Origin of the sequence: Rhodococcus pseudokoreensis, assembly GCF_017068395.1 — a bacterium.
GTDB classification, from domain to species: domain Bacteria; phylum Actinomycetota; class Actinomycetes; order Mycobacteriales; family Mycobacteriaceae; genus Rhodococcus_F; species Rhodococcus_F pseudokoreensis.
This window is the reverse complement of sequence record NZ_CP070619.1, coordinates 3,041,306-3,096,907: the sequence shown is the minus strand read 5'-3', so window position 1 is coordinate 3,096,907 and position 55,602 is coordinate 3,041,306. Positions and strand designations below refer to the sequence as shown.

Here is a 55,602-nt window from a genome sequence, read left to right as displayed (position 1 = left end):
CGCCGATGCGCAGGATCTGGATCTTCAGCACGTGCGGAACCCAGCCGTCCGGCGGCAGCAGACCCACGGCCACCAGTACGAGTTTCGGGGCCTGCGCGTCCTGCAGCCACTGTGGGATCGGGGCATCCATCCCGCCGAGTGCGTCGACGAGCGGGTTGGTGGTGCCCTCGGGGAAGATCGGGATGGCCGGACCGTCCTCGGTGCTGCCGGCGCTCATGGCGGCACCGACGCAGGCGGGCGACGTCCGATACGTGCGGCCGTCGGGGGTGAACTCGCCGCCGACTTCCTGATTCGCCATGTCGAGGTACATGATTCGACTGTCCACGCCGCCGGTGAGATTCGTCGACGCCGATGCCCACGCCGTGCGTGCGGCCCCGACCTGCCGCTGCCCGATGATCCGGGTGTTCTCGAACTCGTCGTCGGTGGGTCCGTGGCCGGGCCGAAGGTCGAGGTTGGGGGACATGTCGCCGGTGTTCGTCTGCGGGAACGCGGCGACGAACTGCGGTGTGCCGTCGAGGTAGCGGACGCCCGCGTGGTCGTGCTCCCAGAAGTAGGCGGCCGCGCCCTTGTTATCACCCGAGATGAGGTGGTTCGTGTTGGTGAGCGACGCGCCGTGGGTCGGGAACCAGTTGATTGCACCGACGTCCCTGCCGCCCTGCGTGATTCGCAGCACCCGCATCGACGTGTCGATGCCGATCGGGTAGTAGTCCCTGTCCTCGGCGGGGTTGCGGTCGAACGCGATTCGCGAGCGGTTGACGCTGGCGTCGGTGAGTTCGCTGCGGCCGTACGACAGCGAACCGGGCGCGAGGGAATCGTGCGCAGCGGTGATCGCCTCGACGATGCCGCCGACCTCGGCGTCGAACACTTGGCGGTTGTGGCCGAGCACGGCGAGGTTGTACGCGTAGTCGTGGGACGCGCCGCCGCATGTCGCATGGGAGTGGACCGCCGTGAGCATCACGTTGCGTTCGGTGTAGAGGTCGCCGTAGACCTGCGCGAGCCGGGCGAGCACGGCGTCGTGGACGGACTGGAAGATCATGCAGACGTCGGCGCACACGTAGACCACGCGCTGCGTCCCGCCGGATTCGGCGAACACGAACGCCCGGGCGCGGGTTCGCTGGTGTAGGCCTTCCGCGCGTTGCTCGAAGCTGGAGTAGCCCATCATCCCGACCTCGGCGACCGGCCCGGTGGCGTCGGAAATGCCGACGCCGACAAGGAATTCGCCGGCGCCGGGATCTGCCGCGGCCCGGCCGGAACCGAGTGTCGCGACCGCCGGAGTCAGGGCTGCCCCCACGAGCACGCTGCGTCGTCTCATCTGCACTACCGATCGTCCTTTCGGCGGCAGCCCCCCGAGGGCACCACGAATTGGTCAAGCGTCCAGAACCGGTATTGGACCCCAGTTCGGTGCTCGGCGCAACCCCGCAGGTGAGTGGCAAAGCGTGCCCGGGCACTCTTTGCCACTCACCTGTCAGACGGGCTGCGCGTCCCCGAACGTCATCTTCAGTTCGGAAATCGACGACGTGAGGAGCGCCCGCTTCGGAAGCCCCAGCGACCGCAGTTCGTCGGCGATCGGATGGCTGCCCAGTTTCAGTTCCGCGCCCCCCGGCCGGGAGCGGACGCCGGTCGGGCTCATGTCCCAGGTGGTGAATCGGGTCAGTCCGTCCAGATGCGAGTAGGCGGCGAGCGACGTACTCGCGCCCGACCCCGGCACCGGAATGCCCTGTTTGACACTCAACTGGGCGATCAGCCGACCGCCCTGGCTCACCGACCCGCGTTTGACGGACCCGGAATGGTCGACGTCGAAATGGGCGAGAACCTTCGGGAAGCCCCAGATGCCGCGGCCGGCGGCCAGGGTGAAGTCGCCGTCGACCGGCAGGTGGTGGATCAGCGCGCCGGCCCGGCCCTGGGCCAGCGTCTTGAGATCCTGCGGGACCGAGGTGCCGGCGGCCCGGTGGTCGCGGACGAGGAACGACACCCCGAATTCGTTGTACGGGCCGAGGTCGCCGTCCACGTAGTCGACGAACACCAGCACGCACACACCGCGCCCGGGCCGGAACTGCAGGATCTCGAGTCCGGTGTCGTCGATCAGCGACTGGGCCGCGGCGGTCGGCACCGAATACATCGCCGTGAACGCCGACGCCGCCCGGATCTCCACGGGCATCTCGACCTGCCTGCCCAGAACCTGGTGCGACGTCACGGCTCGACCACCCCGCGCAGGCCGTCGGCGCCGAACATGGGCTCGAACATCGAACGGAAGTCGGGGCCGCGCCGCAGCATCTGCCCGCCGTCGACGTTGATGATCTGACCCGTGATCCAGGTGGAGTCGGGGCCCAGGAGGAACTTGGCGAGCGCGGCGATGTCGGTGACCTCGCCGACCCGCGAGATCGGGGTGTTGGCCAGGTAGTCGTCCAGGACGGGGCCGCCGTCGGTGATGAGCGCGACGAGGTCGGTGCGGGTGAGTCCGGGGCGGATGCAGTTGACGCGGACGTTGCTGGCCCCGAGTTCGTCGGCGGCGAGTCGCGTCAGGTTGTCGACGCCCGACTTCGACGGGCCGTACGCGCCGAACCAGCGATGGGTGTTGCTGCTCGCGATCGAGGAGATGGTGACGATGGAACCGCCGCCCCCGGCGACCAGTGCCCGGGCGGCGTGCTTGATCGTCAGCATCGTGCCGGTGACGTTGAGGTCGACGGTTCTGCGCCAGGCGTCGACGTCGAGTTGGGTCACGGGCCCGACCGTCTCGTTGCCGCCCGCGCAGGTGACGACGCCGCCGAGTTGCCCGGTGCGCTCGCTCGCCTTCGCGACCGCGCGGACGACGTCGTCCTCGTTCGTGACGTCGGCCGTCACCGTGTCGACCGTCCCCGTCGGGTTGTCGGCGCTGATCTGCTCCGCCGCGCGTGCCAGTTTCTTCTCGTTCCGACCACAGATCGTGACGTGGGCGCCGTCGGCGGCCAGCGCGGTGGCGATGCCCAGTCCGATGCCACTGCCGCCGCCGGTGACGAGTACGGACGTCTTCGCGAGCCCGCTGCTGCCGTCGTTGGTCACCACGCACACCTCCAGGTAATAGAACTCGTGTCAATTCTCGGGCCGGGGATCTGTGAAAACTGCCGCTATACCACTACGTCATAGTAGGAACACGTTCTATTATCGGGGCACGAACGGCGGGATTCAATGCGGAGGAGCGTCTCGATGACGGACAGGCCGGAATTCGATCTCATCGACGGACGGTTCTACTCGGGCGAACTCGGCGACCCGCGGCAGGCATACGCCTGGATGCGCGCCCACGAACCGGTGTACCGCGCCGACGGCATCCTCGGCGCCGCGTCGTACGAGGCCGTCCTGGCCGCCGAACGCGATCCGGAGTTGTTCTCGAACGCGGGCGGAATCCGGCCCGGGGTGGGCCCGCTGCCCCAGATGATCGACATGGACGACCCCCAGCACCTGCAGCATCGCCGACTCGTCAACGCCGGCTTCACCCGCAAACAGGTCGAGGCGAAGGTCGGCCGGATCCGCGAGATCTGTGACCACCTCATCGACGCCGCCTGCGACAAGGACGAAGTGGACTTCGTACGCGATCTCGCGGCGCCGCTGCCCATGGCCGTCGTCGGCGACATGCTCGGCGTGCGCCCCCAGGAACGCGCCCTGTTCCTGCAGTGGTCCGACGACCTGATGAACGCGCTCGGCAGCAACGCCACCCCCGAAGGACTGCAGGCGCAGGCCAACGCCTACCTGGCGTTCAACGAGTTCACCCTCCGCACTATCGAGGACCGGCGAAAGAACCCGACGGACGACCTCACCAGCATCCTCGTGCACAGCGAAATCGACGGGCACCGGCTGAGCGACGCGGACATCGTCGGCGAAACCCTGCTGATCCTCATCGGCGGCGACGAGACCACCCGGCACGTCCTCAGCGGCGGCATGGAGCAACTGCTGCGCCACCCCGAACAGCAGGCACGCCTCGTGAACGACCCCGGAAGCATCCCCACGGCGGTCGAGGAGATGCTGCGCTGGTCGTCGCCGATCAAGAACATGTGCCGCACCGTCACCCGCGACGTCGACTTCTTCGGAACCGCCCTCCGCGAGGGCGAGAAGATGATGCTGCTGTTCGAATCCGCCAACTTCGACGAGGCGGTATTCGAGAACCCCGAGGTGTTCGACGTCGGACGGTCCCCGAACCCGCACGTCGCGTTCGGTTTCGGCACCCACTTCTGCCTCGGCAACCAACTCGCCCGGCTCGAAGCGAAGATCATGTTCGAACAACTGCTGTCGCGGCTGCCCGACATGATGCTCGTCGACGACACCCCGCTGCGGCGTCGTCCCGCCAACTTCGTGTCCGGGCTCGAGGAGATGCCGGTGAAGCTGTAGGCGCTCCGCGCCCGTGAGTGCTTAATGAGTCTCTGGACTCGTTACCCACGCACGGGCGGCGAAGCCGCCTACTCCGGGGTGCCGATGTTCAGCTCGTCCGGGTGCGCGCCGACGCGGGCGCCGTCGTCCATCGTCTCGATCTCGCTGAGGTCCTGCTCGCTGAGTTCGAAATCGAACACGTCGATGTTCTCGCGGATCCGCGACTCGTGGACCGACTTGGGGATGACGATCAGCCCGCTCTGCAGATGCCAGCGGATCAGCACCTGGGCCGGGGACTTGCTGTGCCGGTCTCCGATGCGGGTGATGATCGGGTCGGTGAGCAGGATGTTCGGCTTGGAGTCGTCGCCCCAGCCCGAGTTGCTGGTGCCGCCGAGCGGGCTCCACGATTCGACGGCGATGCCGTGCTCGACGGCGAATCCCCGGACCTCCTGCTGAGCCAGATGCGGATGCAACTCCACCTGGTCGACTGCCGGGACGACGCCGCCCCGGTCGATCAGCAACTGCAGGTGACGCGGTTCGAAATTGCACACGCCGATCGCCTTGGCGCGCCCGGACTCGGCGATCTTCTCCAGCGCATCCCAGGTGCGGAGGATGCGGTCGTCGTCCTGCAGCGGCCAATGGATCAGGTACAGGTCGACGTAGTCGACACCGAGACGTCCGAGGCTGGCGTCGAACGCCTTCAGTGCCGGCTCGTAGCCCTGGTCCGAGTTCCACAACTTGGTGGTGAGGAATATGTCCTCCCGCGGGACTCCCGAGTTCGCGATGCCGCGGCCGACACCCTCCTCGTTGCCGTAGGCGGCGGCCGTGTCGATGTGCCGGTAGCCCGCCTCGTCCAGGGCGAACCCGACGGCGTGTTCGGTCTCGTCGTTGTCGGCCTGCCAGACCCCCAGGCCGAGCTGGGGGACGATGGTTCCGGAATTCAGCACGATGCTGGGTACTCGAGGACTCATGCTGTCCAGGCTATCGACTGGGTACCTGCGCCGCCTGGCATCATGCGGAGGTGACCCGAATTCGGCTACTGGCGACGGACCTCGACGGCACCCTGCTGCGATCGGACCGCACGATCTCCCCGCGCACCGCGCAGGCCATGGAGGATGCGCGACGCTCGGGGGTCGAGGTGGTGTGGGCCACGGCCCGTGCCCGGCATTCGGTGCACGAACTCGCGCAGTCGTGCGGATTCCGCGGCAAGGCGATCTGCGCGAACGGTGCCGTCGTCCTCGACCTGGCCGACGGGACCCCGGTGATCACAGCGACGACGACCATCGCGATGGCGTCGGCCGCGGCGGCGATGGACCGGGTGCGGACGCTGATGCCCGGGGTCGTGTTCGCGAACGTCGGCCCGACGCGGTTCGTCGCCGAACCCGCGTACGCGGCGCTGTGCGAATTCGCCGACCACCACCGGCATCCGCACGAGATGACGCTGTCGGAACTGCTGCCCGACATGGACGAGCCGATGGTGAAGATCGTCGCCCGGCACCCCGAGGTGCCCAGCGCGGATCTGTACCGCGCGGCGGTGGCCGCCGGCGTCGACGGCGTCGAACTGACGCATTCCGGTGCGCCGTACGTCGAGATGGCGGCGTCCGGCGTGTCCAAGGCGAGTGCCCTCGCCGAACTGTGCGCCGTCGACGGCATCACGACGGCAGAGGTCGCGGTCGCCGGCGACGCCATCAACGACGTCCCGATGCTGACATGGGCCGGCACGGCACTGTGCCCGTCCAACGCGCTGCCCGAAGTCCTCGCCCTCGCCGACCACGTCCTGCCCAGCAACGACGAGGACGGGGTCGCCAGCTACCTGGAGGGGCTGGCAGGCGCTCCGCACCCGTGAGTGGTTAACGAGTGCAGAGACTCGTAAAGCACGCACGGGCGGCGGAGCCGCCTACAGCCCCGCCGCGGTCGCCAGGTAGGGAAGGAAGTCCCGCGGCTGCCCGAAGAGTTGTGCGCTCCCGTGCGCGCGTTTGAAATACAACTGCGCGTCGTGCTCCCAGGTGATGGCGATGCCGCCGTGCAGTTGGATGGCCTCGGCCGCGACCTGTTGCAGCGCCTCCGAGCAGTACACCTTCGCGACGACGGCGTCGTCGTGCGTTCCCGACAGCGCCGCCGCATACGACATCGACCGGGCCGTCTCGACGAGCGCGTACATGTCGGCCATGCGGTGCTTCAGCGCCTGGAACGAGCCGATGGCGCGCCCGAACTGCTTGCGCGACTTCGCATACTCGACCGTCTGTTCCAGCGCCGCTGTTGCCGCGCCGACCTGCTCCGCCGACAGCGCGACGAGCGCGATCGTGCGCAACTGCTCGACGAGGTCGGTGGGGGAGACCAGGCGGCGTGCCGCGACACCGTCGAACGTCACCTCCGACAGCGACCGCGTCGGGTCCATCGCCGGCACCCGACGCCGGGTGACGCCGTCGGCCGCCGGATCGACCTCGAACATGCTTTCGGACGTGAGAACCAGCAGCACGTCCGCGACGTCACCGCCGAGCACGTACGACGCCGTCCCCGACAGCGTCTCGCCCGACGCCGTCACGCCGAAGCCGCTCCACCCGTCCGGACCGGCCCAGCACAGTGCCGCCACCGAGCCCGCCGCGATGCCGGGGAGCAGCCGGGCGCACGCGTCGTCGTCCCCCGACAACACCAGCGCCTGCGCGGCCAATACCGCGCTGCCGAGCATCGGCGACGGCGTCAGCGTGCGGCCCAGCTCCTCTTGCACCACATGAACTTCCAGCAGCGACGCGCCGACGCCGTCGTATTTCTCCGGGACGGCGAGCGCGGCGACGCCGATCTGCTCGCACAATCTGGACCACAGGGCCTCGTCGTAGCCGTGCCCGGTGGTGATCGCCCGGCGGACGGCGGCGGAGTCGGAATGCTTGCCGAGCAGGTCCCGCACCGACTCCCGCAGCGCGGCCCGTTCCTCGTTATCGAAACTCACGACGCCTCCACCAGTGAATCGACGACGCGCCCGCGGTGGAAGGCCGGTGTGCCCCAAGCGGTCACGAGCGCCCGGACCTTCGTCAGCCACAGCGACAGATCGTGCTCCTGCGTGTATCCGATGGCGCCGTGCACCTGGAGCGCCACCCGCGCCGCCCGGTACGCGGCATCCCCGCACGCCACCTTCGCGGCCGACACGTCCCGCGACGCGTCGGCGGACCCGTCCCGCACGGCCAGCGCCGCACCGTGCAGCAGCGGTCGCGACATCTCCAGTCCGACGGCCACTTCCGCGAGGTGATGCTTGATGGCCTGGAACTGTCCGATCACCTTGCCGAACTGCTTGCGCTGCTTGGCGTAGTCGGTGGTGACCTCGAGCAGGGTCTGCCCGAGGCCCTGCAGTTGCGCCGCGGTCGCGAGGGCGCCGAGGTCGAACGCCGGGGTGAAGTCGACATCGCCCAGCGCGTCACCGGCGGTGAGCGGGAACAGCCGCCTCGACTGGTCCACGGACCGCTGCACGTCCCCGGGCGCGCCGATGCTGACGGTCGCACCGTCGACGAGCAGGACCAGATCGGCCGAGTCCGCGTCCACGGCGAACGGCACGTGCGGCGCCGCGGCCACCGTGGTGAGGGATCCGGATGCCAGCGCCGCCAGGCGGTCCGGGGACACCTGCGCGAGCAGGGCCGGTGCGACGGCGAGGGTCTCGGCCACCGGTCCGGGGACCGCATGGCGTCCGAGTTGTTCGACGGCCACCACGAGGTCGACGGCGTCGGCGCCGAGACCGTCGTGTTCCTCGGACACCAGCAGTCCGTTCACCCCCGTCTCGGCGAGGCGCTGCCACACCTTCAGGCCGGGGCCGGTGTCGCCGGTGTTCCACGACCGGATCACCGCAGGCAGGTCGGCCTTCGACAGCAGCGCGTCGATACTCGACGCGAAGTCCGTCCGGGAGGAGTCGAGTGTGAATCTCATCGGTCTGCCTTCGGTAGGCCGAGCAGCCGCTCGGCGATCACGTTCTTCTGAATCTCGTTGGTGCCGGCGTAGATCGGACCGGAGAGGGAGAACAGGTAGCCGTCCATCCAGTTGTCGGCGAGCTCCGCCGACGGGCCCTGCAGCTCGAGGGCGGTCTCGTGGGTGGTGATGTCCCACTCCGACCAGAACACCTTGTTGATCGACGACTCGGCCCCGAGTTGGCCGCCGTCGGCGAGCCGGGTGACGGTCCCGAACGTGCTGAGCTGGTAGGCGCGGGCACCGATCCAGGCGTCGGCGACGCGGTCGCGCAGTGCGGTGTCGTCGGTGCGGCCGCTGTCCCGGAACAGCGCGACGAGGCGGTCCACCGTGGCGAGGAACCGGCCGGGGCTGCGCAGCGACAGCCCGCGTTCGTTCGACGCCGTGCTCATCGCGACCCGCCAGCCCTCGTTCACGCCGCCGATCACGCCCGATTCGCCGGGGTGCGCGGGGTCGTCCGGCACGAAGACGTCCTCGAGGAAGATCTCCGCGAAACCGGGTTCGCCGTCGAGCTGATCGATCGGGCGGACGGTGACACCCTGCGACCGCAGGTCGAACATGAAATACGTGATGCCCTTGTGGCGCTGCGCTTCCGGGTCGGACCGGAACAGCCCGAAACCCCAGTCCGCGAAACTCGCACGGGAACTCCACGTCTTCTGCCCGTTCAGCACCCAGCCGCCGTCCGCACGGCGGGCGGTGGAGCGGAGCGACGCGAGATCGCTGCCCGACTCGGGTTCCGACCACGCCTGCGCCCAGATGTCGTCGGCGCGGGCCATGCGCGGCATGATCCGGGCCAACTGCTCGGGGTTGGCGTGCTCGAACAGGGTGGGTGCGAGCAGGAAGATGCCGTTCTGGCTGACGCGTCCAGGCGCACCGGAGCGGTAGTACTCCTCCTCGAACACGACCCATTCCAGCAGGGACGCGTCCCGGCCGCCGAGTTCCTCCGGCCACGACACCACGGACAGCCGGGCGTCGGCGAGGGTGCGTTCCCACCGGCGGTGCGCCTCGAACCCCTCCGCCGTGTCCATCGACGGCAGCGGTTCGGCGGGGACGTTAGCCTTCAGGAACGCCCGGACCTCGTCGCGGAAGGCGAGGGTGGCGTCGTCGTACTCCAGATCCACTTACTTGGCCCCGTTCTCGTTGCGGGCGCTCGCCGCCATCGACTTGGCGTCCATGCCGCCGAGGGAATCCGAGTCGACCTCGGCGTTGTGTGCGTGCGCGAAGTGATGCAGTCCGAACACCGAATCCATGCCGTTACGCATGCCCATCTGGTCTTCGCACTGGTTGACGGCCTTCTTGGTGAGCGCGAGACCGAACCGGGGCATCGCGGCGATGCGGCCGGCGATCGCCAGGGTCTCCGTCTCCAGATCCTCGCGCGGCACGACGCGGTTGACCATCCCCACCTCGTACGCGCGCTGCGCGGTGAATCGGTCACCGGTGTAGAGGATTTCCTTCGCGAACCGCGGCCCCAGCATCCACGGGTGCGCGAAGTACTCGACCCCGGGGATGCCCATACGTACGACCGGATCGGAGAAGAAGGCGTCGTCGGACGCGACGATCAGGTCGCACACCCACGCCAGCATCAGACCGCCGGCGATGCAGGCGCCCTGGATCATCGCGATCGTCGGCTTCGGGATCTCCCGCCACCGCCGGCACATCCCCAGGTACACCTCCATCTCGCGGGCGTAGCGCTGGTCGCCGCCGGGCTTGTCGACGTGGTCCCACCACATGACGGCCTTGTTGTCGTAATGGACGTGATGGTCGCGGCCCGGCGTCCCGATGTCGTGGCCGGCGCTGAAGTGCTTTCCGTTGCCCGCGAGGACGATCACCTTCACGTCGTCGTCCTCGACGGCCCGCTCGAACGCGGCGTCGAGGGCGTACGTCATCACCGAGTTCTGGGCGTTGCGGTAATCGGGGCGGTTGAGCGTCACGAACGCGACACCGTCGCGCACGTCGTAGGTGACGACGTCACCCTCGTCCGGAACCGTCATTTCTTCTCCTCACGCAAAACGTTTTTCATGACCTTCCCGGAGGGGTTCCGGGGCAGGGAGTCGACGAAGCGCACCGAGCGGGGCACCTTGAAGTTGGCGAGGCGCTCCTTGCAGAACGCGATCACGGCGTCCTCGGCGAGCGCGGTACCCGCCCTCGCCACGACGAACGCGCGCCCGACCTCGCCCATCCGCTGGTCGGGAACACCGATGACGGCAGACTCCGCGACACCGTCGAGCCTGGCAAGGGCGTTCTCCACCTCAGCGGGATACACGTTGAATCCGCCGGAGATGTACATGTCCTTGAGGCGGTCGGTGATGTCGACGTACCCGCGGTCGTCGAGCGTCCCGACGTCGCCGGTGTGCAGCCAGCCGTCGGCGTCGACGGTCTTGGCCGTCGACTCGGGGTCGTCGAGATAACCGAGCATCACGTTCTCGCCGCGCACCAGGATCTCGCCGTGGTCGCCGATCCGGACCTCCATCCCGGGGATCGCACGACCGGACGTGGTCGAGACGGTCACCGGGTCGTCGTCGGTCCGGCACATCGTGACCACCACGGCCTCGGTCTGGCCGTATGCGGTGAGGACGGCGTCGAAGCTGAGTTCCGACTGCATCCGTTCCACCAGCGCGACGGGCACGGCGGCCGCGCCGGTGATCGCGACCCGCAGGCTGGACAGGTCGTACTTCGGGCGGTCGGGGTGGTCGAGGATCGACTGGAAGATCGTCGGGGCGCCGGGCAGCACGGTGATCTGCTCGTCGTGCACGGTCGCCATCACCTTCGGCACGTCGAACACCGCCATCGGCACCACCGTCACCCCGTTCAGCAGGCACACCAGGAACCCGGCCTTGTAGCCGAAGGTGTGGAAGAACGGGTTGATGATGAGGTAGTTGTCGTCCGACGTCACCTCCGCGCACTCGCCCCACGCCCGGGCGATGCCCACCGACTGCCGGTGCGCGCTCATCACCCCCTTGCTCCGGCCCGTGGTGCCCGAGGTGAACATGACGTCGGAGACGTCGTCGGGGGAGACGGCGGCCGCGCGGGCGTCGGCCTCGGCGCGGGTGTCCTCGTCGGCGAGGGCGAGGAAGTCGTCGAAGTCGACGACACCGGTGGTCGGGGTGTCCCCGCCGTCGACGGGCACACGGACGACCGTCGGCAGGTCGAGGGTGCTCGACTCGTCGCGCAGCAACGCGTACCGATCGGTGCCGAGGAAGTTGCCCGCGACGACGAGTGCGGTCGTCTTGGTGCGCTCGAGAATGTCGAGGGTTTCCGGCGCGGTGTACCGGGTGTTGATCGGGACGAGCGTCGCGCCCGCGTAGTGGATGCCGAGCGCCGCGACCACCCAGTGATACGTGTTGGGCGACCACACCGCGACGTGATCGCCGGGCCGCACGCCCTGCGAGCAGAGTGCGGCGGCGAAATCGCGGACACGGTCGTGCAGTTGTGTGAAGGTCAGACGGACGTCGCCGTCGGACACCGCCGGAAGCTCGCCGTATGCACGCGCGGCGTGGATGACGGCGGACGGGATGGTTCTCGGATGTTCGGTCACTGGGCTCCCTACCTACCTAGCAAGTGCTTGGTAGGTTATCTTACAGACGTGGACCAGAGCGAGAGCCCGGACGGGCTGATCACCGACGACGACTTCGCCGAGAGCGTCAGGACGTGGCTGAAAAACAACCTGACCGGCGACTTCGCCCGGCTGACGGGCAAGGGCGGCCCCGGTAGCGAGCACGAGTTCTTCGAGGAACGGCTCGCCTGGGACCGGCACCTGGCGGCCGCCGGATGGACGTGCCTCGGCTGGCCGAAGGAACACGGCGGGCGCGGCGCCACGCTGGCGCAGCAGGTCGTGTTCCACGAGGAATACGCGAAGGCGGGGGCACCGGCACGCGTCAGCCACGTCGGCGAGGAACTGCTCGGGCCGACGCTCATCGCGTTCGGCACCGAGGACCAGAAACGACGCTTCCTGCCCGGGATCAACACCGTCACCGAACTGTGGGCGCAGGGCTATTCCGAGCCCGGCGCCGGCTCCGACCTCGCCAACGTCGCGACCACCGCACGACGCGACGGCGACAAGTGGGTGATCAACGGACAGAAGGTATGGACGTCGCTCGCGCACGTCGCGCAATGGGCGTTCGTGCTGTGCCGCACCGAACCGGGGTCGAAGCGGCACCAGGGGCTGAGCTTCCTGCTGGTGCCTCTGGACCAGCCGGGCGTCACCGTCCGGCCGATCCAGCAACTCACCGGCACGTCCGAGTTCAACGAGGTGTTCTTCGACGACGCCGTCACCGGCGCCGATCTGGTGGTCGGGGAACCCGGCGACGGCTGGCGGGTCGCGATGGGACTGCTCACCTTCGAACGCGGTGTGTCCACCCTCGGGCAGCAGATCGGATTCGCCCGCGAACTGCAGGGCGTGGTCGACCTCGCGAAAACCACCGGCGCGGCATCCGACCCGAACATTCGCGAGAAGATCGCCCGCGCCTGGGTGGGGCTGCGGGTGATGCGCGCCCACGCCCTGCGGACCCTCGAGGCCGTCGACGCCGGAACGTCCGGGCCCGAGGCGTCCGTCGCGAAACTGCTGTGGGCCAACTGGCACCGCGACCTCGGGCAACTGGCGATGGAGGTGCAGGGTGCGTCGTCGCTCCTCGCCCCCGTCGAACCGGCGTCCGACATCACCGATCCCGAACATCTCGAACTCGGCGAATGGCAGCGGCTGTTCCTGTTCACCCGCGCCGACACCATCTACGGCGGATCCAACGAGATCCAGCGCAACATCATCTCCGAGCGCGTGCTCGGACTCCCCCGAGAGGCACGACCGTGACCAAACCCGCACCGCTTGCCACCGCACCCGTCGAGACGCCCGGCCACGACCTGCTGAAAGGCAAGAAGGTCGTCGTCACCGCCGCCGCGGGCACCGGCATCGGTTACGCGTCCGCCCGTCGTGCCCTGCTCGAGGGCGCCGACGTCCTGGTGTCGGACTGGCACGAACGCCGACTCACCGAGACGAAGGAGAAACTGGCCGCCGAATTTCCCGGGCAGGCCGTCGAGGCGCTGACGTGCGACGTGTCGAGCACCGAACAGGTGGACGCGCTGATTTCCGGGGCGGCCGACGCTCTGGGCCGGATCGACGTCCTCGTCAACAACGCCGGACTCGGCGGCGAGACGCCGCTCGTCGACATGACCGACGAGGAGTGGGACCGCGTCCTCGACATCACCCTGAACGGCACGTTCCGCGCCACCCGCGCAGCGTTGCGCTACTTCAAGGGCGTCGAGCACACCGGCGTCCTCGTCAACAACGCGTCCGTCCTCGGCTGGCGGGCGCAGCACTCGCAGGCCCACTACGCGGCGGCGAAGGCCGGCGTCATGGCACTCACCCGGTGCAGTGCGATCGAGGCCGCCGAATACGGGGTCCGGATCAACGCCGTCGCACCGTCCATCGCCCGGCACGCGTTCCTCGCCAAGGTCACCAGCGAGGAACTCCTCGACAAACTGGCATCCGACGAGGCCTTCGGCCGCGCCGCCGAGGTGTGGGAAATCGCCGCCACCATCGCCATGCTCGCCAGCGACTACACCACCTACCTCACCGGCGAGGTCGTGTCGATCTCGTCGCAGCGGGCGTAGGCGGCTTCGCCACCCGTGAGTGGTTAACGAGTGTCTGGACTCGTTAAGCACTCACGGGGCCGGAGGCCCTAACAAGCGCTTGGTTGATAGGATGTGACGATGACTCCACCCCCCGAGGACACCACCGGCAAGTCCGGACGCAGGGCCGAACTCCTCGACATCGCGGCCACCCTCTTCGCCGAACGCGGCCTGCGGGCCACCACCGTGCGAGACATCGCCGACGCCGCGGGCATCCTGTCGGGCAGCCTGTACCACCACTTCGACTCCAAGGAGTCGATGGTCGACGAAATCCTACGGGGCTTCCTCGACGACCTGTTCGGCAAGTACCGCGAGATCGTCGCATCCGGACTCGACAGCCGCGCGACCCTCGAAGCGCTGGTCACCACGTCCTACGAGGCGATCGACGCGTCGCATTCGGCGGTCGCGATCTACCAGGACGAGGTGAAGCATCTCGTCGCCAACGAGCGCTTCACGTACCTGTCCGAACTGAACACCGAATTCCGCGACCTGTGGATGGGTGTGCTCGAGGCGGGGGTGAAGGACGGCAGCTTCCGGGCCGACATCGACGTCGAACTCGCCTTCCGCTTCCTCCGCGACACCGCCTGGGTCGCCGTCCGCTGGTACCGGCCCGGCGGTTCCGTCACGGTCGACACCGTGGCCAAGCAGTACCTCTCGATCGTCCTCGACGGACTTGCGAGTCCGTAACACTGACTAGGAGTTTCACATGACCGAGGCCTACATCGTCGACGCCGTTCGCACCCCGATCGGCAAGAAGAACGGCGGCCTGTCCGGCGTGCATCCCGCAGACCTGGGTGCGCACGTCATCAAGGCCGTCGTCGAGCGCACGGGCATCGACCCGGCCGGTGTCGACGACGTCGTCTTCGGTTGTGTCGACGCGATCGGCGGGCAGGCGGGCAACATCGCCCGCACCGCGTGGCTCGCCGCCGGCTACCCGGAAGAGGTCCCGGGGGTCACGGTCGACCGGCAGTGCGGGTCGAGCCAGCAGGCCGTCCACTTCGGTGCGCAGGCGATCCTCAGCGGCACCGCCGACCTGATCGTCGCCGGCGGTGTGCAGAACATGAGCCAGATCCCGATCGCGTCGGCGATGGTGGTCGGGCAGCAGTACGGATTCGACACCCCGTTCGGCGGATCGACGGGCTGGGCCGAACGCTACGGCGACCAGGAGGTGTCGCAGTTCCACGGCGCGGAACTGATCGCGGACAAGTGGGACATCAGCCGCGAGGCACTCGAGCGTTGGGCGCTGCAGAGCCACGAGCGGGCGCGGACCGCCATCGCCGAGGGTCGCTTCGACCGCGAGATCGTGCCGGTCGGCGACTTCACGACTGACGAGGGTCCGCGCGAGACCAGCCTCGAGAAGATGGCGGCACTGAAGACCCTCACCGACGGCGGACGTCTCACGGCCGCGGTCGCGAGCCAGATCTCCGACGGCGCGAGCGCGGTGCTGCTGGCCTCACCGGAAGCAGTCGAGCGGTACGGCCTGACGCCCCGCGCCCGCATCCACCACCTCAGCGCACGCGGCGCCGACCCGATCTTCATGCTCAGCGCGCCGATTCCCGCGACCCGCTACGCGCTGGAGAAGACCGGCCTGAGCATCGACGACATCGACCTCGTCGAGATCAACGAGGCCTTCGCGCCGGTGATCCTCGCGTGGCTCGCGGAGACCGGCGCCGACCCGGCGAAGGTCAACGTCAACGGCGGCGCGATCGCCCTCGGCCACCCACTCGGTGCGACCGGAACCAAACTGATGGCGACGCTCCTCAACGAACTCGAACGCACCGGCGGCCGCTACGGTCTGCAGACCATCTGCGAAGGCGGCGGCACCGCGAATGCCACCATCATCGAACGCCTGTGAGTACTTCTTAACCGCCGGCGGTTAACAAGTACTCACGGGTGCGAAGCGCTACGCTCGAACAGGATAGTGACGAGTCCTGAACGGGGCCGTGATGCACGAATTGGCAATCACCCAGAGCGTCGTCGACGCCGTCTGCGAGACCGCTGCGGGACGGACGGTCCACAGTGTGCGAGTGCAGGTGGGGGCGCTGACTGCGGTGGTCGCCGATTCGATGCAGTTCTGTTTCGAACTGGTCACCGAAGGGACCGTCGCGCACGGTGCCCGTCTCGACATCGACCACACGCCGGGCGGTGCGCACTGCCGTGAATGCGGCGACGACTTCGTGCTCTCGGACCTGGTGTTGCTGTGCCCGTGCGGAAGTGCGGACGTGGAGGTCACGTCGGGTCGGGAACTACGAATCCTCTCGATGGAAGTGAGCTGACGCAAATGTGTGCCACCTGTGGATGCGGAGACGAGACCGGGACCAGGATCACGGTGCCGCACGAGCACCCGCACGACCACGAGCACCCGCACGACCACGAGCACCCACACGACCACGAGCACCCTCACGAACACCCGCACACTCACGAGCACGCGACCGAGACCGAGACCGTCACCCTCGAGCAGAAGGTGCTGGCGAAGAACGACCTCACGGCGGAGCGCAACCGGGGTTGGCTGGCGGGGCGCGGGGTGCTCGCTCTCAACGTGATGAGTTCGCCCGGGTCGGGGAAGACGACGCTGCTCGAGCGCACCATCGCCGACATCGGTGGGCAGCGTCGGGTCTCGGTGGTGGAGGGCGACCAGGAGACGATGCTCGACGCCAACCGCATCAAGGCGACGGGATGTGCTGTGGTACAGGTGAACACGGGCGCCGGGTGTCATCTCGACGCCGAGATGATGCGGGACGCGCTGACTGCCCTCGACCCCGAACCGAATTCGCTGCTGTTCATCGAGAACGTGGGGAATCTGGTCTGTCCGGCACTGTTCGATCTCGGTGAGAAGAGCCGGGTGGTGGTGATCTCGGTGACCGAGGGGACGGACAAGCCGCTCAAGTATCCGCACATGTTCGCGGCGGCGAATTTGGTGATCGTGAACAAGGCGGACCTGTTGCCGTATGTGGACTTCGACGTCGACCTGTGCACGAAGTACGCCCGGTCGGTGAACCCCGACCTGCAGATGATCACCTTGTCGGCGACGACCGGTCAGGGCATCCAGCAGTGGTACGACTGGATCGCGAAGCAGTGAGTCCTTTACACGACGGGGCCGGACACGGCGGTGCGACGCGCCGGGGACCGTTGACATCCGCTCGGCGGCGGAGCTAAATAAATATCAGCGCCACGCAGGTGGGCCGACGGTCGACTCCGGTGGCGACAGGAGTTGTGTTCACTCCGGAAAGCGACCTGATATGCCGACACAGGAAGCAATCAACGCCGAGGACACCCTGATTCACGTGCTGTGGATCAATGCGGGACTCAGTTGCGACGGCGATTCGGTGGCCTTGACGGCTGCGACGCAGCCCAGTGTCGAGGAGATTGCCCTGGGCGCCCTGCCGGGCCTGCCCAAAGTGGCCGTGCACTGGCCGCTGATCGACTTCGACAACGGTCCGGAGGGCGGCGCCAACGACTTCCTGGAGTGGTTCTGGAAGGCGGACCGCGGCGAACTCGAACCTTTCGTGCTGGTGGTGGAGGGTTCCATCCCGAACGAGCAACTTCACGACGAGGGTTACTGGTGCGGCTTCGGCAACAATCCCGAGACCGGTCAGCCGGTGACGACGAGCGAGTGGCTCGACCGTCTGGCTCCGAAGGCGACGGCGATCGTCGCGGCGGGCACGTGCGCGACGTACGGCGGCATCCACGCGATGGCGGGCAATCCGACCGGTGCGATGGGTGTTCCCGATTATCTCGGCTGGGACTGGAAGTCGAAGGCGGGCATTCCGATCGTCTGCGTTCCCGGTTGCCCGATCCAGCCTGACAATCTGTCGGAGACGTTGACGTATCTCCTCTACATGGCCACCGAGCAGGCGCCCATGATTCCGCTCGACGACGCGCTGCGTCCGCAGTGGCTGTTCGGCGCCACGGTCCACGAGGGCTGCGACCGCGCCGGCTACTACGAGCAGGGTGATTTCGCCACCGAGTACGGCTCACCGAAGTGCATCGTGAAGCTGGGCTGCTGGGGTCCTGTCGTCAAGTGCAACGTCCCGAAGCGGGGCTGGATCAACGGTGTGGGTGGGTGCCCGAATGTGGGCGGTATCTGCATCGGGTGCACGATGCCGGGCTTCCCGGACAAGTTCATGCCGTTCATGGACGAACCGCCGGGCGGCAAACTCTCGACGACGGCGTCCGGGCTGTACGGCTCGGCTATTCGGAGTTTGCGCAAGATCACCAAGAACACGTTGGACAAAGAGCCGCACTGGCGCAGTCGCGGTACGAAACTGACCACGGGCGCGACACGCACCTGGTAGTCCCGCTCGGGGTCTCGGGCGGTGGTCCGCCGGCCTCGAACACTGAGAGGTACGTCGATGACAACGATCATTCCGGAACCTTCGCACAAGTCGGAATCCGACGGCCTGGTCGAGATGGCGTGGGATCCGATCACGCGCATCGTGGGTAGCCTGGGCATCTATACGAAGATCGACTTCAAGCAGAAGGAAGTCGTGGAGTGCCACAGCACTTCGTCGATCTTCCGTGGTTATTCGATTTTCATGAAGGGTAAGGACCCACGCGACGCCCACTTCATCACGAGCCGCATCTGCGGCATCTGTGGTGACAACCATGCGACGTGTTCGTGCTACACCCAGAACATGGCCTACGGTGTGAAACCCCCGAACATCGGCGAGTGGATCGTCAACCTCGGCGAGGCCGCGGAATACATGTTCGATCACAACATCTTTCAGGAAAACCTCGTCGGTGTGGACTTCTGCGAGAAGATGGTCTCCGAGACGAATCCGGGGGTGCTGGCGCAGGCCGAGAAGACCGAGGCGCCGCACGCCGGGGAGCACGGCTACAAGACCATCGCCGACATCATGCGGTCGCTGAACCCGTTCACCGGTGAGTTCTACCGGGAGGCGTTGCAGGTCAGCCGGTGGACCCGAGAGATGTTCTGTCTCATGGAGGGTCGGCACGTGCACCCGTCCACCCTCTACCCGGGTGGTGTGGGAACGGTCGCGACGATTCAGCTGATGACCGACTACACGACGCGTCTGATGCGCTACGTGGAGTTCATGAAGAAGGTCGTGCCCATGCACGACGACCTGTTCGACTTCTTCTACGAGGCGATGCCCGGTTACGAGAAGGTCGGCCTGCGCCGGACCCTGCTCGGCTGCTGGGGGTCGTTCCAGGATCCGGCGGTGTGCAACTTCTCCTACAAGGACATGGAGAAGTGGGGACGGGCGATGTTCGTCACGCCCGGTGTCGTGGTGGACGGGAAACTGGTCACGACGTCCCTCGTCGACATCAACCTGGGGATCCGAATCCTGCTCGGCAGTTCGTATTACGACGACTGGACCGACCAGGAGATGTTCGTGAAGAACGATCCGCTCGGGAACCCGATCGACCGCAGGCATCCGTGGAACCAGCACACCAACCCGCACCCGCAGAAACGCGACATGGAGGACAAGTACAGCTGGGTGATGTCGCCGCGATGGTTCGACGGCACCGATCACCTCGCGCTGGACACCGGCGGCGGACCGCTGGCCCGGCTGTGGAGTACCGCCCTCGCGGGCCTCGTCGACATCGGGTACGTGCAGTCGACCGGTCACAGCGTGAAGATCAACCTGCCGAAGACCGCGCTGAAGGGCCCGGTGGAATTGGAGTGGAAGATCCCGCAGTACGGCAGTAACACGATCGAGCGGGATCGGGCACGAACCTACTTCCAGGCCTATGCGGCGGCGTGCGCGCTGCACTTCGCGGAGCAGGCGCTCGCCGAGATCCGCGCCGGGCACACGAAGACGTGGGAGAAGTTCGACGTCCCCGACGAGGGCATCGGCTGCGGATTCACGGAGGCGGTGCGCGGAGTCCTGTCGCACCACATGGTGATTCGCGACGGCAAGATCGCGAACTACCACCCGTATCCGCCGACGCCGTGGAACGCCAACCCCCGCGACAGCTTCGGTACGCCGGGGCCGTACGAGGACGCGGTGCAGGGCCAGCCGATCTTCGAGGAGAACGACCGGGAGCACTTCAAGGGCATCGACATCATGCGGACCGTCCGCAGTTTCGACCCCTGCCTGCCGTGCGGTGTGCACATGTATCTCGGTGAGGGAAAGACGCTGGAGAAGCTGCATTCGCCCACCCAGTCCGTGACCGGCGAGTGACGGGGTACGCATGGAGAGTGGCGGATCGGAGACGTGGGGGAGTGACGAAGTAGCAGACGACCCCGATCGGTGGCGGACAGCCGGCGAACGGATCGACAGCTTGTTGGACGCGAGTTCGACAGGTGGCTCGGTGGCCCGCGAGCGCGCCGAGCAACTGGTCCGGGAGGTGGTCGAACTCTACGGCGCCGGGTTGGAGCGCGTCCTCGACATCATCGGCGACCGCGACGACGACCTCGTCGAACGCCTCGCCGCCGACGAACTCGTGGCCAGCCTGCTCCTCGTGAACGGACTCCATCCGCACGACGTCGAGACGAGGGTCGCCTCCGCACTCGACAGCGTGCGCCCGTACCTGGGCTCACACGGCGGTGACGTCGAACTGCTCGGTGTGGTGGACGGTGTGGTGCGGTTGCGGCTGACCGGCAGTTGTCAGAGCTGCCCGTCCTCGGCGGTGACGCTGGAACTCGCCGTCAAGGACGCCGTGCTGGCCGCGGCGCCGGAGACCGTGGATATCGAGGTGGTGGGCGCCACCCCCGCCGCCGGGTCCGGGCTGATCGCCGCGGAATCGCTGTTCTCCCATGTTCATCCGAACGGGCTGGACGGGTCGAGCGGCACCGGGACGTGGGTGTCGGTGCCCGAACTCGAGGAACTCACGCCCGGGGAGGTGGCCGGGTTCTCCGTCGCTGGACTCCCGATCCTGGTGTGCCGGATCGGTGAGCAGTTGTTCGCCTATCGGGACCGGTGCGCCGCCTGCACCAATTCGCTGGCCGGGGCCACGCTGCAACGGAAGGCGGGTGGGCAGGTGGGGGACGCGGTGCTGCGCTGCCCGTCGTGCCGGGCGCATTTCGACCCGCGTCGCGCGGGCCTGCGCCTGGACGGCGACGCGGACGCCGAAACGCTGTCGCCGCTCCCGGTCCTCGTGCGCGACGGCGTCGTCTCCGTGGCCGTGCCCGCCGCGGAGGTGGCGTGATGAGCCCGTCGGGGAACGGGCTGCGCATTCTGCAGCGCATCGCGTCCGAGCGGCCCAAACCTGTGGTCGGGGAGCGGTGCGACATGTGCGCCGTGCCGATCGCGGACGCCCACCAGCACGTCGTGAATGTGCAGGACCGGCAACTGATGTGTGTGTGCCGCGGGTGCTACCTGCTGTTCACGGACGAGAGCGCCGAACTGCGCTTCCGGGCCGTCCCGGAACGCTACCTGTCGTTTCCGAACTTCGAACTCGCACCCGGACGCTGGGACGAACTGGAGATCCCCGTCGGGCTCGCGTTCGTGTTCCGGAATTCGCTGCTGGCGAAGACCGTCGCGTTCTATCCCGGTCCGGCGGGCGCGACCGAATCGGAACTGCCCCTCGACGCCTGGGACGGTGTGCTCGCGGTGAACCCGGCGCTCGGCCAGCTGGCCGCGGACACGGAAGCCTTGTTGCTGCGGGTCCCCGAGCGCGGTGAGGGTGACCCCGAGTGCTACCTCGTTCCCATCGACGCCTGCTACCAGTTGGTGGGCGAGTTGCGGCAGGTGTGGCGGGGGTTCGACGGCGGCCAGGACGCGCGCCGCGTGATCGACACGTTCTTCGACGACGTGCGGGCGCGCAGTCGCGTCGCGAAGGAGCCGACGTGACCGAGTTGTCGTTTCGTGTGGAGGACGTGTTCCCGGAGCCGTTCGCGGTTGCGCCGAATCTGACTGCGCGGGTGGAGGTGACGGAGTCGAGCGGCGCCGTCGTGCACGCGATGGCCGTGCGGTGCCAGGTCCGCATCGACCCGCAACGCCGCCGCTACACGGACACCGAGGTGGAGGGTCTGCTCGATCTGTTCGGGCCCCGCGAGCGGTGGACGTCGACACTCAAACCGTTCCAGTGGATGCAGACCAGCACCGTGGCCCAAGGGTTCACCGGGTCGAGCGTGGTGGAGTTGCCGCTGCCGTGCACCTACGACTTCGAGGTGACGGCCTCGAAGTACCTGCACGCCCTGGACGAGGCCGGGTCGACGGTGCCGCTGGTGTTCCTGTTCAGCGGAACGGTCTTCACGCGAGGCGTCGCCGGGTTCGGGGTGGAACGGATTCCGTGGGACCGGGAATCGACGTACGACCTGCCGGTGGCGGTGTGGCGCGAACTCGTCCAGGCGCACTACCCGAACACGGGCTGGGTGCGCCTCGACCACGACACACTGGCGGCACTGGCGAAATACAAGGCGGCGCACGGTCTTCTCGGACTGGACGTCGCCATCGCAAACCTGCTGCAGGGAGCCGGGGAGGTGATCGCATGATCTCCCCGGCGTCCCTGCAGCGAGTCCGGGCCGTGGCCGACGCGGTCCTCTACGAGGGCTACCTGCTGTATCCGTATCGTGCGAGTTCGTCGAAGAACCAATCGCGGTGGCAGTTCGGCGTCCTCGGACCGCCGGGTGCGGCCGAATCGGGAGTCGGCGAGGAACCGCGCCTGTCCTGCCAGACGCTGCTGCGCCCCCGCGTGGGTCAGCGGTCCGGCGTCTCGGTGACGGTCCGCTTCCTGCAACTGCAGGTGCGTGAGGTCGAGAAGGCCGTGGGGTCCGGGTTCGAGCCGGTCGGGGAACTCACCGTCGCCGGCCGCAGCTGGCTGTCGTGGGACGAGGCGGTGGAACGCGAGATCGACCTGGGCGCGGTGTACCCGTCCGAGGAGCTCGAGGACTGCCGGCTCGACGTGGACGTCGACGGTGGAGTGGACGTCGAGGAGTTGCGTGAGGAGGACGGCACCCTCGCCGGGCGCGTGGTGCGGACCCGGTGGCCGCTGCGTGCCGTCGTCCGCGTCGGCAGTGACCGGCACGACGGACTGGACGTGCTGCGGGTGTCGATCGAGAACGTGAAGATCGACGCGATCGGCACGTGGTCGAAGGATTCGGCGATCAGACACTCGCTGATCGGGGCGCACCTGATGCTGGCTGCCGAGGGGGGCGAGTTCGTCTCGCTGCTCGAGCCGCCCGACGACGCCGCGCCGCTCGCGTCGACCTGCCATCAGGAACGCTGCTACCCCGTCCTGGCCGGTCTGCCGGGGGAGACGGACCTCGTCCTGGTGTCGCCGATCATCCTGTACGACCACCCGGAGGTGGCCGAGCAGAGCGACGGAGCCCTGTTCGACGCCACGGAGATCGACGAGATCCTCACCCTGCGCGTCATGACGCTCACCGAGGAGGAGAAGCGTCAGGCCCGCGCCACCGACCCGCTCGCCGCCCAGATCATCGACCGCTGCGAGCAGATGTCACCGGCGACACTCGCCCAGATGCACGGCGTCCTGCGTAACCCGCACTTCCCGAGCCCCGACATCCCGGACGCGCACAACCCGAACCCTGGCGGCCCGGAGCGGGGCCTCCCCGACATGGGGCTGGTCCCGGAACTGACCGACGACGTGCCGTGGTGGGATCCGGACGCCGACACCGCCGTGCGCCCCGACATCGACGGCGTGATCGTGAACGGCGTCCGGGTGGCGAAGGGCACCGTCGTGCGGATCCACCCGTCACGCCGAGCCGACGCCCAGGACCTCTTCTTCGCGGGACAACTCGCTCGCGTGGTGACCGTGCACGCGGACGTCGACGGTGGCACCCACGTCGGCGTCGTGCTGATGGACGACCCCGCGTCCGAGTTGCACGAGTGGTACGGCAGGTATCTGTACTTCGCCCCGGACGAGGTGGAGCCCGTATCGGCAGACACCGGAAAGGAAGAACAGTCATGAAGATTCTCGGAGAGGCCACCACCGCCGCGCTGGCGTTGCTGGCGGTCGCCGGAGTTGCGGTCGCCGTCTTCTCGCTTCCCGACATCAAGCGGTACCTGCGTATGCGCAAGATGTGAGGCCCCGTGACGGACAGACGAGTGCTGGTTGCCGGTGTGGGCAACATCTTCCTCGGCGACGACGGCTTCGGTCCCGAGGTGCTGCGTGGTGTCGCGACGAGGCCGCTGCCGCCGGGAGTCCGGGCCGTCGATTTCGGCATCCGTGGAACACATCTGGCGTACGAACTGCTCGACGGGTGGGGTGCGTTGCTGCTGGTCGACGCGGTTCCCGATCGAGGTGAGCCCGGCGCGTTGAGGGCGTTCGAGGTGGGTCCCGATTCGGTGCCCGCGGCGCCGCTCGACGCGCACAGCATGGATCCGGGTGCGGTGTTCGCCAGCCTCCGCGCGCTCGGCGGGACCCTGCCGCGGGCCGTGGTGCTGGGCTGCCAGGTGGACAACACCGACGAGGGAATCGGGCTGTCACCGCGCGTCGCCGCCGCTGTCGCACCGGCCGTCGACGCCGTCTTCGAAATCGTGGATCAACTTCTGGCGCCCCACGCAGTGACGCTACAACCCGAGAAGACGGAGGGCTGAATCGTGTGTCTCGGAATTCCCGGTCGGGTGGTGCGCATGCTGGAGGGCTACGGCAACCAACTCGCGCTCGTCGACGTGGTCGGCGAACAGCGCAAGGTGAACGTCGGGATGCTGCCCGAGGACGTCAGGCTGGAACCGGGCGACTGGATCGTCATCCACATGGGTTTCGCGATGGAGAAGGTGGACGAGGCAGGCGCCGAAAAGGCGATGGCGGGGCTGGAGATGATGGGACGCTCGCGGACGGCGGACGAAGACTAGCCCTGCGTTTCGGCGTGACGGGGGTCCGGCGGTCCGGCGACGAAGTCGCGCGCCCGATTCCAGCGGGCGTGGTAACGCTCCCCGAAACGTGCCTGGGAGCGGGCCAGCCGGCGCGGCCGGCTGCTGTAGCGGCGCACCGCCCACCAGGAATCGGGCTTGGCCAGGCGGATCGCGCCGATGATCGCGACGGGCTGGAACACGATCCCCACGATTCCCGTGACGAACTTGCCCTTGAGTAGGCAGATCAACGAGATGCCGAGTGAGATGAGCAGATAGCCGATCGACGTCCACCATTGGGCGGTGCCGATCTGCCCGCTCACGAGTTCGGCGCCCCCGATCATCAGACCGGTGATCATGAGCGCGCAGAAGATCGCGTCCACCGACTTTCGTCCGGAGGTGCTCCAGTACACGTCGTCGAGGTGCACCCACAGCGCGAACTCGTCGAAGGTCAGTGCGAGACCGACGCCGAACAGCGCGGCGAAGACGTTGAGTGCCGTGCCCTCCGGGGTGGTCGCGATCAGTGCCAGCCCGGCCAGCGTCATGAACAGGATCCCGAAAACCTGGTGGTGCAGGTGCACGCCGCCGACGGTGATGTCGCCAATCAGACCGCCCCCCGAGTCCGCGGCGTCGTCCGCGGGCTCCGCTCCTCGGGAGCGGATGCGTCGGGTGATGAGCCGGGTGACCACGAACGTCACCAGAACCGCGATGAACAGCCACATCACGGGATAGAGGACAACTATCCGGCTGTCGCCTTCGGTGTCCACGACGATCTCGGCGAGAAGGGCCATCTCGACACTCCGTCAGGTGGGGGAAATCGATCTCTATCCGGGTATACACCCCGACCGCGGACCGCAAACGACGTTCCGCCCACCGACTTCCTGCCGGACCTCCTCACGCCGGGAGGTTGTCGAGCGGACCGTGGCCGAACGTCGCGCCGGTGGCGGTCAGCAGGCGCGTGGGGTCGTACCAGTGGTCGCTGCCTATCAGGTCGAGGTGCCGTTCGGTGAGGCCGTGCCGGGTTCCGGCGGTGACGGCGTCGTCGAAGGTGAGAGAGCTGTCCGGCAGTCGCAGGCGGCCGGAGTCCGCGAGTGTCCGGCCGAGCTCGCGGACGGTGACGGGGTCGGGATGGCAGGCGTGGAACACGTCGCCGGACTGTGCCGGGGCTTGCGCGGCGAGGGTCGCGAGTAGCCGGGCGAGGTCCGCCACCGCGACGACCGAGATCCGGGACCGCCCCTCGTCCACCCAGGCGCCCAGCGTCTCGAGGATCCGGATGAATCCGGGGACGAACCAGCGGTCGCCGGGGCCGTGGACGAAGCCGGGCCGGACAACACAACCGCCCGATTCGAGGACGCGGTGTTCGGCGGTCAACCTGCTCGCGCTCAGCGCCGAAACGGGTGCCGGCGTGGCGTCGAACTCACCGATTCCGCTGTGCGGTCCGTCGCCGTACACGCCGATGGTGCTGACGTAGAGCACCCGGCGGATGCCGTTCCGGGCGGCGGCGGCCAGGAGGTTCTCGGTGCCGTCGACGTTCACCGTGGTGCAGTGCGCCGGGTCGCTGCCGGTGTACGACGCGGCGTGGATCACGACGTCGGCGCCGGTGAGTGCCGCGCCGAGACTTGCAGGATCGGTCAGATCCGCCTGCGCGAACACGACACCCGGAATGTCCTGGTCCGAGCGTGTGCGCGCGACCGCGGTACACGCAATCCCGGCCGATGCCAGGGCCCGCACGGTGGCGGACCCGATGAAGCCCGTCGCTCCCACGACCGCGACACGTGGCGGCGCGGACGGTGTTCGACCACGCTCGCTCGCGGTCGACGCTGGTACCGTCTCTCCGGGCAATGGGCGCGTGTTCCGTGCTTTCATCGTCATCGTTCTTCTCTCATGCGGCAGGGAAAGGTGTGAACGTGGTTCAGCAGGCGCGTGCTGCGGCGACTCGACAGCAGATCGTCCGCGGGGCGGCGGAGATGTTCGAGAAGTCGGGTTTCGAAGGAGCCAGACTCGGCAACATCGTCGAGAACGCCGGAATCACAAAGGGGGCCTTGTACTTCCATTTCCGTTCGAAAGAGGATCTGGCCCGCTTCATCATCGGTGAGCAACACCGGATCTCCATCGCGTCGGTCGAGGCGATCGGCCGTGAGCAGGTGTCGGCGATCGAGCAGATCGTGATGCTGTGCCACGAAATGGCCCGGCAGATCGTGAACGACCCGATCGTGCGCGCCGGTATCCGGATCACCCTCGAACTCAGCGCCGACGATCAGGGCCCCGCGGATCCCTACCTCGACTGGATCAACAGTTGCGAGATGCTCGCCACCCGGGCCGTCGAGCAGGGCGACCTCCTCGCCGACATCGACCCGCCGCGGCTGGCGCGGTTCGTCATCGGCGCCTTCACCGGTGTCCAGACCGTCTCCCAGGTGTTGACGCAGCGCACCGACCTCGAACAGCGCGTCGACGACATGTGGGGGTTCCTGCTCCCCGGAGTCATGCCCGCGAGCCGGCACCAGGACATCGCCCGGATCCGGCGGGCCCGCTGGGTGCCCGACGACGCCGACTAGCTGCGCGCGCATGCGCCCACCGCGGTAGGTGCGAGCGCCGCGGTTCCGTGCACGACCGCCACACCGCCCTGCCGTATCGACCCGGTGACGGACAGCGCGCCGTCGTCCACCGCGTCCAGCCGGATAGTGGTCCGTTCGTCCAGTTCGGCGAAACGGTGGAACGTGGCGCCCAGGGACGCGAGGTGCGCGTCCGGTAGGCCGAGGCCGGCGCAGGCCGCCTGCCGCAGAGCCTCGAGCAGCAGCATCCCGGGAATGTGATCGCACGGATGGTCGAACAGCACGGGGTGCGTGTGGTCGATCCGCAACTCCCACTCGTTCTCGGAGCGTCGCGGGCCGAGGACCACGTGCGCGTCGTCGACGTGACCGACCAGTGCAGCCGGGACGGGAGCGGGACCCCACGGCGCACCGATCGCCCGCGGGCCGCGCTCACCCCAGCGGGCGCGTGAGTAGGCGGCCGGGGGGAAAACCACCGCGTGACCCGTCGCGGTGCCGGCGTCCTGTCCGTCGATCCGGAACCGCAGGTCCACGCGGAACGCGGACAGCGCGCCGCCGCGGTACACGTGCTCGGACACGGTGACCTCGACGACGACATCCGCTGCCGCCGCACCCACCGCCAGCGCGCCGGGCACCGCATGCACCTCGAGGTGCTGCATGACGAACCGGTTCGGCAGCGGGACGGAGAAGCGGGTGTGTCCCAGGTAGATGGCGGTCTGCCGGAGCGTTTCCGCCAGCAGCATGGAGTCGTAGTGCCCGTCTCGGGTGCGGTAGAAGCCGTGCAGGCGGGGCCACTGCGCGGCGACGACGAACCGATCCGGCACCGGCAGCGAGACGCAGTCGGTGAGGAAGACCTCGGCCACGGATTGCCGGTGCACGTACCTGCGGGGCACGGTCCGCTCGAACGACATCGGAGGAAGGGCATCGGGCACCGGACGGGAAATTCGCGCCACAACCCCATCTCCCCACAGAACCGGCCGGCCCGATGCCGCGGACCGCCCGAACTATAGAACACAGACCGCGCGGTCTGTGATGTGGGGAGTGTTGCTACCGGCCCTTCAAGCTGCCGATTCGCAGCGATCCAGGGTTGTCGTCCTCGTCGAGGTCGTCTTCGATCTCGCGGACGTACTCCTTCGGGTCCTTGTCCGAGGTGTCCACCTCCGACAGGGTTCGGTGCACGAGGAAGTATTCGGCGAACCGCCGCCCGAGCGACTCGCGAAGGTCATCCGGGGCGGTCCGGAAATCGGCCAGGCCCTCCCGTTCCTCCTCGGCCATGTGCTCGTCGTTGGCCCGGCGCGTCCGGCCGACTGCCGCCCACCACTCCTCGGACAGGATGGGGTTCCCCGCCGCCGCTCGGACGCCGTCGCGGATGTCGTTGTGGTCCCCGATCGCGTCGAGGGTCTCCGCCTCGGCCTCATCGTCCTCGCCGACGCGGAGAAGCTGGGGATAGAAGATTTCCTCCTCCGCCGCAGCATGCAGATCCAGGCGTTTCGCCAGCGGCGTCCACACCGCCTCCACGGCCGTGATCTCCACCCGGCGCCGAGACTTCAATTCGTCCAGTGCGGCGAACTGTCGCCGGAACCACTCGTGGTCGTCGAAAATCAACTCGATGATGTCAGGCATGATCGATCCATCGTCGCATCGAGGCTTACCGCTTGTCCTTCTTCGCTTGTTTGCGTGCGCCCTCGGCGATGGTGGAGGCTTCGAATTTCTTGCGGCCGGATGATTTCCGGGTGGCGTCGACGCGGGCCTTGCCGGAGGAGCCGACCTTGCCGTCGCTGTCGCCGAGTTCGCTGAACGACGGCGAGTCGCTGCGGGCGCGGGCGAGGCGTTCGTCTTTCAGTTCGCGGGCGCTCACGCGTGCCGCGGTCGCCAGTTGCCTGCTCACCCGGCTGAGTGCGGCTTCGAAGGCTTCCGCCTTGTCTGCGTTGCGGACGTTGGCCGCTTTACCGGCCCCACGTGCGCCCTTGTCCGCGACCTTCGCCGCGCCTTCCTGCCGGTACAGCTTGACGTGCTTGTTGCGGGCCCGTCGGACGCGGGTGTGCAGCTTGATCAGTCTGTCTTCGTCGAGACCGGACATCTGCGATTTCTTCGTTTCGCGGATCAGCACGTACTCGTCCTCGGACAGGGAATTGAGAATCTTCTTCATGTCGCTCCGATCCGGCCGCAGGCCGTGAGTTGTTGTCATGGTAACCGGGAAACGTTCGCGTCGGTCTGTTTCGGTGAAGGGGTGGGCACCTCCCCGGTGAGGCGCTGATTGGTCTGTGCAAGTTGCCATTCCGTCTGCCGAGCCAACCGCTCGACCTGGTCCAGGTCGAGGCGGTCGCACACGAAATCCCAGTGCACCGCTACCCGGTCGCCGACCGCGAGATCGTGTACGAAAGTTCCCTCGGGCACGCGGTAGTCGGCGGGGTCGTCCTGCTCGGGCCCGAGCGACAGCCGCGTCCCGTCCCACGACAGGCGACGGGACCGGACGAGTGCGCGATCGGCGTCGACGCCCACCACCTCACCCCAGCGGATGCGGCAGGAGTCGAGAACCTGAAGCGGCTGCGGCATTCCGGTGTCCAGCAGCCGAGACCACGGGTACACCCCGAACACGTGGAAGTTGTGGGTGGGTGCCGCCTCCCCGAGCAGGTCCGCGGTGAGGTGCTTCCAGTAGTGGCCGGCCTGCGACGCGAGGCGGGACAGCAGCGCGTCGCCGAACTCGGCCCGGTCGATGCGGTCGGAGAGTTCGTCCGCGATCCAGTACCCCCGGACAACCCTCTCGTCCAACGGGTCCGCGATTCCGGCGAGCCGGGCGATCACCTCCTGGTACGGCCACGCGCCGCTGAACTGCCTCGCCATCGCCACCACATCGGTGTCCGGCGCGCCGCCGCACGCGACAGCCTGTAGTCGCTCCGAACCGGGAGGGCCGCAGTAGCCCAGGGCATTCGGGGCGTGCGCGTACTGCGCGAACACGCGGTGCCCGGACGGCATCGGGTGTTCGCGCGCCGTCACCGGTCAGCCTCGCTGACCGAGCAATTGGGCCGTCTCGCGGTGCAGCCTGCCGAAGTTGTAGTACGCGGCGCACGCACCTTCGGGGGAGACCATGCATGTGCCGATCGGGGTCTCCGGGGTGCACGCCGTCCCGAACACCTTGCATTCCCAGGGCTTGATGACGCCCTTGAGGACCTCACCGCACTGGCAGGCCTTCGGATCCGCGACGCGCACACCCGGCATCGAGAACTTCTCCTCGGCGTCGAACTCGGCGTAGTTCCGGTGGACCTTGAGCGCGCTCTGCGAGATGAAACCGAGTCCGCGCCATTCGAAGTGCGGGCGCAATTCGAACGTCTCGGCCATCAGCTTCAGTGCCTGCACGTTGCCCTCTGCGCGGACGACCCGCTTGTACTGGTTCTCGATCTCGCAGCGGCCCTCACGAATCTGCTGGAGCAGCATGTGCACCGACGCGAGGATGTCGAGCGGCTCGAAGCCCGCGACGACCATCGGTTTCCCGTACACCTCGGACACGAACCGGTACGGCCGCAGCCCCACCACGGTGGACACGTGGCCCGGGCCGAGGAAACCGGACAATCGCAGGTCGGGGGATTCGAGGATCGCCTTGATCGGCGGAACGATCGTGACGTGGTTGCAGAACACGCTGAAGTTCGTCACGCCCAGCGCCCGCGCGCGCACCAGGGTCACCGCGGTGGACGGCGCGGTGGTCTCGAACCCGACGGCGAAGAACACCACCTGGTGGTCGGGGTTGTCGAGGGCCACCTTCAGCGCGTCCAGCGGCGAGTACACGAAGCGCACGTCCGCGCCGCGGGCCTTCGCCTCGATGAGGTTGCCCTTCGATCCGGGCACCCGCATCATGTCGCCGAACGTCGTGAAGATGACACCGGGTTGCTCGGCCAGCCACATGGCGTCGTCGACGCGGCCCATCGGGATGACGCACACCGGACATCCGGGGCCGTGCACCAACTCCACGGACTCCGGAAGCAGGTGTTCGATGCCGTGCCGGTAGATGGTGTGGGTGTGCCCGCCGCACACCTCCATGAACTTGAACTCGTCACCGCGGGCCAGTTCGGTGATGGATTTGACCAGGGCGCGCGCCGCCGCCGGGTCCCGGAATTCGTCGACGAACTTCATCCCTGTTACCTCGTTCTTGCTGTTGTCACGCGATTTCGGACGAGTTGAACGCGTCGATCTCGTTCACGTAGTCGGCGCCCATCTTCTGCACCTGATCCAACGTCAGCTGCGCCTCGATCTCGTCGATCTTCGCCATCGCGAAGCCGACGTGCACGAGCACCCAGTCACCGACGACGAGACCTTCTTCGGCGAGCAGTCGCACACTGATCGTTCTCTGGACGCCGTTCACGTCCACCTTGGCCAGATGCTGTTCGGCGTCGACGATGTCGACCACCTGACCGGGTATCCCCAGACACATCGTGGTTCTCCTTCTCGGGCTGTTCTTCAGCAGATTCGGGGGAGCGGGTCGCCGACGAGCATGTCGACGATCCGGCTGCCGCCGAACGAGGTGCGCAGTGCGACGATGCCCGGCGGTTCGGCCAGGATCTCGCCCACCGCGGTCGCGTTGGCTCCCCGCGGGTGGGCCCGCAGCGCCGCAACGGCCGCGTCCGCCTCGTCCGCCGCGACGATGGCGACGAACTTGCCCTCGTTCGCGACGTACAGCGGGTCGATGCCGAGCATGTCGCAGGCACCGAGAACCTGAGGCTCGATGGGCAGCGACTGCTCATCGATGATGACGGCGAGTTGTGAGGCGTGGGCCAGTTCGTTGCACACGGTGCCGACGCCGCCGCGGGTGGCGTCCCGCATCCACCGCGTCGACGGTGCCGCCTCCAGCAGCGTCTCCACCAGGGAATTGACGGGCGCCGTGTCGGAGGCGATGTCGGCCTCGATGGCCAGGTCGCCGCGGGCGAGCATCACGGCCATCCCGTGTGCGCCGATGGTGCCCGACAGCAGCACCTTGTCGCCCGCGCGCACGAGGTCGGGCGACAGCCGCCTGCCCTCCGGGATGACACCGACGCCGGCGGTGGAGATGTAGACGCCGTCGGCGGCGCCCTTGCCGACGACCTTGGTGTCGCCGGTGACGATCTGCACCCCGGACAGGACGGCCGCCTCGCTCATGTCGGCGACGATCTCCCGCAGTTCGGCGATCGGGAAACCCTCCTCGATGACGAACGCCGCCGACAACCACTTGGGGCGGGCACCGGACACGGCGAGATCGTTGACGGTCCCGTGCACCGCGAGATGCCCGATGGAACCGCCGGGAAACCGCAGCGGCTGAACCACGTACGAGTCGGTGGAGAACGCGAGCCGCTCACCCGAGGGCATGGTGAGCGCGGCGGCGTCACCGAGTTGCTCGAGTTCCTCGTTGCGGAACGCCTCCACGAACACCGCGTCGACGAGCGCGGCCGACGACTTTCCGCCGGCGCCGTGCGCGAGCGTCACCACCTCGTCCAGCAGTCGCGGACGGCGCTGCCGGAACTTGTCGATCCGCTCCAGCACCCGGTCTTCGCGTTCCGACGCCGTGGCCGGTTCGGTCGTGCTCATGAAGCCTCCACAGAATTCGGAGCGGGCCGCGACATGTGTTCCTGGGCCACCGACCACAGCCGGTACCCGAGCATCGCGTGGCTCTCCTGGATCCGGTGGATGCTCTGCGAATGGACGGTGTAGCAGAAGTCGAGTTCGCCTGCGGTCGCCATCGCCGCCATCCGGCCGCCTTCGTGCCCGGCGAACCCGATGGTCAGCAGCTCCCGCTGCTTCGCCTCGGTGAGCGCGGTCATCAGGTCGTCGGAGTTGCCCGACGTCGACAGCGCGATCGCGACGTCTCGTTCCCCGGCGTAGGCGATGATCTGCCGTTTGAAGATCAGGTCGAAGCCGACGTCGTTGCCCAGCGCCGTCACCACGGCCTGATCGGCGGCCAGCGACCACGCCGCCACCGGCCGTCCTCGGGCGGGGCGGCTGAACAGGGAGGCCAGCGTGGCGGCGTCGGTGGAACTGCCGCCGTTGCCGAACGTGTAGAGGCGGCCGCCGCGGAGGAACCGGTCCGCCATGTCGATCCCGGCCGCCGTGAGGCCGTCCCCGTACTCGTCGAGGGACTCCTTCTGCAGGCGCGCGCTCTCGGCGGCCTTCCCGCGGGCGGAGGCGGCGAGGTCGTCGAGGAGACTCTGGGCGTCGGTTTCCTCCGAGTCGATGAACGGGTAGAGGAAGCTGGTGCTTTCCGAGTCGTGCGTCGTCATCGGTTCGCCTCCTGGCCCGGGTCGTCGAGTCGGGTGATCGCGGCACCTGCGTGCACCAGGACGAGGTCGTTCGGCCGGACGTCGCCGAGGACGCTGACGTCGACCCACTCTTCGCCGGCGGCCGTGCGGACCAGGGCGGGGCCGAGGGGTTCGGCGGGTTCGATGATCACCTCACCGAGACGGCCCTCGTCGCTGCACGTGACACAGACCGTCTCGTCGCACTCCTCGGCGTCGGGCTTCAGCAGTCCCGAGTGCTCGAAGCAGACGTGCGTGAGTTCCCACAGCAGGTGGTACATGAGGACGAAACGTCCGGTGGCCGGGACCATCGGGTCGTCCGAGTCGACCCACAGGATGTGGTTCGCCGCGCCGGCCGGTGGCCGCGGGCCCGCCCCGATCCACAGCGTCATCGCCCCCCACGCCGGTGCGCGGCGCATGGCGTCGACCACGGCGGGTTCGTTCGCCGACGCCACCGCCAGCAGGATGTCGCCGGGCCTGCTCGCCACCCGGGCCTGCGCCACCGGATCGGGTTCGACGAGGGCCACCGACGGCAGCGCCCGTTTGCCCATGATCACGGGATGGACGAATTCGACGGCGACGTGATGGGCGTGCGGTTCCCACTGCGGTGAGATCACCCAGAGCGTCGCGCCGTCATGGAATTTGCGGGCGAGCGACAATGCCGCGGCGGCGAGATCAGCCGACAGGTCCGTGTCGACGAGGTGCCCGCCCGCCTCTGCGGTGGTGGTCATTCACTAGCTCCCGTCCCGGGCCGTCCGGTCGGGGGCTGCCGACGTCACGGTCCGCGCATGGTCGCCGCGGCACCGATCACCGCCTGGCCGAGGGAGAGTCCTCCGTCGTTGGGAGGCACCCGGTGGTGGGTGAGGACTCGATAACCGCTGCTCTCCCAGTGTGCTCTCACCAGTGCGAGGAATAAACGGTTTTGAAAGACTCCTCCGGTCAGCCCGATCGTCGACGCACCGGTCGCGGTGGCGGCCCGGTCGACGAGGTCCGCCGTCGCGGCCGCGAGGGCATGGTGGAAGCCGAGCGCGAGCGCCGCGGGCGGGGTCCCGTCGCGCAGCCCGGCGACAATGCCGGACACCAGGAGAGGCAGTGTGAGCTGGTCGTTCTCCACCGCCATGGTCAGGAGCGCGGGGTGCGGGGCGGTCCGGGCGAGCGCCTCGAGTTCGATGGCGGCCTGCGCCTCGTACGTGACCCGGTGCCGGACCCCGAGCAGCGACGCGACGCCGTCGAACAGGCGGCCCGCGCTCGTCGTCCGGATGCACCCGACACCCGAGACGAGTTGCGACTTCACCGCCGCGCGTTCCGCGGCCGGGATCGCCGCCACGCAGGGCAGTCCGTCGACGTCGCCGATGCCGCACTCGTGCAGCAGCGCCAGTGCCACCCGTACTGGATTCCGGACGGCTGCGTCGCCGCCCGGCAGCGAGAACGGCTGCACGTGCCCGACCCGCCGCGAGTCGAGGACGTCCGGGCCGACGAGGAGGAGTTCGCCGCCCCACACGGTGGTGTCGCATCCGTACCCGGTCCCGTCGAATGCGACACCGAGCACCGTCGTCCCGACCAGTCCGTGTTCGGCCATCAGCGACGCGACGTGCGCGTGGTGGTGCTGCACGGTGAGCAGCGGGACGCCGGTGCTGTCGCTGTAGCGCCGAGCCCAGTGGTGCGTCGAATAGCCGGGGTGCCGGTCGGCGACCACGGCCTCCGGGGTGATGCCGTGCAGATGCGTCAGTTGCCGCACCGACGTCTCGAACGCGCGTTGACTCTCCAGGCTGCCCATGTCCCCGAGGTGGGCCGAACAGAACGCGTAGTCCTGGCGGGTCAGGCAGAAGGTGTTCTTGATCTCCGCGCCCACGGCCAGGATCTCCGGGCCCTGCGCGGGCAGCACCACCGGCAGCGGCGCGAACCCGCGCGACCGCCGGATCGGCAGCACCGCCCCGTCCGCCACCGCCAGCACGGAATCCTCGCAGGGCACCGCGATCCGGCGGTCGTGGAACAGGAACGCGTCGGCGATGCCCCGCAGCCGGGTACGGGCGTCGTCGTTGTCGAAACACAGCGGTTCGCCGCTCAGGTTGCCCGACGTCATGACCAGCACCCGCGGAGGGGCGACGTCGCTGCCGGGCGTCGGGGTGAAGAGCAGGTGGTGCAGCGGGGTGTACGGCAGCATCACCCCGAGGTCGTCGATCCCGGGCGCGATACCGTCGGCAATCGTGGCCGTATTCCGCTTGCGCAGCAACAGGATCGGGCGGGCCGCATGGCGCAGCAGCGCGCTTTCGGATTCGGAGATCTCGCACAGTTCGGCGGCCACGGACAGGTCCGCGGTCATCACCGCGAACGGCTTGTCCGGGCGGTGCTTGCGCGCCCGGAGGGTCGCCACGGCGGACGCGTCGGCGGCGTCGCACACGAGGTGGAACCCGCCGAGGCCCTTGACCGCCACGATCCGGCCGCCGCGCAACGCCCCCTGCAGCGCGGTGAGGACGGCGTCGTCCCCGTCCACCCGGCGACCGTCGATCTCGGCGAACAGGTGCGGACCGCAGTCGGGGCAGCACACCGGCTGCGCGTGGAACCGGCGATCCGCCGGGTCGCGGTACTCCGCCAGGCACGCCGCGCACAGCGGGAACTCGGCCATCGTGGTGTTCGGCCGGTCGTAGGGAAGGTCGGTGATCACCGTGAACCGCGGCCCGCAGTTGGTGCAGTTGACGAACGGATGCCGGTACCGGCGATCGCGGGGATCCGCCAGTTCGCGAAGACAATCCGCGCACGTCGCCACGTCCGGCGACACCAGCGTCCGCGCGCCGGGGACGTGCCGGCTGTCGATGATCCGGAACGACTCGTCCCCCCGCACCGGCACCGGCTGGACCTTCGCGTCGACGATCACCGCCATCGGCGGCGCGTCCGTGCGGAGCCGGCGCACGAACTCCGACACCGACGCGGACTTGCCCTCGATCTCGATGAACACGCTGACGTCGTCATTGCCGCAATGGCCGTGCAGCCCCAGGTCACCGGCGAGTCGCGCGACGAACGGGCGGAAACCGACACCCTGCACGACCCCGTGGACCGTGATGCGCGATCGTTCGACCGTCATCCTCGGATGATTCCCCCGCCGAGGTGCGGGGCGCAAGAGCCTGTGTGCGCGGCCCGGCCCGAACAGGTGCACTCTTTCTCGGTTCGCGCACCCGAAATTGCGGCCGAAAAAGTGTGCGTGAGCCGAATAGGTGAGCGGCTGCCGGATCAGTCGCCGTCGACGGAGCGCGGGCCGGTGATCGTGTCGATCAGCCCGTAGTCGCGGGCCTCGTCGGCGGTGAGGATCCGGTGGTCCCTCATATCTGCGATCACCGTGTCGACGGGACGCCGGCAGGAGTCGGCGATCCGCTGCTGGAGTCTGCGCAACTGCTGCTCGTGCTGTTCCGCGGCGATGGCGACGTCCGACGCCGGACCGGTGCAGGACGTCCGCGGTTCGCGGAGGTGGAACGTGGTGTGCGCCGCCGCCGTCCGCCGGTCGGCAGGCGCGAGGAGGGCGATCGCCGTTCCGCGGACGTCGCCGCGGCAGTGCACGTGCAGCGGGACGCCCATCAGGTCGAGGGTGTCGAGGAGCGTGGTGGTCGCGTCGACGTCGGCGTCGACGCCCTGCAGCCACAGCTGGACCTCGTCGTCGCCGGACGCGTCGAGCAGTGCCAGCGACGCCGTCGCACGGTTCACGGCCTCCGCGTCGAGCCGGCCGGTGAGCGAGACGATCCGTTTGTCGAACAGCCGCTCGGCCAGCCAGTCGGGACCACCGGCAGAGCCGACGGACGTGACGGGCATCGGTGCGGCCGGAAGCCGGGGGTCCGGCTGCCAGGGCGTGTGAAACGGCGGGACCGACGGTGGGGTGGGTGGTGGCCAGATCATGGTGACTCCCGGTGCGGTGAGATCGTCCAGTCGACCGTCCGGCCCACGGCCTCGGCATACCGTTCGAGCGTCGACAGCCGGGGATCGACGTCGCCGCGTTCGAGCCGTGCCACGGCCGACTGCGACGTGCCCATGTGGGCGGCGATCTCCGTCTGCGTCAGACCCCGCTCACGGCGGGTGGTGACGAGTTCGTCCAGCAGCGCTCGACGCCGATCGGACAGGTTTCCCAGTCCGGGAAAGGACGTGCGTCGAGGGGTGGTCGACATACCATCGATGGTATCTCGAAAACGGTATACGGAGGGGTGCTCATGGCGAAGGTTCGTGCGGCCGTCGTCGGCGGCGGCATCATCGGTCTGGCGGTCGCCCGGGAACTTCTGCACCGGATGGACGCCGTCGAGGTGACGTTGTTCGAGAAGGAAACCCGGGTCGCGGCCCACCAGACCGGCCACAACAGTGGCGTCGTCCACGCCGGCCTGTACTACCCGCCGGGCAGCCTCAAGGCGCGCCTGTGCCGCCGCGGTGTCACCCTCCTGCAGCAGTACGCGCAGGACAAGGGCGTGGCCTACGAGGAGTGCGGCAAAGTGGTGGTCGCCCACGACGCGTCCGAGGTGGGGCGGATGGACGCCATCTTCGACCGAGCGGTGGCCAACGGGGTCCCCGGTATCCGCAAGATCGCGGGGGAGGAGATCCCCGAGATCGAACCGCATGCCCGCGGAGTCGCCGCGCTGCACTCGCCGCACACCGCGATCATCGACTACGTGGCGGTCGCCGAGGCCCTCGCCGCGGACATCGCCGCCGCGGGCGGACGGGTCCTGCTCGGCCGGGAGGTCGTGGGCCTCGACAGCCGGACGTCGGAAACGGTGGTCACCACGGGAGACGGCACCGAGGTCTTCGACCTGGTGGTCACGTGCGCCGGACTGCAGTCCGACCGGGTCGCGCTGCTGTCCGGCGAACCGCGAACACCCCGGGTGGTGCCGTTCTTCGGCGACTACTTCCTGCTCGAGCCGGAACGGTCCTCGCTCGTGAAGGGGCTGATCTATCCGGTCCCGGATCCTCGGTACCCGTTCCTCGGCGTCCACCTCACGAAGCGGATCGACGGACGAATCATGCTCGGGCCGAACGCCTTCCTTTCCCTCGGGCGGGAGGCGTACGACCGTCGGGGGTGGTCGGCCGCGGACGTGGTGTCGGCGGTCGGGTTTCCCGGATTCTGGCGGTTCGCGGCGCGGAACACGGCGGCGGCGGCCCGCGAGGCCCGCACCGTCCTCAGCACCGGCCAGTTCGTGAAGGAGGCGCAGAAGTACGTGCCCGACGTGCGGCGCTCCGACGTCATCCGCGGCCCCCGGGGCATCCGCGCCCAGGCGATGAACGCCGACGGCAGCCTCGAGGACGACTTCGTCATCACCGGGGGACACCGGGTGATCCACGTCCGGAACGCGCCCTCCCCGGGTGCGACGTCGTCCCTCGCCATCGCCGAACACGTCGTGACGGAAGTTCTCGAACGCGCGACCTCGTGACGGGCTACGACGAGGCATGCCCCAGCGGAAGGCCGTTCTCGAGGAATTCCAGCGCGCGCAGGGCGAGCGGCAGATCCCCCGGAAGCTGATCGACGACACCGAGGATCACGCCGACGATGGCCCCGGCGAGCGCGCGGACCTCGAAGTCGTCGGCGGTGCGCCCGACCCTGCGCGCCAGGACGCCCGCGATCATGTCGAGGCTGCGCACCATTTCCTGCATGAGGGCGCGTCGCAGTTCGGGGACCGAGTACAGCAGTTCCTGACGGTTCTGCTCGAACGCCATGTCTGCCTCGGACAGACCGGCGAACACGGACTCGGCGGCCTTCCGGAACGCGGTGATCAGCGGGACGTCCGCCGGTTGCGCCTCGATGGCCTCGATCATGAGCGGATCGAGGTCGTCGGCCAGCACCAGTTGTTCCTTGGTGGGGAAATACCGGAAGAAGGTGCTCGGCGACACGTCCGCGGCGTCGGCGATCTGCTCGATCGTGGTGTCGGCGTAGCCCTGTTCGTGGAACAGCCGAAACGCCTCGGCGCGGATGGTCAGCCGGGTGCGTGCCTTCTTCCGCTCCCGGAGGCCTGGTCGGGCATCAGTGGACATATACCGATTCTGACTCATCCTGCGCAGGGGCTGGGGTATCGCGGGGCGTGAAACGCGCTGCGAGCACGACCGCGACGGCGCAGATCGCCGCGCAGATCCACAGCATGAGACTCATCCCGGAGACGAACGACGCCTGGACGTGCGCGAGCATCGACGGGTCGCCGGTTGCCCTGGCCACCGCGACGCCGGCGTTGACGCCGTCGCGGACCGGATTCACGTCCAGTTCGCCCAGTTCGGACCGGTACCGGGTGGCGAGGACGGTGCCGAGCACCGCGACCCCGATCGTGCCGCCCGCCTGCCGCAGCGCCTGGACCAGTGCCGAACCGGAACCGGACCGTTCGGCCGACAACGCGCCCAGGGCGGCTCCCATCGCTGCGGGCATCACGCAGCCCATTCCCGCGCCGACGAGTGCGATCCACGTCGCGGTGAACCAGTACGCGGAATCGACGGACGTCAGGGCGCCGGTCGCGAGACCCGCGGTGAGGAGGGTGAACCCGATGACGATGACCGGCCGGGCGCCGGCCCGCCGAAGCAGTTGGTCGCAGAGCCGGGTGCCGACCAGCAGTCCGCCGATCAACGGCAGCAGGCGGAGGCCGCTGCCTAGCGCGTCCACGCCGAGCACGGCCTGAAAGTACTGCGGCACCGTGAAGAACAGCCCGAACATCCCGAAGTTGACCAGGGTCGTGAAGATCGTGCCCCAGCGGAATCCGGGGCTGGCGAACAACGACGTGTCGATCAGCGGATGCCGCGACCGCCGTTCCCACATCGCGAACAGCCCGAGCACGACCACGGACGCCGCGATCGACGTCAACGCGAGAGCGTCGCCCCAGCCGTCCTGGCCGGCCTCGATGAAACCGTAAGTGAGGCTGAGTAATCCGAACGAAGACAGCACGGCGCCGAGGTAGTCGGTGGTCGACCGCTCCTCGCTGCGCGATTCCGGTACCAGGGTCGCGACGGCGATCGCGCCGACGACGACCAGCGGCACGTTGATCAGGAACACCGATCCCCACCAGAAGTGCCCGAGCAGCCAGCCGCCGAGAATCGGGCCGAGGGGCAGGCCGATCGCGGTGGACGTCACCCAGATGGTCAGTGCCCGCGACCGTTCGTCCGCGTCGGGGAACAGGACGGGCAGCACGGCCATCGACAGCGGCATCATCACCGCGGCTCCCAGTCCGAGCAGTGCGCGACCGGCGATCAGCTGACCCGACGTGCTCGCGTAGCTGCAGAGCAGCGACGCGGCACCGAACAGGACGAGGGCGCCGAGCAGTAGCCTCTTGCGGCCGTATCGGTCGCCGAGCGCCCCGGCGGGTAGCAGCGCCGCGGCGAGGACGAGGGTGTACGCCGAACTGAACCACTGCAGTTGCGAGTTGTCGGCGTCGAGATCGACCGCGAGGGTCGGTAGTGCCACCGTCAGGACCGTGATGTCGAGTCCGATGGTCAGCATGGCCACGGACAGGGCGCCGAGCGCCCACCAGCGGCGTGGGGTTACTTCGATGACCGTCGTTTCACTCATGACAGCTCCACTCGAAAGGAAGTTACTATATTTTGATAGTAACCTTCACTTTGTGGCTGTCAAGGATCCGGCAGCGCTCAGCGCCGGCGTAATTGCAGCGTGAATCCCTCCGGCATGAGAGTGAGCCGCTCGGCGACCTTCAGCCGATAGTCGGGGTCGCCCAGGATGTCGTACCGACGCAGGATCGTCCCGAGAACCAGGACGGCCTCGTGGATGGCGAACTGCCGTCCGATGCAGGCCCGCTCGCCGGTCCCGAACGGCTTGTACACGTGCGCGGGACGGGACCGGATGCGCTCGGGCAGGAAATGGTCGGGGTCGAACGCCTCCCGGTTCTCACCCCACACGGGGTCGCGGTGCAGGGCAGGGATGAGGACGAGGACCCAGTCGCCGACCTTCATCGGGTACTTGCCGACGAGGGTCGTGTCGACTGTCGCCTCCCGGCCGTACGCGGGCGCCGTCGGCCACAGCCGCAACGATTCGTCCAGCACCCGGCGCACGTAGCGGAGCTTCGCGACCTGCTCGAACGCGGGTTCCTCGTCGCCCCAGACCGCATCGACCTCCGCTTGCGCCTTCGCGAGGACGTCGGGATGCCGCGACAGGTAGTACAGGGCGAACGACAGTGCACCGGAGGTGGTTTCGTGTCCCGCGACCAGGAATGTCACCACCTGGTGGCGGATGTTCAACTCGTCGATCCGGTTGGGGTCGTCCTCCCGGGCCGCCCGCAGCATCAATTCGAGCAGGTCCTCGGGGCCCGCCTCGGCGCTGTCGCGGCGGGCGCGGATCACCTCGTCGACGACCTCGGCCATGTGTTCCAGGTTGGCGACGTTGCGGCGATCCGACCGCCGCACCAGCAGCCGTCCGAGCGGTGTGGACTTCACGAACGTGGTGCGCTGCGAATGGCTCAGCGCACCGACCATCGCCTGTACGAACGGGTGCGGCCGTTCCCGGGTGAACGAGTCGAAGGAGTAGCTGAACCCGGTCCGGCCGATGGTCTCGAGCGTCAGCTTCGTCATGTCGGAAGACACGTCGACGGGGGTGCCGCCCGTGCGGGCGTCCCAGTGTTCCGTCAACTCGCCTGCGACGTCGAGCATCGTGCGGTGATACGACCGCATCGCGGATTTCGTAAACGCCGGGGCGAGCAGGTTGTGCGCCTTGCCCCAGTTCGGCTCGTGGTTGTACGCGGTGAACAACCCGTCGCCGCCGACCTCGCGCAGCGACGCGACGCCGGGCGCCAGGTGCTTCGCGAACCGCGATTCGTCGGAGAGTTCCGCGACCATGTCTGCTCCGGACGCGAACACGAACTTGTTGCCGAGGACGTTGCGCTCGAAGATGGGCCCGAGCCTGCGGCCGATCTCCATCGAATTCTGCACGGGAGTGCGGATGCTGAGCCCGAACACGTCGCCGAAGACGGGAAGCCGCCATCGCGGATGCGGAATCGTCGCCTCGGCTGTGGTGTGCAGTGATTCGACGCTCATTGTCGACCCCCGTGTCGATGTGGCCCGCGTTACTGAATTGATGTCTAGTACGCAAGGTACGCCTTACTGAACCGGTGTCAAGCAGTACGGTTGCTGGCATGACCAGCGCCCGCCGCCGACTCGCCCCCGAGCAGCGCCGCGCGCAGTTGCTCGACATCGGCGCGCGGCTGTTCGCGGACCGCCCCTACGAGGACGTGTGGATCGAGGAGGTCGCGGAACTCGCCGAGGTGTCGCGCGGACTGATGTACCACTACTTCCCGACAAAGCGGGATTTCTTCGCCGCGATCGTCGAACGCGAATCCGAACGACTCCTCGAGGTGACCGCCCCCGACGCCGCTCTCCCTGTCGAGGAACAGGTCGCGGCCGGTCTCGCCGCGTACTTCGAGCACGTTGCGGGACACCGGCACGGAGTCCGGGCCATCAATCACGGTGCGCTGTCGGCCGACGCCGACATCCGGGCCATCGTCGAACGGGAACTCGACGCCCAGCAGCGGCGCATCGTCGACGCGCTCGATCCCCCCGCCGGCGAGCGCGAACTCGTCGGCGTCGCCGTGCGCGGCTGGATCGCCTTCGTCCGCGCCGTCTGCATGGACTGGCTCGACCACCCCTCGATCGCCGAGAGCGAGTTACGGGAACTCTGCCTCCGCTCACTGCGGGGCATGCTGGGTGGACGGCTCGACTGAGCCGCGCGTTTGCTCCCGGTGGTGACGGGTGGCCAAACACTGGCGTTTATATAAACCAGTTGATACATTTAAGCCGAAATCCGTTCCGCGATCGAGGAGATCCCGCATGAGTGCACCCACCGTCACGTCGCAGGGCCGGGCGACTCCGGCGAAAACCGAGACGGAACTGCGTCGTGAACTCGCGGCGGTGTACCGCCTGCTCGCACATTTCAAGATGACCGACCTGATCTTTACGCACGTCTCGGTCCGGCTTCCCGGGCCCGAACACCACTTCCTCATCAACCCGTACGGACTGTTGTTCGAGGAGATCACCGCCTCCAGCCTGGTGAAGATCGGGCTCGACGGTGAACTCGTCGATCCGTCCGAATATCACGTCAACCCAGCGGGATTCGTGATTCACGGCGCTATCCACGAGGCTCGGACGGACGCGCACTGCGTGCTGCACACCCACACGAAGGCCGGGTGCGCGGTGGCCGCGCAGGAGCACGGACTGCTGCCGCTCAACCAGATCTCGATGGAGTTCTACAACCGGGTCGGCTACCACGACTACGAAGGCATCGCCCTCAACACGGCCGAGCGGGTGCGGTTGGTCGAGGATCTCGGCGACCACCCCGCGATGATCCTGCGCAATCACGGCCTGCTCACCGTGGGTGAGTCCGCCGCCGAGGCGTTTCTGCGAATGTTCTACCTGGAGAAGGCGTGTGACATCCAGATCGCCGCCCAGGCGTCGGGTGACCTGCGTGTGCCGTCGGCCGAGATCGCCGAGCACACCGCGCGGCAGTTCGCCGGTGAGGCCACCGACGACTTCGCCGACGACCAGGCCTACGAGATGGCGTGGGCGGCGCTGCTGCGGATGCTGGACCGGACCGCCCCCGGCTACAAGGACTGAACTGCCTTCAAGGATTGAACAGCGATCACATCCCCGGTGGGGCAACGACTCCCACCGGGGATCCGCCCGTCAGGACCGCGGCGACGTTGCGCGCCGACTGCTCCGCCAGGGTGTGCGCGACCTGCGACGAGTACCACGCGGCGTGCGGGGTGATCACGAGGTTGGGGATCTGCAGGATCGGATCGTCCTGTGCAGGCGGTTCGTTCGGGAGAACGTCGACGGCAGCACCTGCGAGGTGCCCGCTGCGCAGTGCTGCGCCGAGTGCGTCGTGGTCGACGAGTCCGCCGCGGGAGACGTTCACCAGATACCCGCCGGGCCGCATCGTCGCCAGCGCACGCGCGTCGATCAGGCCCCGCGTCTCGGAAGTCAGGGGAACGTGCAGGCTCAGTACGTCCGAGCGGCGCAGTAGTTCGTCGAACCCGACCACCTCGACGCCGTCGGCCGCGAGTTCCGCGGCGCGGTCGCTCAGCCCGCGGCCGCTGACGAGCACGGTCACGCCCACGGCCCGGGCCCGCACCGCGAGTGCGCCGGCGATCCGGCCGAAGCCGTAGAGGCCCAGCACGGTTCCGGCGATGCGCCGCGGCGGTGCGGCCGTGACATCCCACCCGCCGGCCCGCACGGAACCGTCGAGGGTGTGGGTGGATCGGATCAGCCCGACGGCGAGCGCGAACGCGTGGTCCGCGACTTCCTCGGTGCAGTAGTCCACTGCCCGCGTGACCCACACGCCGCGTTCGTGCGCCGCCGACACCGGCAGGTGGTCGTACCCGGCGGAGGTGGCCGACAGCAGTCGCAGATCCGGGAGTTCCGACAGGTGACGCGGCTCGAGTCCGGTGTTTTCCGGACCCACGAGCAGGGCGACGACGCCCGGGCCGGACGGGAACTCGGATTGATGGATCACCTCCGCGGAAATGCCCGCGGCAGCAAGGGAATCGGACAGTGCTTCGGCCGGAATGAAGTCGTCGAGGACGACGACACGGTCGGTCATGTGCCCACCGCTCCCGCTTCTTCGGTGGTCCGCCGCACGGCGGCGTCGACGCAGCGCGCGGCCGCGTCCCCGGTGCTGATCGCTTCCATGACAACGGGATCCAGAATGGCCTGCAGTGCAAGCCCGTCGGTCAGCGCCACCAGCGCGACGGTGACGGCGTCCGCGTCGAGGTCGGGGGAGACGATGCCCTCCCGCTGGGCGGCGACGACCGTCTCGCGCACGACGCCGCGCCAGCGGGCGAGGAACGTGGCGATCTCACCGCGGGCCGTGTCCTCGGCCGCCCCCTCCGCGTAGAAGAACAGGAAGACGCGGGTCATCGCGAGTCGGCGTTCGTCGAGCGGCAGGATGCTGGCGGTGATGTTCCGCAGCTTCTCGATCGGACCGGCGCCCTCCTCCTCGAGGATCACCCGGTACAGGTCGCCCTGGATGTCGCCCGCCCGGCGAAGCGCCCCGAGGAGCAGTTCGTGCCGGGATCCGAAGTAGTGGTTCAACACTCCGGTCGACCACCCACTCTCTTCCGCCACCGCTCGCGTGGTGACGGCGGAGATTCCCTCCCTCGCGATCAACGCGAGCACGGCGTCGGCGAGCGTCTGTCTCCGCTCGTCGTGGTCGACGATCTTCGGCACGGTCATTCCTCCCGCTCGTGCGCACACACCCTCGTGCGCTGATCCCACTCAGGCTATCGGTGCTGAAGTGCTCGCGACGCTCGGTGCTGAAGTGCTCGCGACGCTCGGTGCTGAAGTGCTCGCGACGCTCGAGTCCGGAACCGGCTCTTCTTCAGCTTTTCCCGACACCCGCGCGTTCCACACGGACATCACGTACGCCGGGGTGGGTGCGGTGAACAGGCTGGTCACCACGAACACCACCAGCGCGCTGACGAGTCCGACGTACACCGGTTCGTTCGCCATGACGTCGCCGACGACGAACATCGTGGCGATGGTCGCGAAGGTGCCCACCGCCATGGCCGCCATCGCGGCCGTTCCCGTGGCGCGCTTCCAGACGAGCCCGCCGAGGATGGGGACGAGGAGTCCGCCGACCAGGATGTCGTAGGCGATGGTCAGCGCGGAGACGATGTCGTTGATGAGCGCGGCGATCACGATGCTGACGAGGCCGATCACGATCACGTAGAGGCGGTTGCCGCGCACGTCGGCTTCCGGGTCGGACGTGTCGAGTTCGGGCCGGGTGCGGCCGAAGATCTGGGCGACGAGTGGCAGGACGTCCTGGCGGGCGACCGTGGCGGTGGCGATCAGCGCGCCGGACGCGGTCGACATCATCGCGGCCACCGCGGCGGCGAGGACGATGCCGCTGAGGCCGACGGGCAGGACGTGGACCGCGACGTCGGCGTACACGTCGTCGGACGAACCGATGTCCGGCATCAGCGCGGACGCGGCCAGGCCGATCAGTGCGCCCGCGACGCCGTACAGCAGGCAGTAGACGCCGGCGGTGACGCCGCCCCACCGCGCGACCTCGGGCGACTTCGCGGTGAACACGCGCTGCCAGATGTCCTGTCCGATGAGGATGCCGAGGGTGTAGACGACGAAGAACGTGACGATGGTGCCGGTGCCGATGGTGCCGAGCCCCAGCGCCTGTTCGCCGACGCGCTCCTTGATGCCGGCGTACCCGCCGGCCTGGCTCCAGGTGAACGGGAGCAGCAGGACGAAGACGCCGATGGTCTTGATGACGAACTGGACGACGTCGGTGAGCGTGATCGACCACATGCCGCCCATCGCGGAGTAAACCACGACGATGAGACCGCCGAGGACCACCGACAGGGTCCGGTCGAAGCCGAACAGCACGTTGAAGATGGTGGCGTAGGCGATCGTGGACGTGACGGTGAGCATGAGCGTGTACGCCATCATCACGAGGCCGGACGCGCCGGTGGCGTCGATGCCGTACCGGAGTTTGAGCATGCCGGAGACGGTGTACACCTTCAGGCGCTGGATCCGGGCGGCGAAGAGCAGGCTGAGCAGCAGGACGCCGGCGGCGATCGACACGACCAGCCACATCCCGGAGAGTCCGTACTTGTAGCCGAGGCCGACGCCGCCGACGGTGGAGGCGCCGCCGATGACGACGGCCGCCATCGTGCTGGTGTACAGGAATCCGCCGAGACGCCTGCCTGCGACGAGGTACTCGCTGGAGTTGCTCGCGCGGCGTTTGCCCCACCAGCCGAACGCGAGCATCGCGCCCAGGTAGATCAGGATGATGGTGATGTCCATGATGCGTCCTTCACGTGTCCTAGCGGATCGGTGATGACGGGCGCGGGTCCCGTCGGTGCCGGTCTCGTCAGACCGTTGCCCTAGACCGTAGAAGAACATTGACGTGAAATAAATCACTTGATACAAATAATCACTTCAGAAAATCGTGAAGTAATGGTGCGACCCAGCTCACAGCCTGTTTTCGACCCGCCGGAGGAACCCGATGCGCAGTTCGCTGCCCGATCTGAAGCTCCTCCAGATCTTCGCGGCCGTCGTCCGCCACCAGGGGTTCGCGCCCGCACAGCAGGAACTCGGACTGTCCGCGTCGGCGATCAGCACCTATATGAGCCAGCTCGAACGCCACCTCGGCATCGTCCTGTGCCACCGCGGCCGCGGCGGATTCGGACTCACCAGCAAGGGCGAGCTCTACCACAAGGAATGCCTGCGCATCCTCGGGGAACTCGAGGGGTTCGAACGCTACGGCGCCGCGCTGCAGGGCGAGCTCAGGGGCACCCTCACCATCGGGGTGCTCGATTCCACCGTCACCGACGCCACCCTGCCGCTCGCGGATGTCATCGGCGTCTTCAGCAAAGACCACCCCGCCGTCTACCTCGACCTGAAGATCCAGACCCCGCACGAGCTGCAGGTCGGAGTGCTCGACGACCGGATCGACGTCGCCGTCGGCGCGTTCGCCTCACCGATGAACGGCCTCGTCTCCCAGGCGCTGCACCGGGAGCAGCACTGGCTGTACTGCAGCGACAAGCATCCGCTGTTCGGCAGGAAGCGGGTGCCGCCCGAGGTCATCACGCAACAGCGGATGGTGACCCGCGGCTACTGGTCGGAGCAGGAACTCGCCCGCCAGGGTTTCCCCGAACCGTCGGCGACGGTGGAGAACATGGAAGCGCAACTCATCCTCGTGCTGTCCGGCGCCTACATCGGATACCTGCCCGAGCACTACGCGGAGTACTGGGTCGACCGGAACCGGCTACGCCCGATCCTGCCCGCGTCGTTCGGCTATCAGGCGCCGTTCTCGCTGATCTACCGGCGCGGCCGGGCCCGCGAACCGATGGTCCTCACATTCCGCGAGTTCGTCCGGACCAGCATGGACGGCTGACCGTCGCTCACGCGGGCGGCCCGGATGTCGGCTGACACCGGCATCCGGGCCGTCTGCACGACCGGCTCGATCACCCCTCGATCGGCGAGAGCGAGCCGAACTCGTCGGGAATCGTCAGTTCCGCCGCGCTGGGATCAGGCGCACCGGGCCCGAAGTGGGCGTACTTCTCGACGTGCTGGTCGAGTGAAAGCGGACTCGGGGTGCCGTAGGTGAAGTACGTTTCCCACGGCAGTTGGGCGCCCCCGACGGCCAAACCGGTGTCGATGTCGGACATCTGCCAGGTCTTGGTTTCGGCGTCCGGGTCGAGATGCAGGTAGCCGGCCTCGCCGAACAGCTCGATGCGGTTTCCGCCCGGCTCGAACACGTACAGAAACTGGCCCTGGGTGATGCCGTGCTTGTCTGGCCCGGCCTCGATCCGAATGTCGTAGTCGCGGAACATCTCCACTGCGTCGAGGTTGTGCTGCCCGGTGCCGTAGTAGAACGCGAGGTGATGCAGCTTGCCGCGGCCGCCGGTCATGTCCCGCATGCAGGCGACCTCGTGGCCGAGAACGTTCGAACTCATCCACGCGCCGATCTCGACGTTCCCGTCGACGACGCGCTCGGTGGTCCGGAAACCGAGATGACGTTCGAACGAGTCCTTTACTGCGGTCACGTCGGACGCCATCAGGTTGAGGTGGTCGATCCGCTTGACCGGGATGCCCTGGAGTGGCTTCTTCGACGGACGGGAGAGGATCTTGCTCTGTAGCTCTGGTGGGGCGACGTACTTCTCCACCTCCCACAGCAGTTGCAGGTTGTGCCCGTCCGGGGACTGGAATTCGAAGGTCTTGCCGTAGCCGAATTCGTCCTCGCTCCAACGGCCCTCGACGTTGGAATCCTTCAGCGACTTCGCGCGCCGATCGAGGGCATCGGCGGAACTTGCACGCAGGGCAGCGTGCCCCATGCCTGCTTCGGGCGCCTCGGTGATCTTCAGGCTCCACTGGTACGGATCCTCGTACCCGCGTAGGTAAACCGATTGTCCTTCCCGGCGCGTCACGTACATCCCGAGGAACTTCGTGAAGAAGTCCAGCGTCTCCTGCGGCTTGGGGCTGAACAGTTCGGCCCGGGCGAGATGCGCGATATCGAAACGAGCGTCAGTCATGGCTTCTCCTGGATTTCCGACTTCCGGGCCTGTTGCACCGGTGGTGGTCGATGTCATGAGCGTGGTCGATGCCGGGGGACACGGTCAGCGCTTTTCGCGATAGCCGAACACCGGTCGCGCAGAGCCTCCGGCTGTCCCGGACCTCCGAATCATCGGTTCGGCACCAGCACCTTCTTCCTAGCCTCGGTTCATCACCTCGCCTGCCCAGGAAAGGACTGGAAGATGAGTCGTCAGAGCGCCGCGATCGTCGGATCCGGAAACATCGGGACCGACCTGATGTACAAGCTGCTGCGGTCCGAGCACATCGAACCCCGGTACATGGTCGGTATCGACCCCGACAGCGAAGGCCTGGCCCGGGCCCGGCAGGAAGGCCTCGAAGCCTCCGCCGGCGGGGTGGACTGGTTGCTCGCCCAGCCGGAACTGCCCGACATCGTCTTCGAGGCCACGTCCGCGAAGATCCACGCCGCCGCGGCACCGCGCTACGCCGAGGCCGGGATCACCGCCATCGACCTCACCCCGGCGTCCGTCGGCCCGTACGTCGTCCCCGCGGTCAACCTCGACGCGTACCTGAGTGCCCCGAACGTGAACATGGTCAGCTGCGCCGGCCAGGCCACCATCCCGATCCTCTACGCCATCAACGAGGTCGCCGACGCCTCCTACGGGGAGATCGTCGCCGCCATCGCCTCGCACAGCGCCGGGCCGGGCACCCGCCAGAACCTCAGCGAGTTCAGCGAGAAGACCGGCAAGGCTCTCGCCCAGGTTGCCGGCGCCGACCGCGCCAAGGCCATCTCGGTGATCAACCCGGCCGAACCGCCGATGAACATGCGCGACACCGTCTACGCCAAGGTCCGCAACCCCGACCCGGCCGCCATCGAGCGCGCCGTGATCGACATGGTCGCCAAGGTCCAGCAGTACGTCCCGGGCTACTCGTTGCGCATGGTCGACGTCGACGGGGATCTGGTCACCGTGATGCTCGAGGTGATCGGGGCCGGCGACTTCCTGCCCACCTACGCCGGCAACCTCGACATCATCACCGCCGCCGCCGTCCAGGTCGCCGATGTCATGGCCCGGCAGAACCTCGTCCAGGGAGCAGCCCAGTGAACAAGAAAGTCACCATCGTCGACACCACCCTGCGCGACGGCATGTCGTCCGTCTCGCACCAGTTCACCCCGCAGAACGTCGCCGACATCGCCCGCGGCCTCGACCGCGCCGGGGTCTCGACCATCGAGGTCGCGCACGGCATCGGGCTCGGCGCCTCCTCGATCCAGTACGGGTTCGCCGCCGCCACCGACCCGGACTATGTGCGTGCCGCGGTCGACGCCGTCGACAACGCCGACATCGCCGCCCTCTACGTCCCCGGCATCGCCACGTTGGCCGAGCTGCAGAAGGCCATCGACGCCGGCATCAAGACCGTCCGTGTCGCGGTGCACTGCACCGAGGCCGACTGCGGGCAGCAGCCCGTCGAGTGGGCCAAGGAACAGGGCCTGACGGTGATGACGTTCCTGATGATGAGCCACAAACTCGAGCCCGAACCGCTCGCCGAGCAGGCCGCGAAACTCGACTCCTACGGCGCCGACGTCGTCTACGTCGTCGACTCCGCAGGTGCCATGGTGCCCCGGCACGCCGGGGACCGGGTCGCCGCCCTGCGGCAGGCGATCACCGCGGACATCGGGTTCCACGCCCACAACAACCTCGGCGTCGGCATCGCCAACGCACTCACCGCCGCCGAGAACGGGGCCACCTTCATCGACGGGTCCCTGCGCGGCCTCGGGGCCAGCGCGGGCAACGCCCAGACCGAGGTCCTGGCCGCCGCCTTCGAACGCGCCGGCTGGGACACCGGGGTGGACCTGTTCCCGCTCATCGACACCGCCGAGCACGTCGTCGCGCCGCTGATGAAGGAACCGCAGATCGTCGACGAGACCGCCCTGATCCTCGGCTACGCCGGGGTGTACTCCACCTTCTTCCACCCCACCAAGCGGGCCGCGAAGAAGTTCGGCGTCCCCGCGCGCGAGATCCTGATGGAGCTTGGTCGCCGCGGCGTCATCGGCGGCCAGGAGGACATGATCATCGACGTCGCCTCCGAACTCGCCGGCCGCACCTACGAGACCCCGGCCCCGGCCGCGGTCTGAGAACGGAGAACAGCACATGACCACCACGGAGCCGGCACCCGGCGTGACCGAGATCCGCCACCTCATCGGCGGCGAATGGAAGTCGGCCTCGGACGGCGCCACCTTCGAATCCCGGGACCCGCACGACGGTTCGCTGCTCGCGACCGTGCCGCGCGGCACCGCTGACGACGGCGACGCCGCGATCACCGCCGCCCGCAGCGCCTTCGACGACGGTCCCTGGCCTCGGATGTCGCCGAAGGAGCGGGCAAAGATCCTGCATGCGGTCGCGGATGCGGTCGACGAACACCGGACGGAACTGGCGCTGATCGAGACCCGCGACGGCGGCAAGAGCATCAACCAATCCCTGCACGCCGAAATCCCTCGGGTGGCCCACAATCTGCGGTTCTTCGCCGACTACGTGTCGATGGCGGCGAACGAGGCATACCCGGACGGGGATCTCCTCTCCTACGTGTTGTATCCGCCGGCGGGCGTGGTGTCGGCGATCAGCCCGTGGAACGCGCCGCTGATGCTCGCGACGTGGAAGATCGCCCCGGCGTTGGCCTTCGGCAACACCGCGGTCCTCAAACCGGCACCGCAGACCCCGATGACCGCGCACCGATTCGCCGAACTGGCGCTGGCGGCGGGACTGCCCGAGGGGGTCCTCAACGTGGTGCACGGGTTCGGCGGTGAGGCCGTCGCCGGGCCGCTCACCTCCGACCCGCGGGTCGACCGGATCACGTTCACCGGATCGAGTGCGACGGGCGTGAAGATTCTCCAGTCCGCGGCGGTCAACCACACCCCGGTCTCCGCGGAGATGGGTGGCAAGTCCGCGAACATCGTCTTCGCCGACGCCGACCTCGATGTCGCCGTGCCGATGTCGATCCGCGCGATATTCGGCGGAAACGGCCAGGTGTGCCTGTCGGGTTCCCGACTGCTGGTGCAGAACTCGATCATGGACGAATTCCTCGAGCGGTTCGCCGACGAGGCGGACAAGCTCACCGTCGGCGACCCGAAGGACGCCTCGAACTTCCTCGGCCCGCTCATCGAACAGCGGCACCTCGAGAAGGTCCACGGTTACGTCGAACTCGCGCAGGAGGAGGGCGGCAAGATTCTCACCGGCGGCGCCCGCCTCACCGACGCTGCCCGGGCGAAAGGCTTCTACTACCCGCCGACCGTGATCACCGGGCTGACCAACGACTCCCGCACCGCCCGCGAGGAGATCTTCGGCCCCGTCGAAACCGTTCTCGGATTCGACGACGAGGACGAGGCACTGCGCATCGCGAACGACTCGCCGTACGGCCTGGCCGGAATGTTGTTCACCCAGAACCTCGATCGTGCGCACCGCATGGCGGCACGCTGGAAGGCCGGAACCGTCTGGATCAACACGTTCTTCGAACGCGACCTCCGGTTGCCGTTCGGAGGTGAAGGCAGCAGCGGACTGGGCCGGGAGGGCGGCCAGTACTCGCGCGACTTCTTCACCGAACCGCGGGCAGTCACGATCCGCCTGCGCGGCTGACCACACTTCGCCACGGACGGCCGCAGCGGTACCCACCGCTGCGGCCGTTCTCCGTTCACACCCCGAGGAGAACTTTGCTGTGACTGCACCCGACCTCTGCGTCGTCGTCGGCGCGACCGGCGCGATGGGCACCGAGATCACCCTCCGATTGGCCCGTCGCGGGCTCCGGGTTCTCGCCGTCGCCCGAAACCCCGACGACCTCGAGAAACTCGCCGCCGCGGACGAGCGGATCATTCCCTGCACCGCCGACATCGCCGACGACAGCGCCATCGACGCGATCTCCGGTCTGGTGGATTCGCCGGTGCGGATGGCCCTGTTCGCGGCGGGCCTCCCCGTTCGGGGATCCGCCGACACCATCGCACCCGGGGATTTCGCCGTGGGGGCGAACATCAAGGTCGGCGGACTCGTCCGCCTCCTGCACGCCGTCCGCGATCATCTCGTCGACGGTTCTCGCTTGGTCACGATCGCCGGCTCCCTCGGACTCGAGCCCGGTCCGCTCGACGCCGCGCCCGGCACGGTGAACGCCGCGGTCTTCAACCTCATGCGCCAACTCAGCGCCCTGTACGGGCCGAGGGGTGTCACCACCCACACGATCGCGCCCGGGCCGGTGGACACCCCACGGCTGCGCGCGTTCGTGGAGACGGAATCCGCGGAAACCGGACTGGACCCTGAACAGATCTGGGACCGATACCGGGCCAAGACCACTCTCGGCCGCTTGCCGACGCTTCCCGAGATCGGCTGGATCGTCGAGACGCTGCTCGCCCCGGAAGCCGCGGCGCTGCACGGCTCCGTCATCAACGTCGACGCCGGAACCCGGCACGGAATCCACTGATCGCCTCCTCGAAAGGAACTGCCGCCCATGCCTGTCGCACACTTCCACCTCGTCGACGGCGCCTACACGGCCGAACAGCGCCACATGCTGCTGACCGAGGCGAGTCGCTGCTACTCCGAGGTACTCGACTCGCCGATCGACCGAGTCCGGGTGTTCATCGTGTGCTACGCCCCCGACGACGTCGCTGTGGTGGGAACCGTTGTCGCCGACGGTGCGCCGCCTGCGCCGTACTTCACCGCGATCGTGCTCGCCGGCCGGCCTGCCGCGCAACGCCGGGAACTCGCATCACGACTCACCGATGTCGTGGTCGACGTGCTCGACACGCCGCGGTCGCTCGTGCGCGGCCAGGTCGTCGAGGTCGACCCCGCCAACTGGGCGATCGCCGGAACCGCAGCTGCCGCAATTCGTGCCGACGAGATCGCTTCCCGCGCGTCACACTGAGCCGGCCTTACGCGAGAAAGGGGCGGTCGCGACACTGGTCGCGACCGCCCTTCCCGTTGCGTCGTGCTCAGAATCCCCAGGGTTCGTCACGCCCGAGCAGCTCGAGCGACCGGAAGCTGCCGGTGTAGAAGACGAGCGGGTGACCATCGTCGTACGACAGCTGCTCGACCCTGCCCACGTGCAGGGTGTGATCGCCCGCGGGATACGAGGCGACGACCGTGCACGCCAGGTGCACCAGAGCGCCTTCGAGGAGCGGCACACCCCTGCGCCACACGAACCGCACTAGATCGGGTTGCTGCGCGGCACCTGCGAAGTGCAGCGACACCGGTTCCTGATCGCCCGCCAGGATGGAGACGCCGTACTTGCCGGTCTCCGCAATCCGATCGTTCATCTTCGCTCGGTTGGCGATCGACACGAGCACCAGCGGTGGGTCGAGCGACACAGACGTGAAGGCGTTCGCCGTCATCCCGTGCACCGAGTCCTCGTCCTCGCATTCGGCGGTGGTCACGATGGTGACGCCGCTGGCAAATCGCCCCAACGCCTTCCGCATGTGCAGCGCCGTCACCTCGAGGTCGGATCCGCGGACCGTGTCGGTCATGGCTTGACTCCTCATCTGCCCTCTACTCAGCTCCGGACGATCTTCAGGTCGTCGTTGTTGATCAGGTCGGGCCGGGTCCACCCGTTGATGTCGTACTCCGACATGCACTGTTCGGCGAACCCCTTGAGCGCGAGATCCTGACCGCTGGCCTGGTAGGCGAACAGCGTCTGGAACCGGACGGCCTCATGGTCGCCGCCGTAGTTGCGTTCGTACAGTTCGTGTCGACCGCCGAACTCGGTGCCGACGGCGTCCCAGAGCAGCTTGAGCAACTGGACGCGGTCGATGGCGGCGACCCCGTTGGAGCCGCGCACGTACTGGTCGAGATACGGCCGCATCGCCGGGTTGTTCCAGTCGCTCGCATGGGAGTTCAGGTAGATCAGTCCGCTTCCGAGCACCTGCTGGATGATCTCCTTGATGCGTGGGTAGCCCACACCCATGAACGTGCGATAGGCGAGACCGTAATTCAGGTTCGGCTGCACGGCACCGTTCACCCACGGCTCGGGTGACTTGGCCATCGAGTCGGACAGGCCCCAGAACATGTCGCGCCAGTTCAGGATCTCCCCGATCTGCATCTGCACACCGCGGAAGCCGGCGGAACCTGTCATCTCCACGCCCTTCATCACACACCCGGCGATGAAGTCGAGCTTCACGGCCAGCCGGGCGCACCCGTGGAACATGAAGCG

The 55,602-nt window shown here is 68.1% G+C and carries 58 protein-coding genes and 1 pseudogene (2 of these 59 only partly in view); 27 read left to right on the top strand and 32 right to left on the bottom strand.

The features are described 5' to 3' along the window. The 3 genes and pseudogenes from JWS13_RS19270 to JWS13_RS19260 all read right to left on the bottom strand — a co-directional run. Window positions 1-1,318 (bottom strand): annotated as a pseudogene (locus tag JWS13_RS19270) (neutral/alkaline ceramidase); it reaches 710 nt to the left of the window's first position. A gap of 147 nt (window positions 1,319-1,465) precedes the next feature. Further along, window positions 1,466-2,194 (bottom strand): acetoacetate decarboxylase family protein, encoded by a 729-nt coding sequence (locus JWS13_RS19265; RefSeq protein WP_206007038.1) that lies wholly within the window; start codon window positions 2,192-2,194, stop codon window positions 1,466-1,468. Then, window positions 2,191-3,042 carry an SDR family oxidoreductase gene (locus tag JWS13_RS19260; RefSeq protein ID WP_206007037.1) on the bottom strand — a complete coding sequence of 284 codons (852 nt, stop codon included), beginning with the start codon at window positions 3,040-3,042 and terminating at the stop codon, window positions 2,191-2,193. The genes JWS13_RS19265 and JWS13_RS19260 overlap by 4 nt, the downstream gene beginning before the upstream one ends. Before the next feature lie 141 nt (window positions 3,043-3,183). Here JWS13_RS19260 and JWS13_RS19255 point away from each other — a divergent pair, with 141 nt between their 5' ends. Then, window positions 3,184-4,359 carry a cytochrome P450 gene (locus JWS13_RS19255; protein WP_206007036.1) on the top strand — a complete coding sequence of 392 codons (1,176 nt, stop codon included), beginning with the start codon at window positions 3,184-3,186 and terminating at the stop codon, window positions 4,357-4,359. Between the two features lie 68 nt (window positions 4,360-4,427). On the opposite strand, the gene JWS13_RS19250 is transcribed toward JWS13_RS19255, so the two are convergent. After that, entirely contained in the window at window positions 4,428-5,309 is an 882-nt protein-coding gene (locus tag JWS13_RS19250) for an aldo/keto reductase (RefSeq protein WP_206007035.1), read from the bottom strand. A 50-nt stretch (window positions 5,310-5,359) separates the two neighbouring features. Between JWS13_RS19250 and JWS13_RS19245 the strand changes: the two genes are divergently transcribed. Beyond that, complete coding sequence (locus JWS13_RS19245; protein ID WP_206007034.1) at window positions 5,360-6,184, top strand: HAD family hydrolase; 825 nt, start codon at window positions 5,360-5,362, stop codon at window positions 6,182-6,184. Between the two features lie 51 nt (window positions 6,185-6,235). Here the strand turns inward: JWS13_RS19245 and JWS13_RS19240 are convergent, their stop codons facing one another. Genes JWS13_RS19240 through fadD3 form a run of 5 tightly spaced genes read right to left on the bottom strand, consistent with a single transcriptional unit; the run spans window position 6,236 to window position 11,821 of the window. Further along, entirely contained in the window at window positions 6,236-7,285 is a 1,050-nt protein-coding gene (locus JWS13_RS19240) for an acyl-CoA dehydrogenase family protein (protein WP_206007033.1), read from the bottom strand. Continuing rightward, entirely contained in the window at window positions 7,282-8,250 is a 969-nt protein-coding gene (locus JWS13_RS19235; RefSeq protein WP_206007032.1) for an acyl-CoA dehydrogenase family protein, read from the bottom strand. Before JWS13_RS19235 ends, JWS13_RS19240 begins: the two co-directional genes overlap by 4 nt. Continuing rightward, window positions 8,247-9,407, bottom strand: coding sequence for an acyl-CoA dehydrogenase family protein (locus JWS13_RS19230; protein WP_206007031.1), 1,161 nt, complete (start codon window positions 9,405-9,407; stop codon window positions 8,247-8,249). The genes JWS13_RS19235 and JWS13_RS19230 overlap by 4 nt, the downstream gene beginning before the upstream one ends. Next, entirely contained in the window at window positions 9,408-10,277 is an 870-nt protein-coding gene (locus JWS13_RS19225) for an enoyl-CoA hydratase (protein WP_206007030.1), read from the bottom strand. It abuts the gene before it with no gap. Further along, the gene (gene fadD3, locus JWS13_RS19220; protein ID WP_206007029.1) at window positions 10,274-11,821 is read right to left on the bottom strand and encodes a 3-[(3aS,4S,7aS)-7a-methyl-1,5-dioxo-octahydro-1H-inden-4-yl]propanoyl:CoA ligase; all 1,548 of its coding nucleotides are present in this window, start codon (window positions 11,819-11,821) and stop codon (window positions 10,274-10,276) included. Before fadD3 ends, JWS13_RS19225 begins: the two co-directional genes overlap by 4 nt. Window positions 11,822-11,869: 48 nt before the next feature. On the opposite strand from fadD3, the gene JWS13_RS19215 reads away from it, so the two are divergent. From JWS13_RS19215 to JWS13_RS19150, 15 genes are all read left to right on the top strand, one after another. Then, the gene (locus tag JWS13_RS19215) at window positions 11,870-13,090 is read left to right on the top strand and encodes an acyl-CoA dehydrogenase family protein (RefSeq protein ID WP_206007028.1); all 1,221 of its coding nucleotides are present in this window, start codon (window positions 11,870-11,872) and stop codon (window positions 13,088-13,090) included. Beyond that, entirely contained in the window at window positions 13,087-13,890 is an 804-nt protein-coding gene (locus tag JWS13_RS19210) for an SDR family oxidoreductase (protein WP_206007027.1), read from the top strand. Before JWS13_RS19215 ends, JWS13_RS19210 begins: the two co-directional genes overlap by 4 nt. A gap of 99 nt (window positions 13,891-13,989) precedes the next feature. Continuing rightward, complete coding sequence (locus JWS13_RS19205) at window positions 13,990-14,595, top strand: TetR/AcrR family transcriptional regulator (protein WP_124392148.1); 606 nt, start codon at window positions 13,990-13,992, stop codon at window positions 14,593-14,595. A 19-nt stretch (window positions 14,596-14,614) separates the two neighbouring features. After that, window positions 14,615-15,763, top strand: coding sequence for an acetyl-CoA C-acetyltransferase (locus tag JWS13_RS19200; protein ID WP_206007026.1), 1,149 nt, complete (start codon window positions 14,615-14,617; stop codon window positions 15,761-15,763). Window positions 15,764-15,854: 91 nt separating this feature from the next. Further along, window positions 15,855-16,184, top strand: coding sequence for a hydrogenase maturation nickel metallochaperone HypA/HybF (locus JWS13_RS19195; RefSeq protein ID WP_206007025.1), 330 nt, complete (start codon window positions 15,855-15,857; stop codon window positions 16,182-16,184). Between the two features lie 5 nt (window positions 16,185-16,189). Further along, window positions 16,190-16,987, top strand: coding sequence for a hydrogenase nickel incorporation protein HypB (hypB, locus tag JWS13_RS19190; protein ID WP_206007024.1), 798 nt, complete (start codon window positions 16,190-16,192; stop codon window positions 16,985-16,987). A 160-nt stretch (window positions 16,988-17,147) separates the two neighbouring features. After that, window positions 17,148-18,203: an NADH-quinone oxidoreductase subunit B family protein gene (locus JWS13_RS19185; RefSeq protein WP_072938985.1), complete on the top strand. Its 1,056-nt coding sequence runs from the start codon at window positions 17,148-17,150 to the stop codon at window positions 18,201-18,203. Window positions 18,204-18,260: 57 nt separating this feature from the next. After that, window positions 18,261-20,054 (top strand): nickel-dependent hydrogenase large subunit, encoded by a 1,794-nt coding sequence (locus JWS13_RS19180; RefSeq protein WP_206007023.1) that lies wholly within the window; start codon window positions 18,261-18,263, stop codon window positions 20,052-20,054. Window positions 20,055-20,064: 10 nt separating this feature from the next. Next, a complete protein-coding gene (locus JWS13_RS19175; RefSeq protein WP_206007022.1) occupies window positions 20,065-21,021 on the top strand; it encodes a NifU family protein in 957 nt (318 codons plus the stop codon). Continuing rightward, a complete protein-coding gene (locus JWS13_RS19170) occupies window positions 21,021-21,665 on the top strand; it encodes a DUF5947 family protein (protein WP_206007021.1) in 645 nt (214 codons plus the stop codon). Before JWS13_RS19175 ends, JWS13_RS19170 begins: the two co-directional genes overlap by 1 nt. Further along, window positions 21,662-22,309 (top strand): DUF6084 family protein, encoded by a 648-nt coding sequence (locus JWS13_RS19165; RefSeq protein ID WP_206007020.1) that lies wholly within the window; start codon window positions 21,662-21,664, stop codon window positions 22,307-22,309. Before JWS13_RS19170 ends, JWS13_RS19165 begins: the two co-directional genes overlap by 4 nt. Continuing rightward, window positions 22,306-23,745: a hypothetical protein gene (locus JWS13_RS19160; protein WP_206007019.1), complete on the top strand. Its 1,440-nt coding sequence runs from the start codon at window positions 22,306-22,308 to the stop codon at window positions 23,743-23,745. Before JWS13_RS19165 ends, JWS13_RS19160 begins: the two co-directional genes overlap by 4 nt. Beyond that, a complete protein-coding gene (locus JWS13_RS46455; RefSeq protein ID WP_371851542.1) occupies window positions 23,742-23,861 on the top strand; it encodes a DUF6893 family small protein in 120 nt (39 codons plus the stop codon). The genes JWS13_RS19160 and JWS13_RS46455 overlap by 4 nt, the downstream gene beginning before the upstream one ends. A gap of 6 nt (window positions 23,862-23,867) precedes the next feature. Continuing rightward, the gene (locus JWS13_RS19155; RefSeq protein ID WP_206007018.1) at window positions 23,868-24,374 is read left to right on the top strand and encodes a hydrogenase maturation protease; all 507 of its coding nucleotides are present in this window, start codon (window positions 23,868-23,870) and stop codon (window positions 24,372-24,374) included. A gap of 3 nt (window positions 24,375-24,377) precedes the next feature. After that, complete coding sequence (locus JWS13_RS19150) at window positions 24,378-24,632, top strand: HypC/HybG/HupF family hydrogenase formation chaperone (protein ID WP_206007017.1); 255 nt, start codon at window positions 24,378-24,380, stop codon at window positions 24,630-24,632. On the opposite strand, the gene JWS13_RS19145 is transcribed toward JWS13_RS19150, so the two are convergent. Together JWS13_RS19145 and JWS13_RS19140 are read right to left on the bottom strand one after the other, a co-directional pair. Continuing rightward, the gene (locus tag JWS13_RS19145) at window positions 24,629-25,420 is read right to left on the bottom strand and encodes a hypothetical protein (RefSeq protein ID WP_206007016.1); all 792 of its coding nucleotides are present in this window, start codon (window positions 25,418-25,420) and stop codon (window positions 24,629-24,631) included. The genes JWS13_RS19150 and JWS13_RS19145 overlap by 4 nt on opposite strands. A 103-nt stretch (window positions 25,421-25,523) precedes the next feature. Then, on the bottom strand, window positions 25,524-26,501 hold the full coding sequence (locus tag JWS13_RS19140; RefSeq protein ID WP_206007015.1) for an NAD-dependent epimerase/dehydratase family protein: 978 nt from the start codon (window positions 26,499-26,501) through the stop codon (window positions 25,524-25,526). A 35-nt stretch (window positions 26,502-26,536) separates the two neighbouring features. Between JWS13_RS19140 and JWS13_RS19135 the strand changes: the two genes are divergently transcribed. Then, window positions 26,537-27,184 (top strand): ScbR family autoregulator-binding transcription factor, encoded by a 648-nt coding sequence (locus JWS13_RS19135; protein WP_087558344.1) that lies wholly within the window; start codon window positions 26,537-26,539, stop codon window positions 27,182-27,184. On the opposite strand, the gene JWS13_RS19130 is transcribed toward JWS13_RS19135, so the two are convergent. From JWS13_RS19130 to JWS13_RS19075, 12 genes are all read right to left on the bottom strand, one after another. Further along, window positions 27,181-28,131, bottom strand: coding sequence for a ScbA/BarX family gamma-butyrolactone biosynthesis protein (locus tag JWS13_RS19130; RefSeq protein ID WP_206007014.1), 951 nt, complete (start codon window positions 28,129-28,131; stop codon window positions 27,181-27,183). The two genes, JWS13_RS19135 and JWS13_RS19130, sit on opposite strands and share 4 nt — an antisense overlap. Before the next feature lie 94 nt (window positions 28,132-28,225). Next, a complete protein-coding gene (locus JWS13_RS19125; protein ID WP_206007013.1) occupies window positions 28,226-28,801 on the bottom strand; it encodes a hemerythrin domain-containing protein in 576 nt (191 codons plus the stop codon). Between the two features lie 25 nt (window positions 28,802-28,826). Further along, a complete protein-coding gene (locus JWS13_RS19120; protein WP_206007012.1) occupies window positions 28,827-29,327 on the bottom strand; it encodes a hypothetical protein in 501 nt (166 codons plus the stop codon). 35 nt (window positions 29,328-29,362) lie between these two features. Next, window positions 29,363-30,154, bottom strand: a complete 792-nt coding sequence (locus tag JWS13_RS19115) for a DUF6390 family protein (protein WP_206011657.1) — start codon at window positions 30,152-30,154, stop codon at window positions 29,363-29,365. Window positions 30,155-30,178: 24 nt separating this feature from the next. After that, window positions 30,179-31,306: a hydrogenase formation protein HypD gene (hypD, locus tag JWS13_RS19110; protein WP_087558187.1), complete on the bottom strand. Its 1,128-nt coding sequence runs from the start codon at window positions 31,304-31,306 to the stop codon at window positions 30,179-30,181. A 25-nt stretch (window positions 31,307-31,331) separates the two neighbouring features. Then, window positions 31,332-31,604 (bottom strand): HypC/HybG/HupF family hydrogenase formation chaperone, encoded by a 273-nt coding sequence (locus JWS13_RS19105; RefSeq protein WP_005244643.1) that lies wholly within the window; start codon window positions 31,602-31,604, stop codon window positions 31,332-31,334. Window positions 31,605-31,630: 26 nt separating this feature from the next. Further along, window positions 31,631-32,731: a hydrogenase expression/formation protein HypE gene (hypE, locus tag JWS13_RS19100; RefSeq protein WP_206007011.1), complete on the bottom strand. Its 1,101-nt coding sequence runs from the start codon at window positions 32,729-32,731 to the stop codon at window positions 31,631-31,633. Beyond that, window positions 32,728-33,420 carry a D-sedoheptulose-7-phosphate isomerase gene (locus JWS13_RS19095; protein ID WP_206007010.1) on the bottom strand — a complete coding sequence of 231 codons (693 nt, stop codon included), beginning with the start codon at window positions 33,418-33,420 and terminating at the stop codon, window positions 32,728-32,730. Before JWS13_RS19095 ends, hypE begins: the two co-directional genes overlap by 4 nt. Further along, complete coding sequence (locus tag JWS13_RS19090) at window positions 33,417-34,166, bottom strand: hydrogenase assembly protein HupF (RefSeq protein WP_206007009.1); 750 nt, start codon at window positions 34,164-34,166, stop codon at window positions 33,417-33,419. The genes JWS13_RS19095 and JWS13_RS19090 overlap by 4 nt, the downstream gene beginning before the upstream one ends. Window positions 34,167-34,210: 44 nt before the next feature. Then, window positions 34,211-36,517: a carbamoyltransferase HypF gene (hypF, locus tag JWS13_RS19085; protein ID WP_206007008.1), complete on the bottom strand. Its 2,307-nt coding sequence runs from the start codon at window positions 36,515-36,517 to the stop codon at window positions 34,211-34,213. 146 nt (window positions 36,518-36,663) lie between these two features. Then, on the bottom strand, window positions 36,664-37,236 hold the full coding sequence (locus JWS13_RS19080; protein WP_206011656.1) for an ATP-dependent Clp protease proteolytic subunit: 573 nt from the start codon (window positions 37,234-37,236) through the stop codon (window positions 36,664-36,666). A gap of 80 nt (window positions 37,237-37,316) precedes the next feature. After that, on the bottom strand, window positions 37,317-37,586 hold the full coding sequence (locus JWS13_RS19075) for a helix-turn-helix domain-containing protein (RefSeq protein WP_206007007.1): 270 nt from the start codon (window positions 37,584-37,586) through the stop codon (window positions 37,317-37,319). A 42-nt stretch (window positions 37,587-37,628) separates the two neighbouring features. On the opposite strand from JWS13_RS19075, the gene lhgO reads away from it, so the two are divergent. Then, window positions 37,629-38,834 (top strand): L-2-hydroxyglutarate oxidase, encoded by a 1,206-nt coding sequence (gene lhgO / locus JWS13_RS19070; RefSeq protein ID WP_206007006.1) that lies wholly within the window; start codon window positions 37,629-37,631, stop codon window positions 38,832-38,834. A 4-nt stretch (window positions 38,835-38,838) separates the two neighbouring features. Here lhgO and JWS13_RS19065 read toward each other — a convergent pair whose 3' ends face one another. The 3 genes from JWS13_RS19065 to JWS13_RS19055 form a co-directional block, all read right to left on the bottom strand. Beyond that, window positions 38,839-39,432: an acyl-CoA-like ligand-binding transcription factor gene (locus tag JWS13_RS19065; RefSeq protein ID WP_206007005.1), complete on the bottom strand. Its 594-nt coding sequence runs from the start codon at window positions 39,430-39,432 to the stop codon at window positions 38,839-38,841. Beyond that, window positions 39,422-40,945 carry an MFS transporter gene (locus JWS13_RS19060; protein WP_206007004.1) on the bottom strand — a complete coding sequence of 508 codons (1,524 nt, stop codon included), beginning with the start codon at window positions 40,943-40,945 and terminating at the stop codon, window positions 39,422-39,424. Before JWS13_RS19060 ends, JWS13_RS19065 begins: the two co-directional genes overlap by 11 nt. A gap of 77 nt (window positions 40,946-41,022) precedes the next feature. Then, complete coding sequence (locus tag JWS13_RS19055; RefSeq protein ID WP_206007003.1) at window positions 41,023-42,420, bottom strand: cytochrome P450; 1,398 nt, start codon at window positions 42,418-42,420, stop codon at window positions 41,023-41,025. A 98-nt stretch (window positions 42,421-42,518) separates the two neighbouring features. Between JWS13_RS19055 and JWS13_RS19050 the strand changes: the two genes are divergently transcribed. Then, window positions 42,519-43,103 (top strand): TetR/AcrR family transcriptional regulator, encoded by a 585-nt coding sequence (locus tag JWS13_RS19050; RefSeq protein WP_206007002.1) that lies wholly within the window; start codon window positions 42,519-42,521, stop codon window positions 43,101-43,103. Window positions 43,104-43,209: 106 nt separating this feature from the next. Then, window positions 43,210-43,992, top strand: a complete 783-nt coding sequence (locus tag JWS13_RS19045; RefSeq protein WP_206007001.1) for a class II aldolase/adducin family protein — start codon at window positions 43,210-43,212, stop codon at window positions 43,990-43,992. Window positions 43,993-44,017: 25 nt separating this feature from the next. On the opposite strand, the gene JWS13_RS19040 is transcribed toward JWS13_RS19045, so the two are convergent. Genes JWS13_RS19040 through JWS13_RS19030 form a run of 3 tightly spaced genes read right to left on the bottom strand, consistent with a single transcriptional unit; the run spans window position 44,018 to window position 47,193 of the window. Further along, window positions 44,018-44,977, bottom strand: coding sequence for a C-terminal binding protein (locus JWS13_RS19040; RefSeq protein WP_206007000.1), 960 nt, complete (start codon window positions 44,975-44,977; stop codon window positions 44,018-44,020). Then, a complete protein-coding gene (locus JWS13_RS19035; RefSeq protein ID WP_206006999.1) occupies window positions 44,974-45,609 on the bottom strand; it encodes a TetR/AcrR family transcriptional regulator in 636 nt (211 codons plus the stop codon). Before JWS13_RS19035 ends, JWS13_RS19040 begins: the two co-directional genes overlap by 4 nt. Before the next feature lie 42 nt (window positions 45,610-45,651). After that, window positions 45,652-47,193 (bottom strand): sodium:solute symporter family protein, encoded by a 1,542-nt coding sequence (locus JWS13_RS19030; RefSeq protein WP_241032241.1) that lies wholly within the window; start codon window positions 47,191-47,193, stop codon window positions 45,652-45,654. Window positions 47,194-47,395: 202 nt separating this feature from the next. On the opposite strand from JWS13_RS19030, the gene JWS13_RS19025 reads away from it, so the two are divergent. After that, window positions 47,396-48,286 carry a LysR family transcriptional regulator gene (locus JWS13_RS19025; protein ID WP_206006998.1) on the top strand — a complete coding sequence of 297 codons (891 nt, stop codon included), beginning with the start codon at window positions 47,396-47,398 and terminating at the stop codon, window positions 48,284-48,286. 70 nt (window positions 48,287-48,356) lie between these two features. Here the strand turns inward: JWS13_RS19025 and JWS13_RS19020 are convergent, their stop codons facing one another. After that, the gene (locus JWS13_RS19020; RefSeq protein ID WP_206006997.1) at window positions 48,357-49,424 is read right to left on the bottom strand and encodes a VOC family protein; all 1,068 of its coding nucleotides are present in this window, start codon (window positions 49,422-49,424) and stop codon (window positions 48,357-48,359) included. Between the two features lie 222 nt (window positions 49,425-49,646). On the opposite strand from JWS13_RS19020, the gene JWS13_RS19015 reads away from it, so the two are divergent. The 5 genes from JWS13_RS19015 to JWS13_RS18995 all read left to right on the top strand — a co-directional run bounded on the left by JWS13_RS19015 (window position 49,647) and on the right by JWS13_RS18995 (window position 54,321). Continuing rightward, a complete protein-coding gene (locus JWS13_RS19015) occupies window positions 49,647-50,525 on the top strand; it encodes an acetaldehyde dehydrogenase (acetylating) (RefSeq protein ID WP_206006996.1) in 879 nt (292 codons plus the stop codon). Beyond that, window positions 50,522-51,553: a 4-hydroxy-2-oxovalerate aldolase gene (dmpG, locus tag JWS13_RS19010; RefSeq protein ID WP_206006995.1), complete on the top strand. Its 1,032-nt coding sequence runs from the start codon at window positions 50,522-50,524 to the stop codon at window positions 51,551-51,553. The genes JWS13_RS19015 and dmpG overlap by 4 nt, the downstream gene beginning before the upstream one ends. A 16-nt stretch (window positions 51,554-51,569) precedes the next feature. Continuing rightward, window positions 51,570-53,048 carry an aldehyde dehydrogenase gene (locus JWS13_RS19005; protein ID WP_206006994.1) on the top strand — a complete coding sequence of 493 codons (1,479 nt, stop codon included), beginning with the start codon at window positions 51,570-51,572 and terminating at the stop codon, window positions 53,046-53,048. A 79-nt stretch (window positions 53,049-53,127) separates the two neighbouring features. Next, window positions 53,128-53,880 (top strand): SDR family NAD(P)-dependent oxidoreductase, encoded by a 753-nt coding sequence (locus JWS13_RS19000; RefSeq protein ID WP_206006993.1) that lies wholly within the window; start codon window positions 53,128-53,130, stop codon window positions 53,878-53,880. Between the two features lie 27 nt (window positions 53,881-53,907). Continuing rightward, a complete protein-coding gene (locus JWS13_RS18995; protein ID WP_206006992.1) occupies window positions 53,908-54,321 on the top strand; it encodes a tautomerase family protein in 414 nt (137 codons plus the stop codon). A 67-nt stretch (window positions 54,322-54,388) separates the two neighbouring features. Here the strand turns inward: JWS13_RS18995 and nphA are convergent, their stop codons facing one another. Then, on the bottom strand, window positions 54,389-54,919 hold the full coding sequence (gene nphA / locus JWS13_RS18990) for an NADH-dependent flavin reductase (protein WP_206006991.1): 531 nt from the start codon (window positions 54,917-54,919) through the stop codon (window positions 54,389-54,391). Between the two features lie 26 nt (window positions 54,920-54,945). Then, window positions 54,946-55,602: the end of a 4-hydroxyphenylacetate 3-hydroxylase family protein gene (locus JWS13_RS18985; RefSeq protein WP_206006990.1), read on the bottom strand. Its footprint extends 906 nt past the window's final position; the window shows 657 of its 1,563 coding nt (coding positions 907-1,563); its start codon lies beyond the right edge, outside the window; the stop codon is at window positions 54,946-54,948.

What these genes read in the sequence shown, in the direction of transcription:
- JWS13_RS19255 (WP_206007036.1), top strand. Translation starts at nt 3,184, where the DNA reads ATGACGGACAGGCCGGAATTCGATCTCATCGACGGACGGTTCTACTCG.
- JWS13_RS19250 (WP_206007035.1), bottom strand. Translation starts at nt 5,309, where the DNA reads ATGAGTCCTCGAGTACCCAGCATCGTGCTGAATTCCGGAACCATCGTC.
- JWS13_RS19235 (WP_206007032.1), bottom strand. Translation starts at nt 8,250, where the DNA reads ATGAGATTCACACTCGACTCCTCCCGGACGGACTTCGCGTCGAGTATC.
- JWS13_RS19225 (WP_206007030.1), bottom strand. Translation starts at nt 10,277, where the DNA reads ATGACGGTTCCGGACGAGGGTGACGTCGTCACCTACGACGTGCGCGAC.
- JWS13_RS19205 (WP_124392148.1), top strand. Translation starts at nt 13,990, where the DNA reads ATGACTCCACCCCCCGAGGACACCACCGGCAAGTCCGGACGCAGGGCC.
- JWS13_RS19200 (WP_206007026.1), top strand. Translation starts at nt 14,615, where the DNA reads ATGACCGAGGCCTACATCGTCGACGCCGTTCGCACCCCGATCGGCAAG.
- JWS13_RS19195 (WP_206007025.1), top strand. Translation starts at nt 15,855, where the DNA reads ATGCACGAATTGGCAATCACCCAGAGCGTCGTCGACGCCGTCTGCGAG.
- hypB (WP_206007024.1), top strand. Translation starts at nt 16,190, where the DNA reads ATGTGTGCCACCTGTGGATGCGGAGACGAGACCGGGACCAGGATCACG.
- JWS13_RS19185 (WP_072938985.1), top strand. Translation starts at nt 17,148, where the DNA reads ATGCCGACACAGGAAGCAATCAACGCCGAGGACACCCTGATTCACGTG.
- JWS13_RS19180 (WP_206007023.1), top strand. Translation starts at nt 18,261, where the DNA reads ATGACAACGATCATTCCGGAACCTTCGCACAAGTCGGAATCCGACGGC.
- JWS13_RS19175 (WP_206007022.1), top strand. Translation starts at nt 20,065, where the DNA reads ATGGAGAGTGGCGGATCGGAGACGTGGGGGAGTGACGAAGTAGCAGAC.
- JWS13_RS19170 (WP_206007021.1), top strand. Translation starts at nt 21,021, where the DNA reads ATGAGCCCGTCGGGGAACGGGCTGCGCATTCTGCAGCGCATCGCGTCC.
- JWS13_RS19160 (WP_206007019.1), top strand. Translation starts at nt 22,306, where the DNA reads ATGATCTCCCCGGCGTCCCTGCAGCGAGTCCGGGCCGTGGCCGACGCG.
- JWS13_RS46455 (WP_371851542.1), top strand. Translation starts at nt 23,742, where the DNA reads ATGAAGATTCTCGGAGAGGCCACCACCGCCGCGCTGGCGTTGCTGGCG.
- JWS13_RS19145 (WP_206007016.1), bottom strand. Translation starts at nt 25,420, where the DNA reads ATGGCCCTTCTCGCCGAGATCGTCGTGGACACCGAAGGCGACAGCCGG.
- JWS13_RS19140 (WP_206007015.1), bottom strand. Translation starts at nt 26,501, where the DNA reads ATGACGATGAAAGCACGGAACACGCGCCCATTGCCCGGAGAGACGGTA.
- JWS13_RS19125 (WP_206007013.1), bottom strand. Translation starts at nt 28,801, where the DNA reads ATGCCTGACATCATCGAGTTGATTTTCGACGACCACGAGTGGTTCCGG.
- JWS13_RS19120 (WP_206007012.1), bottom strand. Translation starts at nt 29,327, where the DNA reads ATGAAGAAGATTCTCAATTCCCTGTCCGAGGACGAGTACGTGCTGATC.
- JWS13_RS19115 (WP_206011657.1), bottom strand. Translation starts at nt 30,154, where the DNA reads ATGCCGTCCGGGCACCGCGTGTTCGCGCAGTACGCGCACGCCCCGAAT.
- hypD (WP_087558187.1), bottom strand. Translation starts at nt 31,306, where the DNA reads ATGAAGTTCGTCGACGAATTCCGGGACCCGGCGGCGGCGCGCGCCCTG.
- JWS13_RS19105 (WP_005244643.1), bottom strand. Translation starts at nt 31,604, where the DNA reads ATGTGTCTGGGGATACCCGGTCAGGTGGTCGACATCGTCGACGCCGAA.
- hypE (WP_206007011.1), bottom strand. Translation starts at nt 32,731, where the DNA reads ATGAGCACGACCGAACCGGCCACGGCGTCGGAACGCGAAGACCGGGTG.
- JWS13_RS19095 (WP_206007010.1), bottom strand. Translation starts at nt 33,420, where the DNA reads ATGACGACGCACGACTCGGAAAGCACCAGCTTCCTCTACCCGTTCATC.
- JWS13_RS19090 (WP_206007009.1), bottom strand. Translation starts at nt 34,166, where the DNA reads ATGACCACCACCGCAGAGGCGGGCGGGCACCTCGTCGACACGGACCTG.
- hypF (WP_206007008.1), bottom strand. Translation starts at nt 36,517, where the DNA reads ATGACGGTCGAACGATCGCGCATCACGGTCCACGGGGTCGTGCAGGGT.
- JWS13_RS19080 (WP_206011656.1), bottom strand. Translation starts at nt 37,236, where the DNA reads ATGCCCGTCACGTCCGTCGGCTCTGCCGGTGGTCCCGACTGGCTGGCC.
- JWS13_RS19075 (WP_206007007.1), bottom strand. Translation starts at nt 37,586, where the DNA reads ATGTCGACCACCCCTCGACGCACGTCCTTTCCCGGACTGGGAAACCTG.
- lhgO (WP_206007006.1), top strand. Translation starts at nt 37,629, where the DNA reads ATGGCGAAGGTTCGTGCGGCCGTCGTCGGCGGCGGCATCATCGGTCTG.
- JWS13_RS19065 (WP_206007005.1), bottom strand. Translation starts at nt 39,432, where the DNA reads ATGTCCACTGATGCCCGACCAGGCCTCCGGGAGCGGAAGAAGGCACGC.
- JWS13_RS19060 (WP_206007004.1), bottom strand. Translation starts at nt 40,945, where the DNA reads ATGAGTGAAACGACGGTCATCGAAGTAACCCCACGCCGCTGGTGGGCG.
- JWS13_RS19055 (WP_206007003.1), bottom strand. Translation starts at nt 42,420, where the DNA reads ATGAGCGTCGAATCACTGCACACCACAGCCGAGGCGACGATTCCGCAT.
- JWS13_RS19050 (WP_206007002.1), top strand. Translation starts at nt 42,519, where the DNA reads ATGACCAGCGCCCGCCGCCGACTCGCCCCCGAGCAGCGCCGCGCGCAG.
- JWS13_RS19045 (WP_206007001.1), top strand. Translation starts at nt 43,210, where the DNA reads ATGAGTGCACCCACCGTCACGTCGCAGGGCCGGGCGACTCCGGCGAAA.
- JWS13_RS19040 (WP_206007000.1), bottom strand. Translation starts at nt 44,977, where the DNA reads ATGACCGACCGTGTCGTCGTCCTCGACGACTTCATTCCGGCCGAAGCA.
- JWS13_RS19035 (WP_206006999.1), bottom strand. Translation starts at nt 45,609, where the DNA reads ATGACCGTGCCGAAGATCGTCGACCACGACGAGCGGAGACAGACGCTC.
- JWS13_RS19030 (WP_241032241.1), bottom strand. Translation starts at nt 47,193, where the DNA reads ATGGACATCACCATCATCCTGATCTACCTGGGCGCGATGCTCGCGTTC.
- JWS13_RS19025 (WP_206006998.1), top strand. Translation starts at nt 47,396, where the DNA reads ATGCGCAGTTCGCTGCCCGATCTGAAGCTCCTCCAGATCTTCGCGGCC.
- JWS13_RS19020 (WP_206006997.1), bottom strand. Translation starts at nt 49,424, where the DNA reads ATGACTGACGCTCGTTTCGATATCGCGCATCTCGCCCGGGCCGAACTG.
- JWS13_RS19015 (WP_206006996.1), top strand. Translation starts at nt 49,647, where the DNA reads ATGAGTCGTCAGAGCGCCGCGATCGTCGGATCCGGAAACATCGGGACC.
- JWS13_RS19005 (WP_206006994.1), top strand. Translation starts at nt 51,570, where the DNA reads ATGACCACCACGGAGCCGGCACCCGGCGTGACCGAGATCCGCCACCTC.
- JWS13_RS18995 (WP_206006992.1), top strand. Translation starts at nt 53,908, where the DNA reads ATGCCTGTCGCACACTTCCACCTCGTCGACGGCGCCTACACGGCCGAA.
- nphA (WP_206006991.1), bottom strand. Translation starts at nt 54,919, where the DNA reads ATGACCGACACGGTCCGCGGATCCGACCTCGAGGTGACGGCGCTGCAC.